The 42005-nt window shown below is 57.9% G+C and carries 37 protein-coding genes, 1 pseudogene and 1 riboswitch; of the genes and pseudogenes, 20 read left to right on the top strand and 18 right to left on the bottom strand.

From position 1 onward, the window contains the following. Positions 1 to 101 precede the first annotated feature (101 nt). Positions 102 to 404, top strand: a pseudogene (locus tag Ga0074115_RS12900) (STAS domain-containing protein); the annotation flags it as partial. 132 nt (positions 405 to 536) lie between these two features. On the opposite strand, the gene Ga0074115_RS12895 reads toward Ga0074115_RS12900, so the two are convergent. From Ga0074115_RS12895 to efp, 4 genes are all read right to left on the bottom strand, one after another. Continuing rightward, positions 537 to 1109, bottom strand: coding sequence for a peptidoglycan L,D-endopeptidase MepK (locus Ga0074115_RS12895; RefSeq protein WP_060528594.1), 573 nt, complete (start codon positions 1107 to 1109; stop codon positions 537 to 539). 414 nt (positions 1110 to 1523) lie between these two features. Then, entirely contained in the window at positions 1524 to 3203 is a 1680-nt protein-coding gene (locus Ga0074115_RS12890) for a L,D-transpeptidase family protein (protein WP_060528593.1), read from the bottom strand. 78 nt (positions 3204 to 3281) lie between these two features. Further along, positions 3282 to 4262: an EF-P lysine aminoacylase EpmA gene (epmA, locus tag Ga0074115_RS12885; protein ID WP_060528592.1), complete on the bottom strand. Its 981-nt coding sequence runs from the start codon at positions 4260 to 4262 to the stop codon at positions 3282 to 3284. Positions 4263 to 4270: 8 nt separating this feature from the next. Continuing rightward, on the bottom strand, positions 4271 to 4843 hold the full coding sequence (efp, locus tag Ga0074115_RS12880; RefSeq protein WP_057956667.1) for an elongation factor P: 573 nt from the start codon (positions 4841 to 4843) through the stop codon (positions 4271 to 4273). Between efp and epmB the strand changes: the two genes are divergently transcribed. The 3 genes from epmB to Ga0074115_RS12865 all read left to right on the top strand — a co-directional run bounded on the left by epmB (position 4842) and on the right by Ga0074115_RS12865 (position 8562). Next, a complete protein-coding gene (epmB, locus tag Ga0074115_RS12875) occupies positions 4842 to 5885 on the top strand; it encodes an EF-P beta-lysylation protein EpmB (RefSeq protein ID WP_087959778.1) in 1044 nt (347 codons plus the stop codon). The two genes, efp and epmB, sit on opposite strands and share 2 nt — an antisense overlap. Positions 5886 to 6026: 141 nt before the next feature. Then, on the top strand, positions 6027 to 7577 hold the full coding sequence (locus Ga0074115_RS12870; RefSeq protein WP_057956668.1) for a lipopolysaccharide biosynthesis protein: 1551 nt from the start codon (positions 6027 to 6029) through the stop codon (positions 7575 to 7577). A 31-nt stretch (positions 7578 to 7608) separates the two neighbouring features. Continuing rightward, a complete protein-coding gene (locus tag Ga0074115_RS12865) occupies positions 7609 to 8562 on the top strand; it encodes an MBL fold metallo-hydrolase (RefSeq protein ID WP_408642718.1) in 954 nt (317 codons plus the stop codon). A gap of 19 nt (positions 8563 to 8581) precedes the next feature. Here the strand turns inward: Ga0074115_RS12865 and Ga0074115_RS12860 are convergent, their stop codons facing one another. Further along, complete coding sequence (locus Ga0074115_RS12860) at positions 8582 to 9013, bottom strand: antitoxin Xre/MbcA/ParS toxin-binding domain-containing protein (RefSeq protein ID WP_060528590.1); 432 nt, start codon at positions 9011 to 9013, stop codon at positions 8582 to 8584. Positions 9014 to 9116: 103 nt separating this feature from the next. Next, a complete protein-coding gene (locus tag Ga0074115_RS12855) occupies positions 9117 to 9554 on the bottom strand; it encodes a hypothetical protein (protein ID WP_005965592.1) in 438 nt (145 codons plus the stop codon). 192 nt (positions 9555 to 9746) lie between these two features. Here Ga0074115_RS12855 and Ga0074115_RS12850 point away from each other — a divergent pair, with 192 nt between their 5' ends. Next, the gene (locus Ga0074115_RS12850) at positions 9747 to 10643 is read left to right on the top strand and encodes a phosphoribosylaminoimidazolesuccinocarboxamide synthase (protein WP_057956670.1); all 897 of its coding nucleotides are present in this window, start codon (positions 9747 to 9749) and stop codon (positions 10641 to 10643) included. 112 nt (positions 10644 to 10755) lie between these two features. Beyond that, positions 10756 to 10998 carry a glutaredoxin family protein gene (locus Ga0074115_RS12845; protein ID WP_232433094.1) on the top strand — a complete coding sequence of 81 codons (243 nt, stop codon included), beginning with the start codon at positions 10756 to 10758 and terminating at the stop codon, positions 10996 to 10998. Positions 10999 to 11083: 85 nt separating this feature from the next. Here the strand turns inward: Ga0074115_RS12845 and fba are convergent, their stop codons facing one another. From fba to Ga0074115_RS12815, 6 genes are all read right to left on the bottom strand, one after another. Continuing rightward, complete coding sequence (fba, locus tag Ga0074115_RS12840) at positions 11084 to 12148, bottom strand: class II fructose-bisphosphate aldolase (RefSeq protein WP_057956672.1); 1065 nt, start codon at positions 12146 to 12148, stop codon at positions 11084 to 11086. 119 nt (positions 12149 to 12267) lie between these two features. Then, entirely contained in the window at positions 12268 to 13716 is a 1449-nt protein-coding gene (pyk, locus tag Ga0074115_RS12835) for a pyruvate kinase (protein WP_057956673.1), read from the bottom strand. A gap of 82 nt (positions 13717 to 13798) precedes the next feature. Further along, the gene (locus Ga0074115_RS12830) at positions 13799 to 14980 is read right to left on the bottom strand and encodes a phosphoglycerate kinase (protein ID WP_060528597.1); all 1182 of its coding nucleotides are present in this window, start codon (positions 14978 to 14980) and stop codon (positions 13799 to 13801) included. A 214-nt stretch (positions 14981 to 15194) separates the two neighbouring features. Next, the gene (gene gap, locus Ga0074115_RS12825) at positions 15195 to 16199 is read right to left on the bottom strand and encodes a type I glyceraldehyde-3-phosphate dehydrogenase (protein ID WP_005965605.1); all 1005 of its coding nucleotides are present in this window, start codon (positions 16197 to 16199) and stop codon (positions 15195 to 15197) included. Between the two features lie 81 nt (positions 16200 to 16280). Beyond that, a complete protein-coding gene (gene tkt, locus Ga0074115_RS12820) occupies positions 16281 to 18269 on the bottom strand; it encodes a transketolase (protein WP_057956674.1) in 1989 nt (662 codons plus the stop codon). Between the two features lie 326 nt (positions 18270 to 18595). Beyond that, entirely contained in the window at positions 18596 to 19153 is a 558-nt protein-coding gene (locus Ga0074115_RS12815; protein ID WP_057956675.1) for a thioredoxin family protein, read from the bottom strand. A 168-nt stretch (positions 19154 to 19321) separates the two neighbouring features. Here Ga0074115_RS12815 and metK point away from each other — a divergent pair, with 168 nt between their 5' ends. The 3 genes from metK (at position 19322) to metF (ending at position 23067) form a co-directional block, all read left to right on the top strand. After that, positions 19322 to 20494: a methionine adenosyltransferase gene (gene metK, locus Ga0074115_RS12810; RefSeq protein WP_057956676.1), complete on the top strand. Its 1173-nt coding sequence runs from the start codon at positions 19322 to 19324 to the stop codon at positions 20492 to 20494. Positions 20495 to 20611: 117 nt separating this feature from the next. Further along, positions 20612 to 20697: riboswitch (S-adenosyl-L-homocysteine riboswitch) on the top strand. A 20-nt stretch (positions 20698 to 20717) separates the two neighbouring features. Continuing rightward, positions 20718 to 22121: an adenosylhomocysteinase gene (gene ahcY, locus Ga0074115_RS12805; RefSeq protein WP_057956677.1), complete on the top strand. Its 1404-nt coding sequence runs from the start codon at positions 20718 to 20720 to the stop codon at positions 22119 to 22121. Between the two features lie 94 nt (positions 22122 to 22215). After that, on the top strand, positions 22216 to 23067 hold the full coding sequence (gene metF, locus Ga0074115_RS12800; protein WP_057956678.1) for a methylenetetrahydrofolate reductase [NAD(P)H]: 852 nt from the start codon (positions 22216 to 22218) through the stop codon (positions 23065 to 23067). Positions 23068 to 23099: 32 nt separating this feature from the next. Here the strand turns inward: metF and Ga0074115_RS12795 are convergent, their stop codons facing one another. After that, the gene (locus Ga0074115_RS12795) at positions 23100 to 23825 is read right to left on the bottom strand and encodes an RNA methyltransferase (RefSeq protein ID WP_057956679.1); all 726 of its coding nucleotides are present in this window, start codon (positions 23823 to 23825) and stop codon (positions 23100 to 23102) included. Between the two features lie 91 nt (positions 23826 to 23916). Between Ga0074115_RS12795 and Ga0074115_RS12790 the strand changes: the two genes are divergently transcribed. The 10 genes from Ga0074115_RS12790 to Ga0074115_RS12745 all read left to right on the top strand — a co-directional run bounded on the left by Ga0074115_RS12790 (position 23917) and on the right by Ga0074115_RS12745 (position 35212). Beyond that, positions 23917 to 24714 (top strand): inositol monophosphatase family protein, encoded by a 798-nt coding sequence (locus Ga0074115_RS12790; protein ID WP_060528589.1) that lies wholly within the window; start codon positions 23917 to 23919, stop codon positions 24712 to 24714. A gap of 139 nt (positions 24715 to 24853) precedes the next feature. After that, positions 24854 to 25096, top strand: coding sequence for a hypothetical protein (locus tag Ga0074115_RS12785; RefSeq protein ID WP_057956646.1), 243 nt, complete (start codon positions 24854 to 24856; stop codon positions 25094 to 25096). Positions 25097 to 25225: 129 nt separating this feature from the next. Then, complete coding sequence (locus Ga0074115_RS12780; protein WP_057956645.1) at positions 25226 to 26854, top strand: methyl-accepting chemotaxis protein; 1629 nt, start codon at positions 25226 to 25228, stop codon at positions 26852 to 26854. 57 nt (positions 26855 to 26911) lie between these two features. Continuing rightward, positions 26912 to 27976 (top strand): cytochrome-c peroxidase, encoded by a 1065-nt coding sequence (locus Ga0074115_RS12775; RefSeq protein WP_057956644.1) that lies wholly within the window; start codon positions 26912 to 26914, stop codon positions 27974 to 27976. A gap of 70 nt (positions 27977 to 28046) precedes the next feature. Continuing rightward, a complete protein-coding gene (locus tag Ga0074115_RS12770; RefSeq protein ID WP_057956643.1) occupies positions 28047 to 28367 on the top strand; it encodes a methylamine utilization protein in 321 nt (106 codons plus the stop codon). A gap of 7 nt (positions 28368 to 28374) precedes the next feature. Beyond that, the gene (locus tag Ga0074115_RS12765; RefSeq protein ID WP_057956642.1) at positions 28375 to 29067 is read left to right on the top strand and encodes a c-type cytochrome; all 693 of its coding nucleotides are present in this window, start codon (positions 28375 to 28377) and stop codon (positions 29065 to 29067) included. Between the two features lie 59 nt (positions 29068 to 29126). Next, positions 29127 to 30056 carry a protein-methionine-sulfoxide reductase catalytic subunit MsrP gene (gene msrP, locus Ga0074115_RS12760; protein ID WP_198295074.1) on the top strand — a complete coding sequence of 310 codons (930 nt, stop codon included), beginning with the start codon at positions 29127 to 29129 and terminating at the stop codon, positions 30054 to 30056. A gap of 14 nt (positions 30057 to 30070) precedes the next feature. After that, on the top strand, positions 30071 to 30790 hold the full coding sequence (locus tag Ga0074115_RS12755; protein ID WP_057956640.1) for a protein-methionine-sulfoxide reductase heme-binding subunit MsrQ: 720 nt from the start codon (positions 30071 to 30073) through the stop codon (positions 30788 to 30790). Positions 30791 to 31818: 1028 nt separating this feature from the next. Further along, the gene (locus Ga0074115_RS12750; protein WP_057956639.1) at positions 31819 to 32994 is read left to right on the top strand and encodes an ABC transporter substrate-binding protein; all 1176 of its coding nucleotides are present in this window, start codon (positions 31819 to 31821) and stop codon (positions 32992 to 32994) included. 73 nt (positions 32995 to 33067) lie between these two features. Beyond that, complete coding sequence (locus Ga0074115_RS12745) at positions 33068 to 35212, top strand: methyl-accepting chemotaxis protein (RefSeq protein ID WP_060528588.1); 2145 nt, start codon at positions 33068 to 33070, stop codon at positions 35210 to 35212. A 237-nt stretch (positions 35213 to 35449) separates the two neighbouring features. On the opposite strand, the gene secF is transcribed toward Ga0074115_RS12745, so the two are convergent. The 5 genes from secF to queA all read right to left on the bottom strand — a co-directional run bounded on the left by secF (position 35450) and on the right by queA (position 41261). Further along, entirely contained in the window at positions 35450 to 36388 is a 939-nt protein-coding gene (gene secF / locus Ga0074115_RS12740; protein WP_057956637.1) for a protein translocase subunit SecF, read from the bottom strand. Between the two features lie 15 nt (positions 36389 to 36403). Next, on the bottom strand, positions 36404 to 38257 hold the full coding sequence (secD, locus tag Ga0074115_RS12735; RefSeq protein WP_057956636.1) for a protein translocase subunit SecD: 1854 nt from the start codon (positions 38255 to 38257) through the stop codon (positions 36404 to 36406). Between the two features lie 137 nt (positions 38258 to 38394). After that, complete coding sequence (yajC, locus tag Ga0074115_RS12730; RefSeq protein ID WP_057956635.1) at positions 38395 to 38724, bottom strand: preprotein translocase subunit YajC; 330 nt, start codon at positions 38722 to 38724, stop codon at positions 38395 to 38397. Positions 38725 to 38865: 141 nt separating this feature from the next. Then, positions 38866 to 39960, bottom strand: coding sequence for a tRNA guanosine(34) transglycosylase Tgt (gene tgt, locus Ga0074115_RS12725; protein WP_060528587.1), 1095 nt, complete (start codon positions 39958 to 39960; stop codon positions 38866 to 38868). A 257-nt stretch (positions 39961 to 40217) separates the two neighbouring features. Then, positions 40218 to 41261, bottom strand: coding sequence for a tRNA preQ1(34) S-adenosylmethionine ribosyltransferase-isomerase QueA (queA, locus tag Ga0074115_RS12720; protein ID WP_057957343.1), 1044 nt, complete (start codon positions 41259 to 41261; stop codon positions 40218 to 40220). Between the two features lie 183 nt (positions 41262 to 41444). Between queA and Ga0074115_RS12715 the strand changes: the two genes are divergently transcribed. After that, the gene (locus tag Ga0074115_RS12715) at positions 41445 to 41978 is read left to right on the top strand and encodes an alpha/beta hydrolase (RefSeq protein ID WP_232433093.1); all 534 of its coding nucleotides are present in this window, start codon (positions 41445 to 41447) and stop codon (positions 41976 to 41978) included. The last annotated feature ends 27 nt before the right edge of the window (positions 41979 to 42005 follow it).

The raw sequence follows: 42005 nt of genomic DNA, 5'->3' as shown, positions 1-42005 counted from the left end.
AATCGCCTCCACTACATCTTTCCTTTTCTGATCACGCTGTTCTTTTATCGTAGCCATGGAAAGCAGTATACACTGCCAATACTTTCGGAACGATTAATATCAAACACTATGAGATAAGCGGCCCGCTCTTCTTCGGCTCAGTGCAGACCTTTGCCGATCTGTTCGATCCGAAAGATGACCCGGACGAGGTGATGGTCGATTTCGCCAACGCGCGAGTCTACGATCACTCAGGCCTGGAGGCGATCGACGCCCTCGCCGAGCGCTACACCCGTGTCGAGAAGCGCCTGCACATCAAGCACCTGAGCCAGGAGTGTCAGAATCTGTTGGTGAAGGCGGGGGATCTGGTGGAGGTCAATATGCTGGAGGATCCACGCTACCACGTGGCGGACGACCGGCTGGCCTAACCAGAAGAGTAAATTCGATTGTAGGCGCGTCGCTCGCGGCGCGCCTACAGGATGATGCGTAATGTCCGGCTGGCAGGGATTGTTCCCAACAATCCTTCTGCATTTCCTCCATCCATGGAGGTCAAGCCGGAGCTACCAGAAACGCACGCGGCCGGTGTCGACGTGAATGAAGTTGGATTTTGGGTAGAAGCCGACGCCGCCCGCCTTTAGCGCCAGGGCCGCCTTGCGCAGCTCTTTCAGTTCAGTTCCTGGTAGACGGATGTCGATCGCCTTGCCCTGCATGTGCAGGCTGCGCTTGGCGACACCATTGCTTTTGCTACGCAGCATGGCATTGCTCTTGGGTGAGCGATAGCCGGAGATCACCTGAAACTCCCCTGCCCGCCCGACGCTGCTCTGCAGGCGATATAGCAGGTCAAGCAGCTTCGGGTCCATCAGGGTGCTGTCGCCAGTGCGATGGTCGCGCAGCAGCTGGTTGAGGCGATGCAAATTCTCTGCCAGATACTCGCCGTCCGCCCAGTAGGCCAGCTTCTCCCGTTCGCCGGTGTGCAGATGGTGCAGGGCGATACTGCGTTCCTGTTGCTGCCCGATCGAGGCGAACAGGGAGGGGGCGGTCAAGGCGCTGCCGAGGGCAACACAACCGCTGAGAAAATGACGCCGGCTGGTATCTGGGCACTCAATCTGCGGGGCTTGAATCTGTTCTGACATACTTCACTGATCCGGATAACTGGTTGCTCTGCCCGATGATTCGGCAGGACCGCCAAAAAGACCATGCAAAGAGTATCAGATTATGACCGGGGTACGCCATCCTTGTGATTCCACTCACAATTTCCGGTTTATAAGCCTCTGATTAAGTCTGGGCGAAATCGATTGTGATTCAGAATATTCAGATTCAAAGCGCAAATCACACGTAAAGCTACCGCTCCCTGCTCACGCGCCTCCCCGACATCCCTGTCGGGGATAGCTGGCTATTGCGAACGACTGCATGGCTGCAGGAGGTAGAGCAATGCATGGAGCCGTTGCCGAGATTTGCCACGCAGAAGCTGGATATTCTGGGCACAAGATACGGATTCACGACTTGATCAGAGGCTCCTTAGTGAGGAGTCGATAAGTCAGCGAGGATCAATCGGCCTCTGCCAGCTGCCGGGTTGAGCGCCCATCTCTGGCAATCTGGTCGGTGTGTCGCAACAGCCTCAGCAACAGCCCATTCCTTGCGTAGATATCGGGACGGAACTGCACCCTGCCCGCTTCGTCCACCCAGCTGGTGAAGTAGGTGAGATAGACCGTCAGTGGCTGTGACAGCGGTTGGATGCGGGTCTCTCCAGATTCAATATCCAGCAGCAGATTGTGCTGCGGGGCATTCTCGTTCTGCAGCAGCAACCCGGCCAGCTGTCGCGCCTTCTCCACCCGCACACAACCGGAACTGAAGGCCCGACGCGGCTTATCGAACAAGCTGACAGCCGGGGTGTCGTGCAGGTAGATCGCGTAGGGGTTGGGCATCTGGAACTTGATCCGCCCCAGGCTGTTGTTCTCCCCAGGAAACTGGCGCAGCACATAGGGGAAGTTGTTCTTGTCGAAGCGCTGCCACTCCACCAACCAGGGATCGACCTCCCGCCACTCACCCTGCACGCGCTGTAGCACCTGGAAGCCCCTGCGCTCCAGATAATCGGCATCCTGCTGCTGTTTCGGCAGCAGATCCTCCACCGCGATGCGTCGTGGCACGGTCCAAGCAGGATTGACAATCAACTGTGTGATGCGCCCCTGGAAGGAGGGGGTCTGACGACTGAAGCGACCGTTGATAGAGCGGCTTTGCAGCTGTGGCTGACCATCCACCATCAAGGTCAGTTCAAAACCGGCGGTATTGACCAGCAGGTGAGGATTGTCGAGCTGGCGCGGCAGCCAACGCCAGCGCTCCAGGTTGGCACGCAGCTGCAGGATGCGCTGCGCCACCGGTTGGTTAAGAGCGGCGCGAGTCTGCGGCCCCACCAGACCATCATCCAGCAGGCCGTGGCGCTGCTGAAAGCGTTTGATGGCGACCTGCAGCGGCGCATCGAAATATTCAGGATCATCAGCCTCTTCCTCGACAGCCAGCTCCTCGAACCGCAACCGCTGCCGCAGCAGTACAACATCGGGATGGCGCATCCCCAGATGCAACAGCAGCTCGCCTTCCAGGCCGGGCCAACCTCCCTGCTGTTCGATCGCCTGGTAGCGGTCAAGCGCCTGTTTCAGACGCAGATAGCCGGGGGTGGTGGGCAGCAGCGAGGAAAACAGCTGCTCCGGCAGCCCCTCTTCCAGCTGCTGCTGCAGATAATCCAACGGCTCGAAGCTCTCAGCCGGATGGTGCCAGGCCGGATCGAGCCGGGCCGCATTGAAACGCCCGCTGTTGAGATCCCGCGCCAGCTTCAGGAAGGCATCCGTAAACACTAACTCCCGCAACAGGATCGCGGGCGTGTCGAGACGATGACCCAGCTGCTGCAGGGTCGACAGATGGTACTCCACCGGGTTGAGCCCTTCAGTCGATGCATTCTCGATCCACTCCCGCAGCACCAGCCCCCAAGGATTGAGCCGCTCATGCTGATGCCACACTGGCCGGCCCTCTCTGGCCTGGTAGAAATCGGCCAGATGGCCCCAGTCGGGCAATCCACTGACCAAAGTGAGCAGTAGAGGTGGCAACGGCTGAGAGTTCTCAACCCCGGCAGCCGCCTCCTTCCCTGGCGGGGCTGACAGATCGGCAAACGCACCACCAACACTCAACAGCGCGCAGCAGAGGCAGAGGCAGACAACAGGCAGATGGTGTCGCATCACACCTTCCTATGTGGATCAACCGAGAACGAGTCTCTTCTTCAACCAAAGTATAGAAAGAGTGTGCGGGCAGCCAGATCAGGCCCGTTCGAAGGGGAAGGCGAGCACCTGCCGGATCTGCTCGGCGCCGCTGATCTGCATCAGCAGCCGGTCGATGCCCAGCGCCACGCCGGCGCAGTCGGGCAGCCCGGCCTGCAGCGCAGCGAGTAGATACTCATCCATCGGTGGTTCTACCAGTCCGGCAGCGCGGCGGTTCTGATTATCCGCCTCAAACCGCCGCCGTTGCTCATCAGCATCGCTCAATTCGTGAAAACCATTGGCGATCTCCATCCCCTCCAGATAGAGCTCGAAACGCTCCGCCACGGGGGGATTACCAGGCCGCACTCTCGCCAAAGCCGCCTGGCTGGCCGGGTAGTCGTACAGAAAACAGAGAGTACCGCGCCCCAGGTGCGGTTCGATGGCATGGCTCAGCAGCAGGTCGAGCCAGCCGTCCCAGTCGAGCTGCAGCGACTCTGCGCCGGAAATCTGTTCACGCTGCGCAACCTGCTGCAGACCAGTCGCATCGAGAGCCTGGATATCGATCCCCAGATGGCGGTGAAAGGCCTCTGCGTAAGCGAGTCGCTCTACAGGTCTTGGTTCGGGCAGTAGCCGGTTGACCAGCTCGGCCACCTCATCCATCAGCTGCCGGTGATCGAAGCCGGGCCGGTACCACTCCAGCAGGGTGAACTCCGGGTTGTGGCGTCGCCCCAGCTCGCCACCACGAAACACCTTGCAGATCTCGTAGATCGGTCCGCTGCCGGCGGCGAGCAACCGTTTCATGGGGAATTCAGGAGAGGTATGCAGGAACAGCCCGAGCCCCGCCGGGGCGCCAGGTCCAGTGTAGCGACTAGTAAGGCTCTCGATGGCCGGATCGGTGACAGCGAAACGGGAGCAGACCGGGGTCTCCACCTCGAGAATCCCAGCCTGTCTGAAGAAGTCACGGATCGCAGCGAGCAGCTCCGCTCGCGCCTGCAGCATTGCTGGCGAGGCAAACGGGCGCCACTCATGCGTCGCGCTCATGGAGGCGCTCAATCCTCTTTGGCGCGGCCCTGGTATTCGCCGGAGACGGTGCTGACCTTGATCACATCACCGATCTGCACGAACAGCGGCACCCGCACCACCGCACCGGTTGAAAGTGTGGCCGGCTTGCCGCCGCTGCCGGAAGTGTCGCCCTTCAGGCCGGGGTCGGTATCGGTCACCTCCAGCACTACGAAGTTGGGCGGCGTGACGATGATCGGGTTACCGTTCCACAGGGTCACGGTGCACATATCCTGCTCTTTGAGCCATTTGATCGAATCGGCCACCGCTGCCTTGTCGGCATTGACCTGCTCGAAGGATTCGGGGTCCATGAAGTACCAGAAATCACCGTCGGTGTAGAGGTACTGCATATCTGTCTCGTGCACGTCGGCGGCCTCCACCGACTCCCCCGATTTGAAGGTCTTCTCCAGCACCCGACCGGTCTTCAGGTTACGGATCTTGACCCGGTTGAAGGCCTGACCTTTGCCTGGCTTGACGAATTCGTTTTCAATAATGGAACAGGGATCCCCGTCCATCATAATCTTCAAACCGCCCTTGAACTCATTGGTGCTGTAGGTTGCCATGACATCCTCGAATAACTTTGAAATCGCGGCGCACATCATACCTGAGAGTGCGCCATCTTTGCAGGGTACGCCCTGGCAGACAGCCCTTGCCGGGGCCTTTACCCACCCGCAGGCGCTGTTTGAGTTCCTGCAACTCGACCCGGCCCTGCTGCCGGCGGCGCTGCAGGCCGCCACAACCTTCCCGCTACGAGTACCGCTGGGCTACGCGGCGCTGATGCGCAAGGGCGACCCCGCCGACCCGCTGCTGCGCCAGGTGCTGCCACTGGCCCAGGAGCTGCAGGACCAAGCGGGCTTCGATACCAATCCGGTGGGCGATCTGCAGGCCGAGGCACTGCCCGGTCTGCTGCAGAAGTACCGGGGACGGGCGCTATTGATCGCCACTGGCGCCTGTGCCATCAACTGCCGCTACTGCTTCCGCCGCCACTACCCCTATCAGCAGGGTTCAGCCACACCACGCCAGCAGAGACAGATCCTCGAGCATCTACGCCGGGACGAGTCACTCAGCGAGGTAATCCTCAGCGGCGGCGACCCGCTGCTGCTGGACGACCGGCGGCTCGCCGGCTGGCTTGATGATCTCGCAGCGATCCCCCATCTGCGGCGTTTGCGTCTGCACAGCCGCCTGCCGGTGGTGCTGCCGGAGCGGATCAGCGAATCGCTCGCCCGCCTGCTCGCCGCTTCCCGGCTACAGACGGTAATGGTGATCCACGCCAATCATCCACGGGAGATCAGCGCAGCAGTGGCCGATGGCCTGCAGCAGCTGAGCGAACAAGGCATCCGCCTGCTCAACCAGTCGGTGCTACTCAGGGGGGTGAACGACTCGGCAGAGACGCTGGCGGAGTTGAGCGAACAGCTGTTTGGCGCCAGCGTGATGCCCTACTATCTGCACCTGCTCGACCGTGTCGATGGCGCGGCCCATTTCGAGTTGCCGGCGGCAGAGAGTCAGCAGATCTACCAGGCGCTGCTGGCCGCACTGCCGGGGTATCTGGTGCCCAGACTGGTGCGAGAAGAGGTCGGTGCGCCAAGCAAAACCCCGGTGATCTGACGCTCTCCTCGCCAAACTGGAACCAGGTTCTCTGTAGCCGTTCACAATTATAGATTTTGCCCGGTACAGGGGGCATGATTAGGCGCCCTGAATAAGCACTCACTCCCCCCCGCAATCGAATTAAGGAAGGGCCAGCCGCCGATGAGCGAATCCAACTCCCAAAAGGGCAGCGACGTCACCGGACGCCAGTCGCTGCTAAAGAATACGCTGGTCAGCTGGGCCGGCCATCTGGTCTTCATCATCGCCGGCTTTATCATGCCGCGCATCATCGACGACACTATCGGCCAGAGTGCGCTGGGCATCTGGGACTTCGGCTGGTCAATCGTCTCCTACCTGCGCATCAGCGGCCTCGGCTTCACCTCCTCGGTAACCCGCTATGTGGGCACCTACCGTGCCGCCGGCGAGTTCGACAAGCTGCGCGGTGCGGTCACCACGGTGGCCTTTATCCAGGTCTGCATGGCGCTGCTGGTGGCCACTGCCGTCATCGGGCTCTACTTCCTGCTGCCAACCCAATTCGCCGACAAGCTGGCCGGCCACACCGAGGAGGCACAGTGGGTGGTGCTGTTTCTCGGCCTCGGCTTCAGCTTCGAACTGGCGCTACAGACCTCGCGCGGGGTGATCACCGGCTACCACAAGTGGGGGCTGCAGAACGGCATCGCCTCGGGTTTCTACACCCTTAACGTGATCTGCATGATCATCGCACTGAAGCTGGGCGGCGGTCTGAAGGAGATCGCAATGGTCTACTTCATCGTCACCCTGATGGCGGAGCTGACCCGGGTGACGGTGGTCTTCAAAGTCTGCCCGGAGATGCGCATCGCACCCAAACTGGCGTCGATGGCGCACGCCAAGACCATGTTCAACTTTGGCGGCAAGACCCTTATCACCGATCTGGTGCCGATCCTCTCGATCCAGACCGTCTACATCTTCCTGCTGAGCAATCTGGGACCGGCTTCGCTGGCGGTATTCGCCCGCCCCTTCTCGCTGATCCGCCACGTTGAGACCTTCATGAAAAAGTTCGCCCATGTGCTGGTGCCCACGGTGGGTGCGGTGCAGCAATCGGGCAAGCTCAAGGAGCTGCAGGATCTGCTGTTCTCCGCGGCGAAGTATGCCGCCGCCCTGGCGCTGACCATGATGATCCCGTTTGTGGTGTTCGGCGATGTGCTGATGCAGGTCTGGATGGGCAGTGACTATGTCAATATCCCGTTGATAGTGCTGCTCGGCTGCGGTTTCTTCCTCCCCATCTCACAGCAACCCAGCTTCCGCTTCCTGATGGGAATGAACGAGCACGGCTATATCGCAATGCGCGCTGCACTGGCGTTTGTCGCCTCTCTGTCGATCGGCATTCCGATACTGGATTCGATCGGCTGGAGCCTTGACCGGGCCGCCTGGATAGTGTTGGTCCCTGAGCTGCTGGCCTATGGTATCCTGGTGCCGATCCATGCCAGCCGGGTGTTGCAGATCCCGCTCTGGCGCTATCTGCACCGCGCCTTTGGGGTGCCACTACTGTGCGCGCTGCCCTACCTGCTGACTCTGCTGGGGATCAAGATGGCGATGCCGGAATCGCCGGTCAGTGCCATGGGCTATGGCGCCTTGGCCGGCGGCCTAGTACTGTTTGTGATGTTCTGGTTGCTGCTCTTCCCGGAGAAGGTAAAACGCAAGTTTCAGAAGCTGCTCCCGGCGGCGGCTCGCTGAGATTGATGCCGATTTGACCCAGGTGACCGCGATGCAGCCTGCCCCGATCGAAACCCTATCTGGCGAGATCGTCCGGATCGACACCGAGTATCAGCGTCCCGGTCTGGCTGCCTGCTATCTGTTGGAATCCCAAGGTGAGGCGGCCTTTGTCGACACCGGGACCAGTCACTCCCTGCCGCTGCTGCTGCAGGCGCTGGAGCAGCGCGGGCTGGCGCGGGAGGCGGTGAAGTATGTCATTCCCACCCATGTGCATCTTGACCATGCGGGGGGCGCTGGGGCGCTGATGCGGGCGCTGCCAAATGCGCAGCTGGTGGTGCATCCGTTCGGCGCGCGCCACCTGATCGATCCAGCCAAGCTGATCGCCGGCACCATCGCGGTCTACGGCAAGGCGGAGTTTGAGCGTCTCTATGGCGAAATCATCCCGGTGACGGCGGAACGGGTGATCGAGGCTGAAGATGGACTCACCCTGGAGCTGGGCAGACGCCGCCTAGAGTGTCTCGACACCCCTGGCCACGCTCGTCACCATATCTGCATCCACGACTCCCAGACCAACGGCTTCTTCAGCGGCGATACCTTCGGTCTCTCCTACCGGGAATTCGATACAGACACAGGCGCCTTTCTGCTTCCCACCACCACCCCGGTGCAGTTCGACCCGGATGCATGGAACGCCACCCTCGATCGGCTGCTGAGCTACAGGCCCAAGGTGATCTATCTGACTCACTTTGGAGCGGTCACCGGGGTGGAGCAGCTGGCGACGCAGCTGCGGGAGGGGCTGGAGACATTTGTTGAGATCGCGCTGCAGGCCAGCGAGGAGGATCGTCAGGCGCAGATCCGCACTGGCCTGGAACACTGGGCGCTGGAAGCACTACAGCGGCATGGCTGCCAACTGCCGCAGGAGCAGTGTCTGGCGCTGCTGGCGCTCGATCTCGAACTCAACAGTCAGGGGCTGGAGGTCTGGCTGCGGCGGCGTGAGCCTCACGCCTAACACCGTCCAGCCCAGTACGTCAGAGAGTCCGACAGGAGGTGTTGCGGGATCCACTCATATCCCAGGCAAAGGTGCAGTCGAGGTGACAGAGCACGTTGACCATCCCCTTCTCGCCATCCAGCATCACTGACAGGGGGGTACGGCGGCTTAGCTTGTGATTGGCCTGACGGAACCAGCGCCGCCCTATCTGCGGATTGCCCGGATAGGTGGTGCGCAAGGCATCATCGATACGCACCAAGTACTCGATCCGCGTCATCAGCTCCGGGGTATGGGGAAAGGGGGTATCCTGTCGATAGCGCATGAAGTGGCGGGGTTTGCCTTCGACACTGAGCAGCGCCATCATCTCTTCCGCCCGCAGGCCCCAGCTCTCGAGCATATTCAACACACTCTGGGTCATATCGAGCCGGTCATTCAACGACATCTCGAACTCTGCTGTCTTATTCTCTGTCATAGTTCACCCGGAAACCCCAAATACGTGGTCGTGATCATGGTTATTGGAGGGGGAGTCTAACATGCCGTTGCCGGACTATTTCCGGCTCCTGATCATGGATTTATTAGCTGCTGAACAGGCGCCTCCACCAGCGTTTGCGATTATTCGGCAGCTGCTGGGTTGCCGGTAGATCCACCGGCGGAATTTTGCTCAGCACCCAACCCGGTAGAGGGGGGTTGTCACTGTAACCGCAGGAGACCCCCAGGTTGTTCGGGTCGTAGATCTTGACGAAGCTGGGCTGCCTGAGATCATCCGCATAGACGATGCCACAGTAGTTCTCCTTATGCTCTTCCCGCAGCAGGGTGTCGATCTCGCTGATGAAGCGGTTGAATGCAGCACTATCCAGCACCGTACTGGGCGGCGTCTCGCCGACCGCATAGACATACCAGCCGCCTTCGGCATCTTCCCTCAACACACCCCACAGGTCATCCAGATGGTGCCAACGAAGTGCCGAGGTAAAGCTGCCACGAAATGCCACCAGATAGTGCTGTTGTTCTGTCATGTGAGCGATCCTCTCAAGTTCTCTCTCCTCTCCCAGCTATACGCTGCGCGATGCGATCTGGATGCGGCCCTATCAGGCCATCAGTCAGGAGTTGCGTTTATACAGCCGCTTATCATCCAAGCAGTGGGTTTTTTGCAGGCTGCCCGACGAAAAATCCGGTTATAATGCCGATTTGTATCCACGGCAATCGCTATGATCAAAACTGCTAACACCCTATTCCAATCCGAAATCCCCGGTTTGCATCTGCTCAATCGCGGCAAAGTCAGGGACATCTACGAAGTCGACAGCCATCATCTGCTGATCGTCACCACCGATCGTCTCTCGGCATTCGATGTGGTCCTGCCGCAGCCGATCCCCGGCAAGGGCGAGGTACTGACCCGGGTCTCCAACTTCTGGTTCAAGCGCACCGAAGCGCTGGTACCAAACCACCTCTCCGACCTGCCGCTCAGCAGCATCATCACCGATGCCAACCAGCGAGCCGCACTGGGTGACCGGGCACTACTGGTACGCCGCCTCAAACCACTGCCGGTGGAGGCCATAGTGCGCGGCTATCTGATCGGCTCCGGCTGGAAGGATTACCAGCGCAGCGGTGCTGTCTGTGGCATCCAGCTACCGCAGGGGCTACAGCAGGCCGACAAGCTGCCAGAGGCGATCTACACTCCCTCCACCAAAGCCGCAGTTGGTGAACACGACGAGAACATCAGCTTCGACAAGACCGTCGAACTGCTCGGCGGTGAACTCGCAGAGCAGGTGCGCGATCTCAGTCTGCACATCTACACCGAGGCGGCGGAGTATGCGCAAGGCAAAGGCATCATCATCGCCGATACCAAGTTCGAGTTCGGGCTGGACGATAACGGTGTGGTACACCTGATCGATGAGGCGCTCACCCCTGACTCATCCCGTTTCTGGCCGGCCGATCAATACCGACCGGGAATCAGCCCACCGAGCTTCGACAAACAGTTTGTGCGAGACTATCTGGAAACCCTGGATTGGGACAAGACCCCGCCCGCCCCGGAACTGCCCGCCGAGATCATCAACAAAACTGCCGAAAAATACCGCGAGGCGGAACGACAGTTGACAGGAAACTAAGTCGTCAGCTAGCGTGGGGCGTAACATTTGTTACGCCCACTTACCACAGGACAGAGAACATACGGTAACTGCCTTGCACATGAATGGCCAAGAAGAAAAAACAGCAAAGGTCGTGATCTACACTACCCAGCAGTGCAAGCACTGCAGACAGGCCAAAGCCTGGTTGAAGCAGCACGGCGTCCCCTTTCTCGACTTTGATGTTGGGAAACCAAACAAGATCCAGAAGAAATTCTTCAGTATTGGCGGGCGTAGCGTCCCCATGTTTGTGGTGGGAGAGCAGCAGCTTACCGGGTTCAACCCCAACAAACTGAAAGACTTTCTCTCGCGCTCCGGACTGATCCCCTCCCCCCGTTGAATCCCAGCAATAAGGCTGCCTGAAGCAAAATCAGGTGATAAAAAAAGGGGCCCTAAGGCCCCTTTTTTTAGTATGCTGCGGCCAATCAGCTGATCTTGGGATCAAGCTCGCCTGTTGCATACCTTTCGAACATCTTCTCCAGGGAGATCGGGGTGATCTTGGAGGCCATGCCGGCAGAACCAAATGCTTCGTAGCGGCTCTTGCAGATATCGGACATCGCCTTGGTCGCCTCTTTGAGGAACTTACGCGGATCGAAGTTGCTCTTGTTCTCCGCCAGGTGACGGCGAACGGAGCCGGTGGAGGCCATGCGCAGATCGGTGTCGATGTTGACCTTACGCACGCCGGACTTGATGCCCTCGACGATCTCTCCAACCGGTACGCCATAGGTCTGGCCCATGTCACCGCCGTAGTCGTTGATGATCTTCAGCCACTCCTGGGGCACTGAGGAAGAACCGTGCATCACCAGGTGGGTGTTGGGAATGCGTGCGTGGATCTCTTTGATGCGATCGATACGCAGGATCTCACCGGTGGGCTCCTGGGTGAACTTGTAAGCGCCGTGGGAGGTGCCGATGGCGATGGCCAGAGCATCCACGCCGGTCTGCTTGACGAAATCCGCAGCCTCTTCAACACCGGTCAGCAGCTGATCCATGTCCAGCTTGCCCTCGGCTCCGTGGCCATCTTCCTCACCCATCTCACCGGTCTCCAGAGAGCCCAGGCAGCCCAGCTCACCTTCGACGGAAACGCCGCCGGCGTGGGCCATCTGCACCACCTGTTTGGTGACATCGACGTTGTATTCGAAGGAGGAAGGGGTCTTGCCATCGGCCATCAACGAGCCATCCATCATCACCGAGCTGAAACCGGACTGGATCGAGCGCAGGCAGATATCCGGGGATGCGCCATGGTCCTGGTGCATGCAGACCGGGATGTGTGGATACATCTCGATCGCCGCCTCGATCAAGTGGCGCAGGAATGGCTCACCTGCGTAGGAGCGGGCACCAGCAGAGCCCTGCAGGATAACAGGGCTGTCAACCGCGTCAGCGGCCTGCATGATAGCGTGCACCTGTTCCATGTTGTTGACGTTAAACGCCGGAAGTCCGTAGCCGTTCTCGGCAGCGTGGTCGAGAAGCTGGCGCAGGGAAATCAGGGCCATGATTGCCTCCTAATCTGTAGTGTCAAAACCAAAAAACCGTCCATTGGATCGCCGGAACAGAAGCTAGCAACAGCCTGCCGTTCCGAGCTTTAAATTCTTTCTTGGAGCTCGTGCTCTGCTCAATCACCCCGATAGCGCATGTGTTCGCCGACCCGCATGATCTTCATGATGTTGGTCTGCCCCTCCACACCGGAACGATCGCCCTTGGTGATCAGCACCAAGTCATTATCACGCACCTCGCCGCGACGCAGTAGTTCGTCGATCACTTCTTCATTGACCTGGTTGTAGTCGGTGCTGGCGACGTCGAAGCTGACCGGATAGACACCGCGGAACAGGGTTACTTTTCGACGAGTCTTCACATTGCGGGTCAGCGCGTAGATCGGGATACCAGAGCTGATGCGCGACATCCATTGCGGGGTGGAACCAGACTCGGTAAGCGCTGCAATCGCCTTCACCCCGAGATGGTTGGCGGTGTACATGCTGGCCATGGCAATCGCCTCATCGACCCGACCAAACACCGAATCGATGCGGTGTTTCGAGCGCTTCACGGAGGCCTGTTTTTCCGCCTCGATGCAGACTCGATCCATGGCCTCAACCACTTTATGGGGATATTTGCCCACCGAGGTCTCGGCTGAGAGCATCACTGCATCGGTGCCATCAAGCACCGCATTGGCCACGTCGAACACCTCGGCGCGGGTCGGGATCGGACTTTCGATCATCGACTGCATCATCTGGGTGGCGGTGATCACCACGCTATTCATGCGCCGTGCCGTCCTGATCAGCTCTTTCTGAACCGCTGGAAGCTCGGCATCGCCGATCTCCACACCCAGGTCGCCACGCGCCACCATGATCGCATCCGAGGCCTCGATGATCTCTTCTATGACATCCAGCGCTTCGGCCCGCTCGATCTTGGCGACAATACCCCCGTCACCACCGGCCTCCTTCAGCAGGCGACGCGCCTCGCGCACGTCATCCGCGCAGCGCACGAAAGAGACGGCAAGATAATCCGCATCGATCTCGGCAGCGAACTTGATGTCTTGCTTGTCTTTCTCGGTGAGGGCCGGTGCGGAGAGCCCCCCACCCTGCTTGTTGATGCCCTTATTGTTGGAGAGCTTACCACCGACCACCACTTTACAGTGGACCTGCTTGCCCTCCACTTCGGCGATCCAGAGCACAATGGCCCCATCATCCAGCAGCAGGGTATCGCCGCGAGCGACGTCGTTGATCAGATCCGGATAGGTCAGACCAACACGCTCATCATCGCCATCGGTGAGTGGGCATTCGGCATCGAGGATGAACGCGCCATCCTCTTCCAGCATCACGAAGTCGGATTTGAAGCGCCCGATACGTATCTTCGGCCCCTGCAGGTCGCACAGCACACCGACCTGACGGCCACTGGCGCGGGAACGATCACGGATGCGCTCAGCACGCTCACGCTGCTGATCATGAGGATCATGGGAGAGGTTGAGGCGAACCACATCCACCCCGGCATGGATTAGTTTGTCCATTACCTTGGGGTCGTCTGTGGCCGGGCCCAGGGTTGCAACGATCTTTGTACGTCTTGGCATATTTAACTCAGTTGTAGGAGCGTCGCCCCTTGGCGCGAAGAGTAGTATAAATCGCGGCGCAAGGCGCCGCTCCTACCAGAGATCAGCCCTTGGCACACTCTTCAAGCATCGCCACAGCAGGCAGGGTCTTGCCTTCAAGATACTCGAGGAAGGCGCCGCCGGCGGTGGAGATATAGGTGACTTTATCGTAGATGTCATATTTCTGGATAGCAGCAATCGTGTCGCCGCCACCAGCCAAACTGAAGCAGTCGGAATCGGCAATGGCCATGGCGATAGTCTTGGTACCCTCACCAAACTGATCGAATTCAAACACACCCACGGGGCCATTCCACACCACGGTGCCCGCCTTGGCGATGATGTCGGCCAGCTCCTTGGCGGAGTCGGGGCCGATATCGAAGATCATGTCGTCGTCTTCCACATCCCCTGCTGCTTTCAACACAGCCGGCTCGGCTTCCGCAAAATTCTTGCCGCAGACCACATCGGTGGCGATCGGGATATTGGCACCACGGGCCGTCATCTTCTCCACCAGGGCCTTGGCGGTATCAACCAGGTCGTCTTCACAAAGAGACTTGCCGACATTGTTGCCCATCGCCTTGAGGAAGGTGTTGGCGATACCACCACCGACCACTAGCTGATCAACCTTCTCGGAGAGGGCCTCCAACACCGTCAACTTGGTGGAGACTTTGGAGCCACCAACAATGGCGACCATCGGGCGGGCCGGATTGGCCAGCGCCTTGGCCAGGTTATCCAATTCGCTGGCCAGCAGCAGGCCGGCGCAAGCGGTGGGGGCGAATTTGCCGACACCGTGGGTAGAGGCCTGGGCGCGATGTGCGGTACCGAAGGCATCCATCACGAAGACGTCGCACAGAGCTGCGTACTTCTTAGCCAGCTCTTCGTTGTCCTTCTTCTCACCGGCGTTGAAACGCACGTTCTCGAACAGCACGACTTCGCCGTCCGCCACTTCAGGAGTGTTCTCCAGATAATCCTTCACCAGGCGCACGCTTGTGCCCAGCTTAGCAGACATGTCTTCAGCGATCGGCTGCATGGAGTTTTCATCGTCGGCCTTGCCCTCTTCCGGACGCCCACGGTGCGACATAACCTGCACCTTGGCGCCAGCCTTGACACAGTGTTCGATAGTCGGCATAGAGGCAGTGATGCGGGCGTCGGAGGTGACCTTGCCGTCTTTGACAGGAACGTTCAGGTCAGCACGGATAAGAACGCGCTTGCCGGCAAGATCGAGATCGGTGAGCTTGATGAAAGCCATGATCAACTCCTTCATAAGTGTTCTAAAAGATATGACTGTTTGGTAAACCACCTCTCAGCCGAGAAGTCGCTTAACGAACAGCCAGAGTAGGTTGGGTCGAGTAAACGAAACCCCGCAACAACAATCTGTTGGGGTTCGCCATACTCAACCCAACCTATCGGCTAGCAGCAAATTGTGTACCCACTGCTAGCCGAAGGCTGGACAAGGCGATCAGTTACGCCGATACGTGCTTCACAAAGCGCAACATGTTGCAGGTGTAGCCGTACTCGTTGTCGTACCAGGAAACCACCTTGATGAAGGTGCCATCCAGTGCGATGCCAGCACCTGCATCGAAGATGGACGAGTTACCGCATCCGCGGAAGTCGGTGGAAACAACCTTCTCGTCGGTGTAACCCAGAGTCTCGCTCATCGGACCAGATTCGGAGGCTTCCTTCATGGCTGCACAGATGTCGTCGTAAGACGCATCTTTTTCCAGCTCAACAGTCAGGTCGACTACAGAAACATCAGAGGTCGGTACGCGGAAGGCCATACCGGTCAGTTTGCCGTTCAGCTCAGGCAGTACAACACCCACAGCTTTGGCAGCACCGGTGGAAGACGGGATGATGTTTTCCAGGATACCACGGCCACCACGCCAATCTTTCATGGAAGGACCGTCAACGGTCTTCTGGGTAGCGGTTGCAGCGTGAACGGTGGTCATCAGGCCACGCTTGATGCCCCACTTGTCGTTCAGGACCTTGGCGACAGGTGCCAGGCAGTTGGTGGTGCAGGAAGCCGCGGAAACGATGGCCTGGCCTTCGTAGGTCTCGTGGTTAACACCGTGTACAAACATGGGGGTGCCGTCTTTGGAAGGCGCAGACATGACAACCTTCTTGGCGCCTGCGTCGATGTGCTTCTGGCAGGTCTCTTCGGTCAGGAAGAAGCCGGTGCACTCGATAACCAGATCGGCGCCGATGTCGCCCCAGGCCAAGTTGGCCGGATCACGCTCAGCGGTCAAACGGATGTTCTTACCGTTAACAACCAGGTTGCTGCCGTCTACGGCGATGTCGCCATCGAAGTTACCATGTACGGAGTCGTACTTCAGCATGTATGCGAGATAGTCAGCGTCCAGCAGGTCGTTGATACCAACGACTTCGATGTCACCAGCGAAATCCTTAGCGATTGCGCGGAAAGCCATGCGGCCGATACGACCGAAACCATTAATACCTACTTTGATAGTCATGTTTGATTCTCCGTTAAAACGTAATATTTTGTCGTTAATTGATCTGCTTAACGGACGCCTCGCGGCGTCCGTTGCAATGCCTTAGGCGGAAACTTCGTTGATCGCTGCGACAACGTTTTCCACGGTGAAGCCGAACTCTTTGAAGAGCTGACCCGCCGGTGCGGACTCACCGAAACGATCAACACCGATCACCTTGCCGTTCAAACCGACGTATTTGTACCAGCTATCAGTGACCGCGGCCTCGACTGCCACGCGGGAGGTGCAGGCAGCCGGCAGCACGGACTCTTTGTAGTCCGCGTCCTGGGCATCGAAGGCGTTGGTGCAGGGCATGGAGACCACGCGCACCTTCTTGTCGGACTCGGCCGCAGCCTTGACCGCCAGATCGACTTCAGAACCAGTGGCGATGACGATTACATCTGGAGTACCGTCGCAGTCGACCAGGACGTAGCCGCCCTTGGCAATGTCGGCGATCTGCGCGTCGCTACGTTTCTGGTGCTGCAGATTCTGACGGGAGAAGATCAGGGTGGAGGGGCCATCCTTCTTCTCTACCGCGCACTTCCAGGCCACTGCGGTCTCGACCGCATCGGCAGGACGCCAGGTATTCATATTGGGGATCATGCGCAGGGTCGGAATTTGCTCGACTGGCTGATGGGTCGGGCCGTCCTCACCCAGTCCGATGGAGTCGTGAGTGTAGACGAAGATCGACTGAATCTTCATCAGCGCCGCCATGCGCAGGGCATTGCGAGCATACTCGGAGAACATCAGGAAGGTGGCGCCATAGGGGATAAAACCGCCGTGCAAAGTGGCACCGTTCATGATGGCGGACATACCGAATTCGCGCACACCGTAGGAGATGTAGTTGCCGTCGGCGTGACCCTCAGTGATTGCCTTGCAACCGGACCAGGAGGTCAAATTGGAGGGGGTCAGGTCGGCAGAACCACCAAGGAACTCAGGCAGCAGCGGACCGTAACCGTTGAGGGTGTTCTGGGAGGCCTTGCGAGTCGCAGGGGACTCAGCCGCCGCATTGACGGAAGCGATGAACTTGTTGGATTCCTCTTCCCAGTTGGCAGGCAGTTCGCCGGCCATGCGGCGCTTGAACTCGGCGGCCAGCTCGGGATGTGCGGCCTCGTAAGCAGCGAACTTCTCGTTCCAGGCAGACTCGGCGGCTGCACCAGCATCCTTCGCGTCCCAACCGGCATAGATATCTTCGGGTATCTCGAATGGACCGTAATTCCAGTCCAGCTGCTCGCGGGTCAGCTTGATCTCATCATCACCCAGCGGCGCACCGTGGCAGTCGTGGGTACCGGCCAGGTTCGGAGAACCGAAACCGATGGTGGTCTTGCAGCAGATCAGGGTCGGCTTATCGCTAACCGCCTTGGCCGCTTCGATCGCCGCGTTCAGGGCGTCTGCATCGTGACCATCGACACCAGGGATGACGTGCCAGCCGTAAGCCTCGAAACGCTTGGGGGTATCGTCAGTGAACCAGCCTTCGACGTGACCGTCGATGGTGATGCCGTTGTCGTCCCAAAAGGCGATCAGCTTGCCCAGACCCAGAGTGCCGGCCAGGGAGCAGGCTTCGTGCGAGATACCTTCCATCATGCAGCCGTCGCCCATGAAGACGTAAGTGTGATGATCGACGATCTCGTGGCCGCGACGATTGAACTGGGCCGCCAGGGTCTTCTCGGCCAGCGCCATGCCCACGCCATTGGTAATGCCCTGACCCAAGGGACCGGTGGTAGTCTCAACGCCGGGAGCGTAACCGTACTCGGGATGCCCCGGAGTTTTGGCGTGCAACTGACGGAAGTTCTTTAGGTCATCCATGCTGAGGTCGTAGCCGGTCAGATGCAGCAGGGAGTAGATCAGCATCGAGCCGTGACCGTTGGAAAGGATGAAACGGTCGCGGTCGGCCCAGTCCGGGTTGGCCGGATTGTGCTTCATGTGGCCGTTCCATAGGACTTCGGCGATGTCCGCCATACCCATGGGCGCACCGGGATGGCCGGAGTTGGCTTTCTGCACGGCATCCATGCTCAAAGCGCGGATGGCATTGGCGAGTTCTCTGCGTGAGGACATTGATCACTCCTGATTTAGATGTACAAATCTTATCTATCGGTTTGCTCGGGACTCTGCCAGAGGGTAATGCCCCGGCCTGCAGCCCGAAAACGGCGGCATCTCCGCCATCCTGAAACGGGGGTATCCATCTCGCCGCTGTCTGGCTCTCAAAATCGAGCCTGCAGATGCCAGCCGCGGACAAAAGGTGAGCTATTCTGCCCCAACAAAAATGTCTGGGCAAAGAAGAAGCCCTTATAGGTGCGATAAAGAATGCTGATGAAAACTCCAATACTCATTATTGGTTTTTTATGTCGACCTCCAGTCAACAAACCGTCCTGTCCCGGAAATCACTCGTCAAGCCACTTGATCGAGCACCCCATGCTCGGGATCTGCTGCTGTGGACCCTGGGCAGTCTCCGCCACCTGCTTCATCGCCTCAAACAAGTCGCGCCGCACATCAGCTGCCGCCGCCTGTTTGCGGCTTTCATCAAGACGCCCGCGATACTGCAACTCAAGGCTGGCGTTGTAGCCAAAGAAATCCGGGGTGCAGACCGCACCATAGGCCTTGGCCACCGCCTGGGTCTGGTCTAGCAGATAGGGAAAAGGGAAGTCGAACTCCTCCGCGACACGCTGCATATTCTCAAAAGAGTCCTCCGGATATTCGCTGGGATCGTTCGACATAATCGCCACCGAATTCACATCCAGACTCTTCAGCTCCCTGGCGTCGCGCACGATGCGGTCGCGGATCGCCTTCACATAGGGGCAGTGATTGCAGATGAACATGACCAGAAGGCCCTTCTCACCCCGGCATTCGCCGAGCGACCATACTCTGCCATCGACACCAGGCAAACTGAATTCGGGCGCCCCGTGACCAAAATCACATACCGGCGTTTGCAGTGACACCATGCTCTTGCAACCCTATGAGTAGTTGATTGAAATTCCGGCCGGCATTATGCAAAAAGCAAAACCAGGTGTAAAATCGCCGCCTTTGACCAGGGATAGCCACACTACCTAGGCGCGGGTCCAGCATTTCTTTCACCTTCCCCCGAAGGACCAAGCACGGAAATAAATACCATGGCCAGTGAATATATCTTCACCTCCGAATCTGTCTCAGAGGGGCACCCCGACAAAATGTCCGATCAGGTATCGGATGCCATCCTCGACGCCATCCTGGCAGAAGACCCCCACGCCCGAGTCGCCTGTGAGACCCTGTTTAAGACCGGCATGGTGATGATCGCTGGCGAGATCACCACTACCGCCAAGCCCGATTACGAAGCGATCATGCGCCAGACTATCAAGGAGATCGGCTACAACAGCTCCGAGATGGGTTTCGACTGGGAGACCTGCGCAGTGATGACCGCCATCGGCGTGCAGTCCCCCGACATCAACCAGGGCGTCGACCGCTCCCGCCCCGAGGACCAGGGCGCCGGCGACCAGGGCATCATGTTCGGCTATGCCACCAACGAGACCGACGTGCTGATGCCGGCCCCGATCCAGTACGCCCACCGCCTGGTGGAGCGCCAGTCGGAGGTGCGCAAGAGCGGCGAACTCGACTGGCTGCGCCCCGATGCCAAGAGCCAGGTCAGCTTCCACTACAAGGATGGTAAGCCAGTCAGCATCGACGCGGTGGTGCTCTCCACCCAGCATGCCGATGTGCTGAGCGAAGCGGCCCTTCGCGACGCGGTGCTGGACGTCATCGTCAAGCCGGTACTGGAACCCACCGGCCTGCTGACCAGCGACACCAACATCCACATCAACCCCACCGGCAAGTTCGTGATCGGCGGCCCGATGGGTGACGCCGGCCTCACCGGCCGCAAGATCATTGTCGACACCTACGGCGGCGCGGCGCGGCACGGCGGCGGCGCCTTCTCCGGCAAGGATCCCTCCAAGGTCGACCGTTCCGCCGCCTATGCCGGCCGCTATGTCGCTAAGAACATCGTCGCCGCCGGCCTCGCCGAGCGCTGTGAGATCCAGGTTTCCTACGCCATCGGCGTGGCCAAGCCAACCTCGATCATGCTCGACACCTTCGGCACCGGCAAGATTGCCGACGAGAAGATCATCGAACTGGTACACAAACACTTCGACCTGCGACCCTACGGCATTCTAAAGATGCTCGACCTACTCAACGCAGCGCAGATCAAGTACCGCAAGACCGCCGCCTACGGCCACTTCGGCCGCGAGAACGAGGGCTTCACCTGGGAGAACACCGACAAGGCGGAGGCGCTGAAAAACGACGCAGGGCTTTAAGGCCCAGTCAAGATAAGGGGGGCGGAGTCGATACGGGATAATACCATACGATTAACCTAGTTACTCGCCCGGATCGACTCCGACCCCGGCCAGAAAAATTCAAAACCACACACCCTCTCCTCCGAGGAGCGCTGCAACGGGCAACAACGCCCGCCAGGCTCGGAGCGAAGGCAAAAATCGTAAAAAAACCGCGCTCACTCACGATATTCAGGAGTTGATTACCATGAGTGAGTTTACTGACTATAAAATCGCTGACATATCCCTGGCCGATTGGGGCCGCAAAGAGATGCGCATCGCCGAGACCGAGATGCCAGGTCTGATGGCGCTGCGTGAGAAGTACGGCGAATCCAAGCCACTGACCGGTGCCCGCATCACCGGCTCCCTGCACATGACCATCCAGACCGCAGTACTGATCGAGACCCTGGTGGAGCTCGGCGCCCAAGTGCGCTGGTGTTCCTGCAACATCTTCTCCACCCAGGACCACGCCGCCGCCGCCATCGCCGCCGCTGGCATCCCGGTCTACGCCTGGAAGGGCGAGACCCTGGAAGAGTACTGGTGGTGCACCGAGCAGGTCATCAACTGGCCTGGCGACCAGGAACCCAACATGATCCTGGACGATGGTGGCGACGCCACCCTGCTGGTACACAATGGCGTGAAATTCGCTGCCGAAGGCGTCCCAGAGCCCAAGGATGACGACGCGGACGAGTGGAAGGTCATCCTGAGCGTACTAAAGCGCTCACTGGCAGAAGACCCGACCCGCTACAACCGCATGGCCGAATCGATCAAGGGCGTCACCGAAGAGACCACCACCGGCGTGCATCGTCTCTACCAGATGGTCGAAGCAGGTGAACTGCTGTTCCCCGGTATGAACGTCAACGACTCAGTCACCAAGTCCAAGTTCGACAACCTCTACGGCTGCCGCGAGTCACTGGTGGACGGCATCAAGCGCGCCACCGACGTGATGATCGCCGGCAAGGTCGCGGTGGTCTGCGGCTACGGCGACGTGGGCAAGGGCTCGGCCCAGTCCCTGCGCGGTCTCGGCGCCAACGTCTGGATCACCGAGATCGATCCGATCTGCGCCCTGCAGGCGGCGATGGAAGGCTACCGGGTGGTCACCATAGAAGATGCGCTGCCGGTGGCCGACATCTACGTCACCACCACCGGCAACAAGGACATCATCACCCACGACCATATGGCCGCCATGAAGGATCAGGCCATCGTCTGCAACATCGGCCACTTCGACAATGAGATCGACATCGCCGGCGTACAGAAGTATGAGTGGGAGAACATTAAGCCTCAGGTCGACCACATCATCTTCCCTGACGGTAAACGCATTATCATGCTGGCCGAGGGCCGCCTGGTGAACCTGGGCTGCGCCACCGGCCACCCCAGCTTTGTCATGTCCAACTCCTTCACCAACCAAGTGCTGGCGCAGATCGAGCTGTTCACCAAGCCCGAAGAGTACCCGATCGGCGTCTACATCCTGCCGAAGAAGCTGGACGAAGAGGTGGCCCGTCTGCATCTGGATAAGATCGGCGCCAAGCTGACCGTGCTGACCCAGGAGCAGGCCGACTACATCGGCGTTCCCGTGGAAGGTCCCTACAAGGCCGATCACTACCGCTACTGATCCTTCAATCCGATAGGCGACATCCCGGACCATCTCACCCCGTTTCACAGCGGTGGGAGCGGGCCGGGACGTCGCTGTTTGGCAGGAGTCATCGATGACATCCCAGACAAAAACAGCGCCATCGATCAGTTTCGAACTCTTCCCGCCCAAGACGGAGCAGGGTTTCGAAAACCTCAAGCGCACTATCAGCCAGCTCAACCAGGCCAAACCTGAGTACTTCTCTGTCACCTACGGGGCCGGCGGTTCCACCCAGGAGCGTACCTTTGCCAGCGTCGACTGGCTGCGCGAACAGGGCATAGAGACCGCCCCCCACCTCTCCTGCATCGGCGCCAGCGTCGAGGAGACGGTGGCGATCCTGCAGCACTACCGGGATCAGGGGGTAAACCGCATCGTCGCACTACGCGGCGATCTACCCTCCGGCGCCGGTCTTGGCGCCTTGGGGGAGCTCAACTACGCTAACGAATTGGTCAGCCTGATCCGCGAGCGTTTCGGCGATCAATTCCGCATCGAGGTGGCGGCCTACCCCGAGTTTCATCCTCAGGCACCCAACCCGGAGACCGATCTGGCCAACTTTAAACGCAAGGTGGATGCCGGCGCCGACAGCGCCATCACCCAGTATTTCTACAATCCGGACGCCTACTTCCGCTTCGTGGACGAGTGCAGCCGGCTAGGCATTGAGATCCCGATCATCCCCGGCATCATGCCGATCACCAACTACAGCAGTCTGGTGCGTTTCTCCGATGCCTGCGGCACCGAGATCCCGCGCTGGATCCGCAAACGGCTAGAGGGTTTTAGCGATGACCTGGAGAGCATCCGCGCCTTCGGTCTCGAGGTGGTCACGGAACTCTGCCGCCGTCTGCTGGAGGGCGGCGCGCCGGGGCTCCACTTCTATACTATGAACCAGTCGGAACCGACCCTGCGGCTCTGCGACAGACTCGGGCTCTAAGAAGCCGTTAAATGAATCTGGGCCTAGGAGCCTCAGCGGCGCATCGATTTGCGCCCCTGGGCGGCGCTGAGGATGCCACGCAGAATATTGATCTCATCCCGGTCGGGGCGGGCGCGATGGAACAACGCGCGCAGGCGGCGCAGCAGTTTGTCGGACTGGCGCGGGTCAGCGAAGCCGATATCCTCCAATGCCTGGGCAAGATGGGTGTGAAAGCCCTCCAGCATTTCGGCGCTGGCCACCTCTCTGGGGGCACGCAGCGGCTTATCCGCCTCCTCCAGCGAGGCGAGATAGACCTCATAGGCGAGCAGCTGCACCGCGGCGCCCAGGTTGAGGGAGCTGTAGTCGCTATTGGTGGGGATATGCACCAACAGGTTGCAGCGATCCAGCTCCTCATTGCTCAGGCCGGAGTTCTCGCGACCAAACACCAGCGCCACCTCACCCACCGCCGCCTCTTCGATCACCTGGCCACCACACTCGCGGGGGTTCAACACCGACCAAGCGACTGAGCGCTCCCGGGCGCTGGTGCCGATCACCAGCCGACACCCCTGCAGAGCCGAATCCAGGTCGTCGAAGATCTCCGCCGCATCGAGCAGATCCTGAGCGCCGGAGGCACGCGCCACCGCCTCTTCACTCGGATAACGTTTCGGCGCCACCAGGCAGAGGCGACTCAGGCACATATTTTTCATTGCCCTGGCCACCGCGCCGATATTGCCCGGATGGCTGGTCGAGACCAGCACGATGCGAATATTTTTCAACATGGCACGGCAGCCTACCAAAGCCGGCTATCGCCGCCAACTTGGAGGCACTTGCCCTTTATCCTCCAGCACGCTTGCTGTATCCTCGCCGCCCATGAATCCGATGGTAACCATAGCTGTACGCGCCGCCCGTGAGGCATCCAAGGTCCTGCTCCGCTACTACGAGCGGGCCGATGTCCTGAACATCTCCGAGAAAGGGCGCAACGAGTTTGTCTCCGAGGTCGACCGCAACGCGGAGCAGGTGATCATCGAGGTGCTGCGGGAAAAATATCCCAACCATGCGATCCTCGCCGAGGAGAGCGGCAAGCACGCCGGCGATGACTACCAATGGGTGATCGACCCGCTGGATGGCACCACAAACTATCTCCACGGCTTCCCACAGTTCGCTATCTCCATCGCGATGAAGCACAAGGGGCGACTGGAACTGGGCGTGATCTACGACCCACTACGCGACGAGATGTTCACCACCAGTCGCGGTTCCGGCGCACTGCTCAATGATCGCAAGCTGCGGGTCAGCAACCGCAAGGGGCTGAAGGGCGCACTACTCGGCACCGGCCTGCCCTATCGGGACTTCCGCTTCCGCGATCAGTACATGGGGATGCTCAATGAGCTGATCGAAGATACCGCCGGCGTACGCCGCCCCGGCTCAGCCGCGCTCGATTTCGCCTATGTGGCGGCAGGCCGGCTCGACGGATTCTGGGAACTGGGGCTCTCCGAATGGGATTTTGCCGCTGGCGCCCTGCTGGTGCGCGAGGCCGGCGGCATGGTCACTGACATCGGCGGCGGTGAGCGCTACCTCGAAACCGGCAACGTGATCGCCGGCGGCATCAAGGTGCATAACGCTATGCTGCGCAAGATCCGCCCCCATCTGGATGACAAGCTGAACGCCTGATCTACCACCACGCCGCAGCCGCCATACTTCAGCAGGCGTGTTAACCCACTTCCCGAGCCAACCCTGCCCGGCTCAAGAATTCCCGCCCGATACCGTTACCGGAGTTAACTCAAGCAACCAGTAACCAGCGGGCTTTATCATGGCGCGAAACAATGAGTTTGATCCCCCTCTCAGTGATCAGGCGCTGGAACTGATCATGCGGGATGTGCTCGACAGCCTCCAGGATACCTCGCTGCAGAGCGCTTTTAGCGCCAATCCCTTTCCGGTTGAGATCATCTCTATCGAAAAGGTGCCGCATCCCTGCCATGAACCTCACAGCACTGCGAGCGATTCAACCGCAGAAATCATCTATCCTGCCTGCTTCCGCAAGATCGCAGTCTGAATTTCTACCCCTTATCCCTCTCATTTCCTGCGCAGAATCGCTGATCAGCGGCTCCACCGTAGAATCTAAAGTTCTAACCAAGTAAGCCGATCCCTGTTTTAGCGACCAGAATCCCTGAGGCTTCTTGCGATGAATTCACTCGATAAATTGCTCTCCAACATCCCCTGGAAGGCAAAGATCATCGGCCTGATTATGTCATTCATCGTTATCTTCGGTGTTACCGCATTGATCGCCGGATTCCTCATTGATCGACAAAACCACGCCACCCAGAGCACGGTCAGCCTGGCACTAGAGCGGCTTGACGCGGCAACCAACGCCCGCAACGCAGTCTTGGATATGGCGCGCGCCAAGGCGGAGCTGATCGCAGCTGAAGAGGCAGGGCAAATCCGCAAAAATGCCATCGGCATGATCCGCGCTGCCGCCATCCTCGATGAGAACATCCAGCTGCTGGAGCAGAAGCTGCCTGATCAGCCAAAAGTGGGCGAGCTTGCCGCAGAACTCAAGAGTATCCGCCCGGTAGAGATCCAGATCATCAAGTTAGGTAAAGCCAACAAGGATCAGGAGGCCTTTGGCAAGATGCAGTCGGTCCAGGCCTCGATAAAGAAGATCGCCGGTCTGTCGGACGAACTGGTGACAACAGAACGCGAGACTCTGCTACAGGGTATGCAACAGAGCATCACCGCGAGCCGCACCATCCTGATCAGTATCGGGATCGGACTTGCGATTGCCTTTGGCATCGGCCTGTTGATCAGCATTATCGCCGCCAATCTGCTCACCCGGCCGCTGCTCCACACCGCCAAGGCCATCGATGCACTGGCATCGGGTGATCTCAGCATCAAGGTGAACGCCTATGGCAGGGATGAAACCGGCCAGACCCTCAGCGCACTGCAGACCACCATAAAAAAACTGCACAACATCATCTCCGGGTTGCACACTAACTCTTCGCGGCTGTCACAGGAGGCCGAGCACCTCAACACCTCTGCATCGGATGCCTTTGCGGTCTCACAAAAACTGCATCAGGGGGTACAGCGTATTCAGTCGGATACCTCAGTGGTCTCAACCGCCACCGACAATGCCACAGCCCAGCTCAACGTGGCCGCCAACAACGCGCAATCCACCGCCCAGTCCGCCGCAGCAGCGGCCAATCAGATGCTGGAGATGGTCACAACCTTCGAGCGTTTTCAGCAGGAGATGGAGGGCACGGTGGAGACTACCCGCAAGCTGGCACAGGCAGCGGAGACGATCACCTCAGTGGTCGGCACCGTCAACAATATCTCGGAGCAGACCAATCTGCTGGCCCTCAACGCCGCCATCGAAGCGGCGCGAGCCGGGGATCATGGACGAGGCTTTGCAGTGGTCGCCGATGAGGTGCGTCATCTCGCCACCAATACCCGGGAGGCCACCGAACAGATCCAGCAGATGGCGGACACCATCTCTTCCAGTGTCGATTCTACCGTCAGCGCTCTTGGCACCGCCCTGAAAGATGCACGCAACCACATCAACGACCTACAAGAGATTGCTGCCAGTTCCAGCCAGGGCAGTGAGCAGGCCCGTGATCTGCAACAGGTCATGCATCAAGTAGTGGATCTAATGACCGAGCAACAGAACGCCGTCTCCGGCATTACCTCCGCTCTCGGCGAACTCGTGCAATTGTCTGAATCCTCCAATAGCAACGCAGAGAGTCTACGTGCCTCCTCCTCCAGTCTCACAAACAGCGCTGAAGAACTGCAGTCCACCGTTCGACAATTCACCCTGTAGCACGGCCCCTAAACCTGCGGACACCTCATCAGGGCGCCACCAAAGAAAGGTAACAACATGAAACTGAGTCAATTGCTGGTAAAACCCACACTGCTGCCTCTGAGCCTGTTGCTGGGCAGCCTAATCACCATCAGCACGGCCAGCGCCGACAGCAAATATGTTGCGCAACCCGGCCACCCAAGCCTGCAGAAGTGGCTGCTGCCGGACGAACCACCCTATCCGGCTGATAATAAACCCAGCCCGGCGCGCATCGCACTTGGCAAGCAACTCTATTTTGATCCCCGCATCGGCCGCGACGGCAACATGTCCTGCGCCACCTGTCATAGTCCGATGCTCGGTTGGTCAGATGGGCTGCCAACCGCCAAGGGATTCAAAAGTCAGGTCTTGGGCCGCGCCTCCCCGGTGATCACCAACACCGCATTCAACTCCCTGCAGATGTGGGATGGCCGAAAAAAATCTCTGGAGGATCAGGCCACTGGCCCGATGGAAGCCACGGTCGAGATGAACACCGACATGATCGCCCTGAAGAGACTTCTCAACAACAATGGCTATCGTGAAGCCTTCGCCGAAGCCTATCCGGGAGAACCGGTCAACGCGACCACCGCAGGCAAGGCAATCGCCGCCTTCGAGCGCACCATCATCAGCAACAACTCCGCCTTCGATCGTTGGGTCAAGGGGGATACCAACGCCATGAGCGTTCAACAGGTGCAGGGCTTCAAGCTCTTTATCGATCCCGACAAGGGCAACTGTGAAGTCTGCCACTCAGCGCCTAACTTCACCGATAACGGCTTCCACAATGTGGGCCTGGCCTCCTACGGAAAAGAGAATCCGGATATGGGGCGCTATGCACAGAAGCCGATACGCATCCTCAAAGGGGCTTTCAAGACCCCGACCCTGAGAGACATCGAACTCTCAGCTCCCTACTTTCACGATGGCAGCTCCAGCACCCTGATGGAAGCGGTGCAGCACTATAACCGTGGTGGAGAGGTAAAGCAGGATCTCTCACCCAACATCAAACCCTTGAAGCTGAACCAGCAGGAAATGGAGGCGATCGTTGCCTTCATGAAGGCGCTAACCACCCCGCAGAAACCCTTCAAACTGCCGCTTCTACCGCTTGAATAGTACACAGATAAAGCCTGGGGCCACTGAGCCCCAGACAGCAAAAACAACCCATTCGCAAAAGGAACACACGATGAAAAAATTCGTCCTGCCCATTGCCACCATATTGCTGATCAACACCCTGCCCGCAGTCGCGGCAGAGCACGAAGTGGGCCAGAAAAACAAAGCATTTACCGCAAAGGAGTTGCGTATCAAGGTTGGTGACAGTGTCAAATTCACCAACCAGGATCCTTTCTTCCACAATGTCTACAGCCTCTCCGATCTAAAAACATTCGATCTGGGTTCCTATCCAAAGGGCGAGTTCCGCAGCGTCGTGTTCGACAAAGCAGGCAAGGTCCCTGTCGAGTGTGCAATTCATCCAAACATGTATATGGGCATCCTCGTTGAGAAGTGAGCAGGCCATGCGAACCTTATCCGTTTCAGCGCTGCTGTTTGCCGGCAGCCTGGCAGTCACCAGCGCAGCCCTGGCAGGCAATCAGACCGAGCCCAACCTGGATAAGGGCGCAAGAGTCTTCCAGGAGCGATGCTCCCTGTGTCATGGCGATGTAGGAATGGGTGAGGGGGTACTGCCCCTTGCATTAAAAAACTACCCCAAGACCAATCTGATGGAACCCCGCTATGGCGTGGACAAAAAAAGTCTACAAGAGATTGTGATCTGGGGCGGCAGCAAGAAGGCGATGCACGACTACTCTCCCCCCTGGGGGGACGAGTTGACCTGGACAGAGATCGAGTCGGTGGTCATGTTCATACAATATCTGCACACAGAGACAGAACAGGCGGTTGCCATGTTGCGCAAGCTGGAATCGAGTAAAAGCATCTCACTCAAACTCGGCAGCAACATCTACCAGGGACGTTGTGCCATCTGCCATGGCAAAACAGGCGAAGGCAATGGCCGCATGGCAAAGATCATCAAAAACCCACCACCCTTTAATCTGACCCTGAGCCGGGCCCCTGATGAGTACCTACATCAGATAATCAGCAAAGGCGGTGAAAAAATGAGCCGTTCCTATCGTATGCCACCCTGGGGCGACGAACTCTCCGAGCCCGAACTGCAGTCGGTAATTCAGTACATCAAAACCCTGCGCAGATATTGAGCAGGACCCAACTGAAAACCCTTCAGTTGCAAGAACAAGGAGGCTGAATCACCACTATGATTTTCAAGTTCAATCAACCCAAACCATCGGAGATCACTTCTCCTGCGGTCTGGAAATCACGCCGGCGTTTTATCCAGCAGCTGACCGCAACAGGAGCCGTCGGGCTGCTGCCCTTGATTGGCAGCAGAGCCGGCAACGGCTGCGAACTATCCCAACCTGTCAGCTTGAACAACACCGACACATTAACCCCCCTGAAATCTGTCACTCGCTACAACAACTACTACGAGTTCTCCAACAACAAAGAGGTGATCCACCTGCTCGCTCAGGAGTTCAACCCACGTCCCTGGACGCTGCAGGTGGATGGTGAGGTCGAACAGCCACTGACACTCGAACTCGACGAACTGCTCTCACGCTGGCCAACGGAAGAGCGCATCTACCGCATGCGCTGTGTCGAGGGCTGGTCGATGGTGATCCCCTGGAACGGCTTCCCACTCTGCCATCTGCTGAAGCTGGCCCGCCCCACCTCCCGCGCCAAATATGTGGAACTCATCAGCGTAGAGCGTCCTTCAGAGATGATCGGGCAGCGCCGGCCAGTGCTCGAATGGCCGTTCCGCGACGGCCTGCGTATCGATGAGGCAATGCACCCGTTGACCATCATCGCCACTGGGCTTTACGGCGCCCCACTGCCGAATCAGAACGGTGCTCCGCTACGACTGGTGGTACCCTGGAAATATGGTTTCAAAAGTGTCAAGGCGATCGTGCGCATCCGCCTGAGCGAACAGCAGCCTCTCTCCAGCTGGCAACAGGCAGCACCTTCCGAGTACGGTTTCTATGCCAATGTGAACCCCGCAGTCCCCCACCCCCGTTGGAGTCAACGACGGGAAAACCGCATCGGCGAACTGCAAAAGCGCCGGACCCTGCCCTTCAATGGCTACGCAGAACAGGTGGCATCGCTCTACAGCGGTATGGATCTGTCGCAACACTTTTGAGGAACAGCCGTGTCATGCCGGCCCTCCGATTCAATCCCGCTCGCCTCGCCAACCAAAACAGCCTTCTGCTCAAGCGGAGCCTGATCCTTCTCGCGCTGCTACCCTCCATCAGACTACTCTGGGAGTTCCTGAGCGACAGCCTTGGCGTCAATGGCTTTGAGCGGCTGGTTCACAGCACAGGCGAGTGGGCGTTGATCTTTCTACTGTTGATCTATGCGGTCAGCCCGTTACGGCGCTGGTGCTCGCGGGGCATGATCGCTTTTGCAGCAGACTATGGTCACCGCCTGTCGGACTGGAACTGGCTGATGGGACTGCGCCGGGCACTGGGACTGCTCATCTTTTTCTATGCCACTAGCCACTTTCTCATCTACTTCTGGCTGGAACTGGGGTTCAGTCTCGAGGAGGTCCGTTACGAGTTGCAAGAGCGTCCCTTCATCGCCGCAGGATTCACCAGCCTGATACTGCTGTTACCGCTGGCCATCACCTCCAGCAACGCCATGATGCGCCGCCTCAAGCACAACTGGCAACGACTCCACCAGCTGGTACATCTAGCAGTGATCGCCAGCCTGCTCCACTACCTATGGCTAAGCAAGGCGGGCGATCCAGCCATCAAATTTTATCTTCTTGCAGGTGGAATACTGCTACTGGAACGACTGGCCGTTCGCCTTGGTCTGCTCAGAGCCACCCCTTCGGAAACCGTCCCGGAACAACCCTCTGCCGGAACAAATGCCTAGCAGCACATCATTCAGGGGCGTTCATCCAGCTCGGCGCCCTCTTTCTCCAGCGGCATCAGATCCTCCTCGCTGATACTCATTTTGTGCTGTGGGTGTCTTCGGCTGATATTAAAGGTTGGGGTAATGGAGGCCACCCCATATGCTGCATAAGCCGGCGAATCTGATTGCGATTGATGAGGTGTCCTACCACCTAAGGTAGGTCACCATACTCTGTGACCCAAACAATGGCGTTCTCATGTATTACTCATCGCGCAGGCGCATTATCCATAGGCCATCACTATCCTGTGGCATGGGCAGTAATTGTGAGTGGAACGGCTGATATTCAGTAGCTGGCATTGCTGATTGATACTCAACTCTAGGTGGAGCTCAATCATCTGGCGTTTATCCTTGAGGCGCAGTGAACGAGCTTTCTGGCTAAAAAATCACGTTCCACCATCAATTGACCGATAAGGCCAAAGGGCCCTGATTTATGCTACCTCGCTCAAACAGCTCAGCCAGATTCTCCAGTGCTTGTCGCTTCCATTGATTGATTTGGGTCGAGTGTAGCCCATAGCGGATTGCCAGCTCTGCCCTCGTTTCTATTTCCCACAGAACAGAAACGCTACCTTGGCCTTGAAATCTGCACTGTACTGCTTTCGTTTCTTACTCATCTCATCTCTCTCATTAGCGAGTCAGATTTTATAGCCCTGTCTAGTTTTTTAGAGGCTACTTCAGGCATTGCTCTATGAGCAATTACATAATTTAATTTACAGTCTCTGATTTTATATCCGGAAAACCCTTGCCACATCAGGCTACCATATTTGTAGTCCATGCCGCCTTCCCTCTTATCTGGCGGCTCATTTTCGCTGCTAAAGCTCACCGTCTTTAGCCGGTGATTTTAATCCCCTGATAGACAATAAAGATTTCTTAACCATGGCCGATACCTGCATTTAGTAGCAGGTTTGGCACATTTATTACTTAATCTCGGGGCCATCTCGCACTCCCATTTTGTTGAGCCGCTACAAGGAGTTTTCACAAAAGGGGCTGAAATGAACACACAAATTCTTTCTTATTTCCGCAAAACCACCATTACTGCACTGATTACCTGCACATTGGGTGTTTCTGCCACTCAGGCTGCTGAGATCAAGGTGGGTATGTCCACAGCCTTGGCTGGACCGGCTCAGGCCTTGGGACAGGGCATGAAACTGGGCATCGAAGCCTATTTTAATCAAGTCAACAAATCAGGAATCAATGGCAACACCCTGAAGCTAGTCGTGCTGGATGATGGCTATGAGCCAGCCAGGGCGGCCCCGAACATGCGCAAACTGATCGATGAGGAGAAGGTGCTTGCTGTTATGGGGAATGTGGGAACACCCACCGCCATTGTCAGTGTACCGATCGCCAACGAGAAAAAGACACTGCTATTCGGTGCCTTTACCGGTGCCGGCGTATTGCGCAAGACACCACCTGACCGCTATATCATCAACTACCGCGCAAGCTATGCGGAAGAAACATCTGCGATGATCGATGGTCTTCTCTCCTCTGGCATCAAGCCTGAAGAGATCGCCTTCTTCACCCAGAATGACGGGTATGGTGATGCTGGCTACAAAGGGGCGATGAAGGCACTTAAGGCAAAAGGCGTAGCGAATCCTGAAAAACTGGCCCACGGCCGCTATACGCGCAACACCCTGAATGTGGAAGATGGCTTGGGAACCTTCCTCGATGTTGAAATCGCACCCAAGGCGATCATCATGGTGGGAGCCTACGCTCCCTGCGCCAAGTTCATCAAGATGGCCAAGGAAGACCTCCCTGACGCCAAGTTTATTAATGTTTCCTTTGTCGGAAGCACCGCCCTGGCTAAGGCTTTGGGCGACAAGGGTAATGGTGTCATCGTAACTCAGGTGGTTCCACACTTCGATTCCGACCATGCCACTGTCAAGGAATATCGTGAAGCCCTCAATGACTATAACGCCAGTGTGGAGCCGGGATTCGTCTCACTAGAGGGTTATCTGGTAGCCAAGCTGTTTGTGGAAGGTATGAAAAACGCTGGTTCCAACCCTAACAGAGAGAGCATCGTAGATGGGCTGGAGTCCCTAAATTCTCCCAATGTTGATATCGGTAGCAAGGTTGGCTTTAGCAAAACCAAACATCAAGCAAGCCATAAAATATGGCCGACCATGATCAAGCACGGCAAGTTTGTCGCCTTCGACTGGTCTGAGCTCTGAAACCAGAAACGGGAGAGGTAATAACTTCTTCCCATACTCTTTTGATTGCTCGTGCCGCATCAAGGACGCAACGATGAAAAAGCTCAATATCACAATCAAAGGGCTCTTGATAATCTGGGTTGTCACTGCCGTAGCGGTTGTTTTGATTCAGGTCCTTACCTCCCTGACCACTTACCAAAGCATTTCGGAGAACCAGCAGAAAATAGCTGGGAAAGCGATACCGCTGCAGACTGCAAACTATGATATCAAGAATACGATTACAGGTGTTTTTAGTCGCCAGTCAAAGATTATCAGTACCAATTCCTTAGAAAAGTTGATGAGCCTGAAAAACCATGGCGCGATGGAAAAGATATTCGCTTCCGCGATGGCCAGTGCAAAAAATGCGGCGGGGGATGATGTCACTATAAAAGAGTCTCTCACTGCACTTGAAAAAACATATGAACATTTTATAAATGCAGGCAACACCCTATTTGAGAAAAAGAAGGCAACCCTTCAAATCAACCAGGAACAAGCAGATTTCGTGACCAAGATGGACTCGGCAATACAGATTATCCAACAGACAGCCGAAAGCATTGCAGGAAAAATCAACTTCTCCAACAAGCGAGCTAAACGACGTATCCGAAAACTATACAACAAGATCCAGGATTTTCAGGATATAAACGAAATAGGGGATCAAGATGCGGAAACTGCTTTCCAATTTCGTGATCAGGTATCAGCTAGCCTGTTGGGGCGTTCCGCGAACCTGCAACAAGAAAGCTCAAGCATTCGAACCGGTGTTGCCATCATGGGTGGCTTGGGTCGGCAATTTATGTTGGAGAGTAATCCCGACATCCTAACCAGCATCAAGGAGAACCAGCTTGCTCAAGTCATCCAGGCCACAAAGGGGTCTATTGTCAAAGTTGATGAGGAATCATCCGATAATAAGGAACTGAACAAAGAATTTGATCGACTGGTGGAAACGCTCATCAATGAAAAAATCTCCATTCTGACCCTACGAAGAAAAAGCCTGCGACTTTCCAAAGAGATGCGGTCAGCACTCACCGATATGCAATCGGCAGGGGCTTCCATGGAGCAGGCGCTCAATACGGTAGTGAAAGCTGTAGACAAGATACAGGCAGAAGCAGAAGAACAGGGATATCGCGTGATCCGCAGCAGCCGCACAATCTTATTAGTAACGGCATCAGTCGCGCTGGTCGTTTTGATTTTTATTAGCTTTATCGTGCTGCGTCGAGTTAATCGTCCATTGGCCATGGCAACGAAATCGATGCGTAGATTTGCTCAGGGAGACATCTCAACTCGCATGGATTACAAGGGAAAAGACGAATTTTCCATACTCGCCCATGACTTCAATGAACTTGCAAACAATATTGGTGGCCTCATCGCTAATATACATAGATCCAGTGAAGAACTTTCATCCGGTGCTGAAAGCCTTTCGGCTGTTTCGATGCAGACCAATCAAGGAGTGGAAAGGCAACAGAGTGAAACTACGCAAGTTGCCACTGCAATGAATGAGATGGCTACCACCACACATGAAATGGCGAAAAACGCCAATCTGGCAGAACAGGCTGCTCAGCAGGCCAATGATGAGGCGGCGAAAGGGCGGGAGGTTGTTGCTGAGACTGTTAAAGCAACAAATGACCTTGCCAGTGAAGTACAGAATGTGTCGATTGTCATCCACAAACTAGAAGATGAGAGCGACTCAATCAGTACAGTTCTGGATGTCATTCGTGGCATAGCAGAACAAACCAATCTGCTGGCACTGAATGCCGCGATTGAAGCGGCTCGTGCGGGTGAACAGGGCCGTGGTTTTGCGGTTGTTGCTGATGAGGTACGCACTCTGGCTGGAAGAACTCAAGAGTCTACCCAGGAGATTCAGCAAATCATCGAACGGCTTCAGCAAGGTGCCAAGGAGGCTGTTGATGCCATGGAGAAAGGCCAAAAAAAGGCGGAAAACAGCGTAGAAAAAGTCGTGAATGCGGGGGCAACGCTTAGCGGGATTATTAAAGCGGTTGAACATATCAAAGGGATGAACGTCCAGATTGCCACTGCCGTGGAACAGCAGGGTACTGTCGCAGAAGAGATCAACCAGCGAGTGCTCTCCATCAATCACCTTGCCTCTCAAACAGCGGATGGCGCCAGCCACACAGCCACCGCCAGCAAGGACCAAGCCCGCCTTGCTACTAACTTAAAGGAAGTCGCTGCAAAGTTTTCCATATGACATTCAGAGGTGATGGCGTTTTGCCCATCATCTTGAAAGACTATCCCAAAACAACCTGTTTTAGCCCCGCTTTGACATAGATCCACAGAGGATCTCATCAACCGCATGTACTGTATCAAAGGCTGGGCCGATCATTTGCTTTGGGGTGTTCAAAAGCGACCCTTCAGAAGCGATACAGGAGGTGCCAGAGCGCCATCCCCCCCAGGAACCGCGCCCGGTAGAAGTGGCTAGCGTCACTCAGGGGCGCTCGTCCAACTCGGCACCCTCCTTCTCCACCGGCATCAGATCCTCCTTGCTGATACCCATCATGATGATTGCGCTGCTCGCTACATAGATGGAGGAGTAGGTGCCGACTACCACGCCGACGATCAGCGCCAGGGCGAAGCCGTGGATGATCTCGCCACCGAACAGGAACAGTGCGATCAGCACCAGCAGGGTGGTCAAGGAGGTCACCAGGGTACGCGCCAGGGTCTGATTAAGGGAGGCGTTGATAATCTCGATCGGCGTGCCCTTACGTATCTTACGGAAGTTCTCGCGGATCCGGTCGTAGACCACGATGGTGTCGTTGAGCGAGTAGCCGATCACCGCCAATACCGCTGCCAACACCGGCAGATCGAACTCCACCTGGAACAGGGAGAAGATGCCGATAGTGACGATCACGTCGTGCACCAACGCGATCACCGCGCCCATAGCAAAGCGGTACTCGAAACGGATGCCAACATAGAGCAGGATACAGATCAGGGCATAGAGCATCGCCAGACCGCCATCCTCGGTCAGCTCGTCACCCACCTGAGGACCGACAAACTCCACCCGGCGCAGCTCAGCTTTACCTTCGGTGGCACGCTGCATCGCGGCAAACGCCTGGTCGCTGACCACCGCGCTCTCCACCCCGTCACGCGGGGCGAGACGCACCAGCACGTCGCGGGAGGTGCCGAAATGCTGCACCGTGGCGTCCTCGAAACCACCTTCAACCAGCGACTTGCGCACCGCTGGAAGCTCGACAGGCTGCGCATAGCCCACTTCAACCAGGGTACCGCCGGTAAAGTCGATACCCAGATTCAGCCCCCTGGCGAACACTGAAACTAGCGCCACCAGAATAACCGCCGCGGAGAGGCCGGAGGCCAGCTTGCGCCCACCCATGAAATCGAACTTGGATGTTTTATTGAATATCTGCATGGTCGTTGCTTCCTGTTACACCGCCAGCTCTTTGACCCGGCGACCGCCATAGATCAGGTTGATCAGGGCCCGGGTGCCGATGATCGCGGTGAACATGGAGGTAAGGATACCGATTGCCAGGGTCACCGCGAAGCCCTTGATCGGGCCGGTACCGAAGCTGAACAGCACCACAGCTGCGATCAGGGTAGTGATATTGGCATCCAGGATGGTGGAGAGTGCCTTGCCATAACCGGCCTGGATGCTCGCCTGGGGCGAGTTACCGATCTTAATCTCCTCGCGAATACGCTCAAAGATCAGCACGTTGGCATCCACCGCCATACCCACGGTAAGCACGATGCCGGCGATGCCTGGCAGAGTCAGGGTGGCCTGCAGCATGGAGAGCACCGAGATGATCAGCACCAGATTCATCACCAGCGCCAGGTCCGCCACCAGACCGAAGACACGATAGTAGACCGCCATGAAGACCATCACCAAGACCAGGCCGATCACCACTGACTGAAAGCCCTGGTCAATATTGTCCTGACCCAGGCTGGGGCCGATGGTGTGCTCCTCGACGATCTCGATGGGAGCAGCCAGCGCACCGGCACGCAGCAGCAGCGCTAGATCACGGGCCTCTTCTGAGCTGTCGAGGCCGGTGGTCTGAAAGCGCCGACCGAAGGGTTCGAGGATATTGGCGATGCTGATCACCTCTTCCACCTTAACTTTATGCTTGACCGGCTGGCCGTCGACCATGCGGGTGATGGTACGGTTCTCGATAAACACCACCGCCATCGGCTTGCCGACATTCTCGCTGGTGAGACGGCGCATGCGCTTAGCACCCACGCCGTCCAGGGTGACCGAGACCATAGGGCCACCGCCACGCTGGTCGAGTCCAGAGGAGGCATCGGTGATCTGATTACCGGTGATGATCACCGACTTCTTCAGCAACACCGGCTGGCCGTTACGCTCCCGATAGAGTTTGGAACCCGGGGGCACTCGGCCGTTGACCGCATCCTGCACGCTATGTTCGGTGTCGGCGAGACGATACTCCAGGGTCGCAGTAGCGCCGAGAATCTCCTTCAGCTTGGCCGGATCCTGTGCGCCGGGCAGCTGCACCACGATGCGCCGCTCGCCCTGCTGCTGAATCAGCGGCTCCGCCACTCCCAGCGCGTCGACACGATTGCGCAGGGTGGTGATGTTCTGCTCCAGAGCGAACTTCTGCACGCCTCTACGCTCGGCGGGTGTGAGGCTAGCCTTCACAAAAAAGTCGGTACCGCGCTCCAGAGTCTCCAGCACCAACTCACGGAATTCACTGTGGATCTTCTGCTCTGCAGCATCCCGCTTGGCAGCATCGCGAAACTTGACCAATACCGCATCGCCCTCACGCGCCACCCGCAGATAGCGGATCTTCTGCTTGCGCAGCAGGCCGCGGATATCGCCCGCATAGCGCTCCATCGCCTGCTGCACCGCCGCCTCCATGTCGACGTCAATCAGCACGTGGATGCCGCCGCGCAGGTCGAGCCCCAGGTACATCGGCTCGGCCCCCAAGCTACGCAGCCAGTCGGGCAGATCGGGTGCCAGCGTCAGCGCCTGATTGAAGTCTCCCCCCAGTTCTGCAGCGATAACCTCAACCGCCTTGAGCTGATCTTCCGAACTACTGAAGCGCACCAGCAATTTGCCTTCGAGCGGCTCGATCGCCTTGGCTGTAATCTGGGCAGCTGCCAACGCCGTGTTGATACGCAGCGGTGTGGTGGCATCGATCTGAGCCCGGCGGGTGCCGGAGATCTCCATGGAGGGATCCTGATCGTAGATGTTGGGCAGGGCGTAGAGCGCCCCGACCAGGATCACGATCACCACCAACAGGTTTTTCCACAGGGGGTATTGATTCATCGCGATATGCTTGTTGCGACGCCGGAGAGAACCGGCGAACTGTTCCTGACTAAGGCGCCTCTGAACGAATCATGGACGGCACTCTTGTGGTCCAGATTCATCCAGAGGCTCCTGACGGATCGGCAGTTGCAGGCCCGTCACATCTCCTTGATAGAGCCCTTTGGCAGAACCGATTCCACTGCCTGGCGGCGCATCTTCAGCTCGACGCCTTCGGCGACCTCCACGGTGATGAAGTTATCGCCCAGGCCGGTGATCCTACCGACGATGCCGCCGGAGCTGGCGATCTCATCCCCCTTGGAGAGAGTCTCAACCATCTTACCGTGCTCCTTCTGGCGCTTCACCTGGGGCCGGATCAAAAGGAAGTAGAGCACCACACCAAACAGGACCAGCGGCAACAGTCCCATCAGGGGATCCTGTCCAGCGCCGGCCGCGCCTTCGGCAAATGCATCGGAAATAAAGAAGCTCATGGTTTTTCCCGCTAATTTCTTTGGAAATTCATCATAGCCGCCGCAAATCACCTGGCGGCGGCAAAATCAGCCGCGGATTATGACACAGAAGCATTGAAGATGCAGTGGCCAAACCAACGGCCGTCGCCCGAATCCGGTATCTTACTCGCGCATCCGATAAAACTCCGCCACAAACGTCTCCAGCCGGCCAGCCTCGATCGCCTCTCTGAGGCCACGCATCAGCGACTGGTAGTAGTGGAGGTTGTGAATGGTGTTGAGGCGATGACCGAGAATCTCGTTGCAACGCTGCAGATGGCGCAGGTAGGCGCGACTGTAGTTGCGACAGGTGTAGCAGTCACAGAGCGGGTCGAGGGGGCCCTCATCGTACTGGTGTACCGCGTTGCGGATGCGCACAATCCCCTGATGAGTGAAGAGGTGGCCGTTGCGCGCATTGCGAGTCGGCATCACGCAGTCAAACATGTCGATACCACGCTGCACCGCTCCGACGATATCCTCCGGCGTACCGACCCCCATCAGATAGTGGGGTTTATCCGCGGGCAGCTTGTCGGCGAGGAAGTCGAGGATGCGCCAGCGATCCTCCGGCGGCTCACCCACCGACAGCCCACCCACCGCATAGCCGTCGAAGCCGATCGCCATCAACCCCTCCAGAGAGGCCTGGCGCAGAGATTCATAGACTCCACCCTGGACGATGCCGAACAGCGCTGCCGGATTGTCGCCGTGGGCGACTTTCGAGCGCTCTGCCCAGCGCAGCGAGAGCTCCATCGAGGCCCGCGCCTCTTCTTGTGTGGCCGGATAGGGGGTGCACTCATCGAAGATCATCACGATGTCGGAACCCAGCTCCCGCTGCACCTGCATCGACTCCTCCGGCCCCATAAAGACCTTGCTGCCATCCACCGGCGAGCGAAACGCGACCCCCTGCTCGGTGATCTTGCGCATCTTTCCCAGGCTGAACACCTGAAAGCCACCGGAGTCGGTGAGGATCGGTCGTTCCCAGTGAGTAAAACCATGCAGATCACCGTGCTTGCGGATCACGTCAGTGCCTGGTCGGAGCATCAGATGGAAGGTGTTGCCAAGGATGATCTCGGCGCCGCTCTGTTGCAGCTCCTCCGGGGTCATCGCCTTGACGGTTCCGTAGGTGCCGACCGGCATGAAGGCTGGGGTCTCGATGGTGCCCCGCTCGAATGTCAGCCGGCCGCGTCGCGCTGCCCCATCGGTTTTGATCTTTTCGAAGTGCATGACTCTACATTGGTAATTGCTGCCACCTTCGCCCTATAATTTTGGGGCAAACAGGATTTAATATCCTGAAAGCAAGGGTTTTCCCTAGGATTAGTTGACAGCCAATAAATTATATTAGAAGATGGTTATGTGCTGATTCTTAACTGAATCAGCCCACACTCCTCCATCCTCCTTTGGTGGAAACGTTTAGCGCGGCATCCCTACCGCGCTTTTTTTTGCCTCAATTTTCTTTCGAGACACTGACTCAGCTCTGCCCCCTACTCGTACTTGGCGCTTGATGAGGGCGTCAGAAACATCGCATCTCCATAACTGAAGAAGCGATAGCGCTGCTCGACCGCATGCCGGTAGGTGGCCATCACCGCGTCGTAACCGGAAAAGGCCGACACCAGCATCAGCAAGGTCGACTCCGGCAGGTGAAAATTGGTCACCATCGCATCGACACTGGAGAAGCGGTAACCGGGGCGGATGAACAGGCGGGTATCGCCACGGTAGGGACGGATATTCCCATCCGCGCTCGCCGTCTCCAGGCTGCGCACGGTGGTCGTACCCACCGCCACGACCCGCCCCCCGCGGGCACGGGTTTCTCTGATCTTTTCGCACACCACCTCATCCACCTCAAGGTACTCACTGTGCATCTCGTGCTCATCGAGGTTCTCGACACGCACCGGCTGGAAGGTGCCGGCCCCCACGTGCAGGGTGACTTGGGCCATCCCGATCCCGCTCGCCGCCAGCCGGTCAAGCAGCGGCAGGTCAAAGTGGAGCCCGGCTGTCGGCGCGGCCACCGCTCCCTCACTGCGTGCGTAGACAGTCTGATAGCGTTCCTGATCCAAGACCTGGTCGGAACGGGTGATATAGGGTGGCAGCGGGATATGCCCCTGCCGCTCCATTAACTGGTAGAAATCGCCATCAGCCAGGGAGAGCTCAAACAGCGCTCCCTCCCGGGCGACCACTTCAACTTCAGTATCTGCCTCACCCAGCAGCAGGCGACTCCCCGGCTTGGGTGACTTGCTAGCACGAACGTGAGCCAGCACACGCTGCGGCGCCAAAACCCGCTCGATCAGCAGCTCCACTCTGCCACCGGAGGTCTTGCGTCCATAAAGCCGGGCCCGCATCACCCGCGTATCGTTAAACACCAGCAGATCGCCAGCCTGCAGCAGGTCGGGCAATTGGGTAAACTGCCGGTCGACGACCCGGCCACTGCTGCCGTCGAGACACAGCAGGCGCGACGCGGTTCGCGAGGGCTGGGGAAACTGGGCGATCAGCTCGTCAGGCAGCTCATATCGGAAATCGGAAAGGCGCATAGGGCGCGGATAGTAGCATGCAGGAAAACCTTGTGGAATCAACAACAAGCCTAAACAGCCACCGCCTTCCAGAACGTTGCCGACTCAAGCACAGCCAGGCCCGGCCGACAATCGAGCAGTAGAACCACTTTATTCCAAGCTAACACCTGTCAGCGCCACCCCAACCACATCCGCGAGCGTACAATGGCTTCTGCAGCCCCCCACAATGCGACAAACCTCATCGCTCTGATTATTCTGCTGAGCCTATTCACTGCACCACTCAAGGCAGAGCTCATCGAACTGGATATGGCCAAAGGGATTCGAGCCAGCGCGGAGTTCCGGCAGGGGAACCTCGACGCCCCGCCGATACTGATCCTGCACGGTTTTTTGCAGACCCGGGAGTTCTTTACTGTCCGCCGGCTCGCTGACACCCTGGCAGAGAGTGGATACAGCGTGCTGACTCCGACACTGACGCTTGGTATCGACCGGCGCAATGCCAGTCTGCCCTGCGAAGCGATCCATACCCACTCCTTCGATCAGGATAGGCGAGAGGTGGGCGTATGGAACCGATGGTTGAAGACGCACACCGGCCAGAACGCCATCATCATCGGACACAGCGCCGGCAGTGTCACGCTGGTTGGCTATCTTGGCGCCGAGCCGGATGCGCCAGTATTAATCGTTCCGAAAGTATTGGCAGTGTATACTGCTTTCCATGGCTACGATAAAAGAACAGCGTGATCAGAAAAGGAAAGATGTAGTGGAGGC

The organism is endosymbiont of Ridgeia piscesae (genome assembly GCF_001443665.1).
GTDB classification, from domain to species: domain Bacteria; phylum Pseudomonadota; class Gammaproteobacteria; order Chromatiales; family Chromatiaceae; genus Endoriftia; species Endoriftia persephonae.
Note: the sequence above shows the minus strand (reverse complement) of the source record. Positions and strands in the feature narration are given on the sequence as shown.

What these genes read in the sequence shown, in the direction of transcription:
- Ga0074115_RS12895 (WP_060528594.1), bottom strand. Translation starts at nt 1,109, where the DNA reads ATGTCAGAACAGATTCAAGCCCCGCAGATTGAGTGCCCAGATACCAGC.
- Ga0074115_RS12890 (WP_060528593.1), bottom strand. Translation starts at nt 3,203, where the DNA reads ATGCGACACCATCTGCCTGTTGTCTGCCTCTGCCTCTGCTGCGCGCTG.
- epmA (WP_060528592.1), bottom strand. Translation starts at nt 4,262, where the DNA reads ATGAGCGCGACGCATGAGTGGCGCCCGTTTGCCTCGCCAGCAATGCTG.
- epmB (WP_087959778.1), top strand. Translation starts at nt 4,842, where the DNA reads ATGACATCCTCGAATAACTTTGAAATCGCGGCGCACATCATACCTGAG.
- efp (WP_057956667.1), bottom strand. Translation starts at nt 4,843, where the DNA reads ATGGCAACCTACAGCACCAATGAGTTCAAGGGCGGTTTGAAGATTATG.
- Ga0074115_RS12870 (WP_057956668.1), top strand. Translation starts at nt 6,027, where the DNA reads ATGAGCGAATCCAACTCCCAAAAGGGCAGCGACGTCACCGGACGCCAG.
- Ga0074115_RS12865 (WP_408642718.1), top strand. Translation starts at nt 7,609, where the DNA reads ATGCAGCCTGCCCCGATCGAAACCCTATCTGGCGAGATCGTCCGGATC.
- Ga0074115_RS12860 (WP_060528590.1), bottom strand. Translation starts at nt 9,013, where the DNA reads ATGACAGAGAATAAGACAGCAGAGTTCGAGATGTCGTTGAATGACCGG.
- Ga0074115_RS12855 (WP_005965592.1), bottom strand. Translation starts at nt 9,554, where the DNA reads ATGACAGAACAACAGCACTATCTGGTGGCATTTCGTGGCAGCTTTACC.
- Ga0074115_RS12850 (WP_057956670.1), top strand. Translation starts at nt 9,747, where the DNA reads ATGATCAAAACTGCTAACACCCTATTCCAATCCGAAATCCCCGGTTTG.
- fba (WP_057956672.1), bottom strand. Translation starts at nt 12,148, where the DNA reads ATGGCCCTGATTTCCCTGCGCCAGCTTCTCGACCACGCTGCCGAGAAC.
- pyk (WP_057956673.1), bottom strand. Translation starts at nt 13,716, where the DNA reads ATGCCAAGACGTACAAAGATCGTTGCAACCCTGGGCCCGGCCACAGAC.
- Ga0074115_RS12830 (WP_060528597.1), bottom strand. Translation starts at nt 14,980, where the DNA reads ATGGCTTTCATCAAGCTCACCGATCTCGATCTTGCCGGCAAGCGCGTT.
- gap (WP_005965605.1), bottom strand. Translation starts at nt 16,199, where the DNA reads ATGACTATCAAAGTAGGTATTAATGGTTTCGGTCGTATCGGCCGCATG.
- tkt (WP_057956674.1), bottom strand. Translation starts at nt 18,269, where the DNA reads ATGTCCTCACGCAGAGAACTCGCCAATGCCATCCGCGCTTTGAGCATG.
- Ga0074115_RS12815 (WP_057956675.1), bottom strand. Translation starts at nt 19,153, where the DNA reads ATGGTGTCACTGCAAACGCCGGTATGTGATTTTGGTCACGGGGCGCCC.
- metK (WP_057956676.1), top strand. Translation starts at nt 19,322, where the DNA reads ATGGCCAGTGAATATATCTTCACCTCCGAATCTGTCTCAGAGGGGCAC.
- ahcY (WP_057956677.1), top strand. Translation starts at nt 20,718, where the DNA reads ATGAGTGAGTTTACTGACTATAAAATCGCTGACATATCCCTGGCCGAT.
- metF (WP_057956678.1), top strand. Translation starts at nt 22,216, where the DNA reads ATGACATCCCAGACAAAAACAGCGCCATCGATCAGTTTCGAACTCTTC.
- Ga0074115_RS12795 (WP_057956679.1), bottom strand. Translation starts at nt 23,825, where the DNA reads ATGTTGAAAAATATTCGCATCGTGCTGGTCTCGACCAGCCATCCGGGC.
- Ga0074115_RS12790 (WP_060528589.1), top strand. Translation starts at nt 23,917, where the DNA reads ATGAATCCGATGGTAACCATAGCTGTACGCGCCGCCCGTGAGGCATCC.
- Ga0074115_RS12785 (WP_057956646.1), top strand. Translation starts at nt 24,854, where the DNA reads ATGGCGCGAAACAATGAGTTTGATCCCCCTCTCAGTGATCAGGCGCTG.
- Ga0074115_RS12780 (WP_057956645.1), top strand. Translation starts at nt 25,226, where the DNA reads ATGAATTCACTCGATAAATTGCTCTCCAACATCCCCTGGAAGGCAAAG.
- Ga0074115_RS12775 (WP_057956644.1), top strand. Translation starts at nt 26,912, where the DNA reads ATGAAACTGAGTCAATTGCTGGTAAAACCCACACTGCTGCCTCTGAGC.
- Ga0074115_RS12770 (WP_057956643.1), top strand. Translation starts at nt 28,047, where the DNA reads ATGAAAAAATTCGTCCTGCCCATTGCCACCATATTGCTGATCAACACC.
- Ga0074115_RS12765 (WP_057956642.1), top strand. Translation starts at nt 28,375, where the DNA reads ATGCGAACCTTATCCGTTTCAGCGCTGCTGTTTGCCGGCAGCCTGGCA.
- Ga0074115_RS12755 (WP_057956640.1), top strand. Translation starts at nt 30,071, where the DNA reads ATGCCGGCCCTCCGATTCAATCCCGCTCGCCTCGCCAACCAAAACAGC.
- Ga0074115_RS12750 (WP_057956639.1), top strand. Translation starts at nt 31,819, where the DNA reads ATGAACACACAAATTCTTTCTTATTTCCGCAAAACCACCATTACTGCA.
- Ga0074115_RS12745 (WP_060528588.1), top strand. Translation starts at nt 33,068, where the DNA reads ATGAAAAAGCTCAATATCACAATCAAAGGGCTCTTGATAATCTGGGTT.
- secF (WP_057956637.1), bottom strand. Translation starts at nt 36,388, where the DNA reads ATGCAGATATTCAATAAAACATCCAAGTTCGATTTCATGGGTGGGCGC.
- secD (WP_057956636.1), bottom strand. Translation starts at nt 38,257, where the DNA reads ATGAATCAATACCCCCTGTGGAAAAACCTGTTGGTGGTGATCGTGATC.
- yajC (WP_057956635.1), bottom strand. Translation starts at nt 38,724, where the DNA reads ATGAGCTTCTTTATTTCCGATGCATTTGCCGAAGGCGCGGCCGGCGCT.
- tgt (WP_060528587.1), bottom strand. Translation starts at nt 39,960, where the DNA reads ATGCACTTCGAAAAGATCAAAACCGATGGGGCAGCGCGACGCGGCCGG.
- queA (WP_057957343.1), bottom strand. Translation starts at nt 41,261, where the DNA reads ATGCGCCTTTCCGATTTCCGATATGAGCTGCCTGACGAGCTGATCGCC.
- Ga0074115_RS12715 (WP_232433093.1), top strand. Translation starts at nt 41,445, where the DNA reads ATGGCTTCTGCAGCCCCCCACAATGCGACAAACCTCATCGCTCTGATT.